At 63.0% G+C, this 42,131-nt stretch carries 46 protein-coding genes; 29 read left to right on the forward strand and 17 right to left on the reverse strand.

Annotated elements, in window-relative coordinates:
* From ASE88_RS05570 to ASE88_RS05580, 3 genes are all read left to right on the forward strand, one after another.
* Positions 1-1,131 (forward strand): voltage-gated chloride channel family protein (locus ASE88_RS05570; protein ID WP_056476512.1); only part of this gene is annotated, 1,131 nt, incomplete at its 5' end.
* 124 nt (positions 1,132-1,255) lie between these two features.
* Complete coding sequence (locus tag ASE88_RS05575) at positions 1,256-1,528, forward strand: DUF190 domain-containing protein (RefSeq protein WP_235513449.1); 273 nt, start codon at positions 1,256-1,258, stop codon at positions 1,526-1,528.
* 216 nt (positions 1,529-1,744) lie between these two features.
* Positions 1,745-2,254 carry a sulfite exporter TauE/SafE family protein gene (locus ASE88_RS05580; protein WP_197977994.1) on the forward strand — a complete coding sequence of 170 codons (510 nt, stop codon included), beginning with the start codon at positions 1,745-1,747 and terminating at the stop codon, positions 2,252-2,254.
* Positions 2,255-2,638: 384 nt separating this feature from the next.
* On the opposite strand, the gene ASE88_RS05585 is transcribed toward ASE88_RS05580, so the two are convergent.
* On the reverse strand, positions 2,639-3,025 hold the full coding sequence (locus ASE88_RS05585; protein ID WP_055817303.1) for a type II toxin-antitoxin system VapC family toxin: 387 nt from the start codon (positions 3,023-3,025) through the stop codon (positions 2,639-2,641).
* Positions 3,022-3,267 carry an AbrB/MazE/SpoVT family DNA-binding domain-containing protein gene (locus ASE88_RS05590; RefSeq protein ID WP_055818096.1) on the reverse strand — a complete coding sequence of 82 codons (246 nt, stop codon included), beginning with the start codon at positions 3,265-3,267 and terminating at the stop codon, positions 3,022-3,024. The genes ASE88_RS05585 and ASE88_RS05590 overlap by 4 nt, the downstream gene beginning before the upstream one ends.
* Positions 3,268-3,536: 269 nt before the next feature.
* Between ASE88_RS05590 and ASE88_RS05595 the strand changes: the two genes are divergently transcribed.
* The 3 genes from ASE88_RS05595 to ASE88_RS05605 all read left to right on the forward strand — a co-directional run bounded on the left by ASE88_RS05595 (position 3,537) and on the right by ASE88_RS05605 (position 5,950).
* Positions 3,537-4,187 carry a recombinase family protein gene (locus ASE88_RS05595; protein WP_056476515.1) on the forward strand — a complete coding sequence of 217 codons (651 nt, stop codon included), beginning with the start codon at positions 3,537-3,539 and terminating at the stop codon, positions 4,185-4,187.
* A 370-nt stretch (positions 4,188-4,557) separates the two neighbouring features.
* Positions 4,558-4,896, forward strand: a complete 339-nt coding sequence (locus ASE88_RS05600; protein ID WP_156356950.1) for a hypothetical protein — start codon at positions 4,558-4,560, stop codon at positions 4,894-4,896.
* 592 nt (positions 4,897-5,488) lie between these two features.
* The gene (locus tag ASE88_RS05605; protein WP_056476522.1) at positions 5,489-5,950 is read left to right on the forward strand and encodes a VOC family protein; all 462 of its coding nucleotides are present in this window, start codon (positions 5,489-5,491) and stop codon (positions 5,948-5,950) included.
* A 332-nt stretch (positions 5,951-6,282) separates the two neighbouring features.
* On the opposite strand, the gene ASE88_RS19400 is transcribed toward ASE88_RS05605, so the two are convergent.
* From ASE88_RS19400 to ASE88_RS18250, 5 genes are all read right to left on the reverse strand, one after another.
* Positions 6,283-6,618, reverse strand: a complete 336-nt coding sequence (locus tag ASE88_RS19400; RefSeq protein WP_056476524.1) for a hypothetical protein — start codon at positions 6,616-6,618, stop codon at positions 6,283-6,285.
* An 83-nt stretch (positions 6,619-6,701) separates the two neighbouring features.
* Positions 6,702-8,177: a diguanylate cyclase domain-containing protein gene (locus ASE88_RS05615; protein WP_162233396.1), complete on the reverse strand. Its 1,476-nt coding sequence runs from the start codon at positions 8,175-8,177 to the stop codon at positions 6,702-6,704.
* Between the two features lie 723 nt (positions 8,178-8,900).
* Positions 8,901-9,617 carry a TorF family putative porin gene (locus tag ASE88_RS05620; protein WP_235527866.1) on the reverse strand — a complete coding sequence of 239 codons (717 nt, stop codon included), beginning with the start codon at positions 9,615-9,617 and terminating at the stop codon, positions 8,901-8,903.
* 23 nt (positions 9,618-9,640) lie between these two features.
* Positions 9,641-10,090, reverse strand: coding sequence for a hypothetical protein (locus tag ASE88_RS05625; protein ID WP_156356951.1), 450 nt, complete (start codon positions 10,088-10,090; stop codon positions 9,641-9,643).
* Positions 10,091-10,182: 92 nt separating this feature from the next.
* Positions 10,183-10,335 carry a DUF465 domain-containing protein gene (locus tag ASE88_RS18250; RefSeq protein WP_321163344.1) on the reverse strand — a complete coding sequence of 51 codons (153 nt, stop codon included), beginning with the start codon at positions 10,333-10,335 and terminating at the stop codon, positions 10,183-10,185.
* Positions 10,336-10,761: 426 nt separating this feature from the next.
* On the opposite strand from ASE88_RS18250, the gene ASE88_RS18805 reads away from it, so the two are divergent.
* Together ASE88_RS18805 and ASE88_RS18255 are read left to right on the forward strand one after the other, a co-directional pair.
* Positions 10,762-11,046 carry a hypothetical protein gene (locus ASE88_RS18805; protein WP_156356952.1) on the forward strand — a complete coding sequence of 95 codons (285 nt, stop codon included), beginning with the start codon at positions 10,762-10,764 and terminating at the stop codon, positions 11,044-11,046.
* A gap of 190 nt (positions 11,047-11,236) precedes the next feature.
* Entirely contained in the window at positions 11,237-12,094 is an 858-nt protein-coding gene (locus ASE88_RS18255; RefSeq protein WP_200910170.1) for a hypothetical protein, read from the forward strand.
* On the opposite strand, the gene ASE88_RS05630 is transcribed toward ASE88_RS18255, so the two are convergent.
* Both ASE88_RS05630 and ASE88_RS05635 read right to left on the reverse strand, forming a co-directional pair.
* Entirely contained in the window at positions 12,017-12,676 is a 660-nt protein-coding gene (locus tag ASE88_RS05630; protein ID WP_235527848.1) for a MipA/OmpV family protein, read from the reverse strand. The genes ASE88_RS18255 and ASE88_RS05630 overlap by 78 nt on opposite strands.
* 333 nt (positions 12,677-13,009) lie before the next feature.
* The gene (locus ASE88_RS05635; protein WP_056476533.1) at positions 13,010-13,987 is read right to left on the reverse strand and encodes a TerC family protein; all 978 of its coding nucleotides are present in this window, start codon (positions 13,985-13,987) and stop codon (positions 13,010-13,012) included.
* A gap of 755 nt (positions 13,988-14,742) precedes the next feature.
* On the opposite strand from ASE88_RS05635, the gene ASE88_RS05640 reads away from it, so the two are divergent.
* Both ASE88_RS05640 and ASE88_RS05645 read left to right on the forward strand, forming a co-directional pair.
* Positions 14,743-16,182, forward strand: coding sequence for an MFS transporter (locus tag ASE88_RS05640; RefSeq protein ID WP_235527849.1), 1,440 nt, complete (start codon positions 14,743-14,745; stop codon positions 16,180-16,182).
* Positions 16,183-16,585: 403 nt separating this feature from the next.
* Positions 16,586-17,092 carry a MucR family transcriptional regulator gene (locus ASE88_RS05645; protein WP_056418733.1) on the forward strand — a complete coding sequence of 169 codons (507 nt, stop codon included), beginning with the start codon at positions 16,586-16,588 and terminating at the stop codon, positions 17,090-17,092.
* A 69-nt stretch (positions 17,093-17,161) separates the two neighbouring features.
* Here the strand turns inward: ASE88_RS05645 and ASE88_RS05650 are convergent, their stop codons facing one another.
* Positions 17,162-17,746, reverse strand: coding sequence for a recombinase family protein (locus ASE88_RS05650; RefSeq protein ID WP_056476537.1), 585 nt, complete (start codon positions 17,744-17,746; stop codon positions 17,162-17,164).
* Positions 17,747-18,544: 798 nt separating this feature from the next.
* On the opposite strand from ASE88_RS05650, the gene ASE88_RS19845 reads away from it, so the two are divergent.
* On the forward strand, positions 18,545-18,781 hold the full coding sequence (locus ASE88_RS19845; protein ID WP_414893507.1) for a helix-turn-helix domain-containing protein: 237 nt from the start codon (positions 18,545-18,547) through the stop codon (positions 18,779-18,781).
* Positions 18,782-18,795: 14 nt separating this feature from the next.
* Here the strand turns inward: ASE88_RS19845 and ASE88_RS05655 are convergent, their stop codons facing one another.
* Complete coding sequence (locus ASE88_RS05655; RefSeq protein WP_082466309.1) at positions 18,796-19,737, reverse strand: YifB family Mg chelatase-like AAA ATPase; 942 nt, start codon at positions 19,735-19,737, stop codon at positions 18,796-18,798.
* A 118-nt stretch (positions 19,738-19,855) separates the two neighbouring features.
* Between ASE88_RS05655 and ASE88_RS05660 the strand changes: the two genes are divergently transcribed.
* From ASE88_RS05660 to dapE, 9 genes are all read left to right on the forward strand, one after another.
* Positions 19,856-20,158, forward strand: coding sequence for a hypothetical protein (locus ASE88_RS05660; protein WP_235527850.1), 303 nt, complete (start codon positions 19,856-19,858; stop codon positions 20,156-20,158).
* A gap of 87 nt (positions 20,159-20,245) precedes the next feature.
* Positions 20,246-20,380, forward strand: a complete 135-nt coding sequence (gene rpmH, locus ASE88_RS05665) for a 50S ribosomal protein L34 (RefSeq protein WP_031393806.1) — start codon at positions 20,246-20,248, stop codon at positions 20,378-20,380.
* Positions 20,381-20,436: 56 nt separating this feature from the next.
* Positions 20,437-20,760: a ribonuclease P protein component gene (rnpA, locus tag ASE88_RS05670; protein ID WP_055879817.1), complete on the forward strand. Its 324-nt coding sequence runs from the start codon at positions 20,437-20,439 to the stop codon at positions 20,758-20,760.
* Positions 20,761-20,953: 193 nt separating this feature from the next.
* Positions 20,954-21,202 carry a membrane protein insertion efficiency factor YidD gene (yidD, locus tag ASE88_RS18265; RefSeq protein ID WP_055880543.1) on the forward strand — a complete coding sequence of 83 codons (249 nt, stop codon included), beginning with the start codon at positions 20,954-20,956 and terminating at the stop codon, positions 21,200-21,202.
* Entirely contained in the window at positions 21,199-22,905 is a 1,707-nt protein-coding gene (gene yidC / locus ASE88_RS05675; RefSeq protein WP_055879814.1) for a membrane protein insertase YidC, read from the forward strand. Before yidD ends, yidC begins: the two co-directional genes overlap by 4 nt.
* A gap of 26 nt (positions 22,906-22,931) precedes the next feature.
* Complete coding sequence (gene yihA / locus ASE88_RS05680; protein WP_055880540.1) at positions 22,932-23,582, forward strand: ribosome biogenesis GTP-binding protein YihA/YsxC; 651 nt, start codon at positions 22,932-22,934, stop codon at positions 23,580-23,582.
* A 115-nt stretch (positions 23,583-23,697) separates the two neighbouring features.
* Complete coding sequence (locus tag ASE88_RS05685) at positions 23,698-25,125, forward strand: S41 family peptidase (RefSeq protein ID WP_082466313.1); 1,428 nt, start codon at positions 23,698-23,700, stop codon at positions 25,123-25,125.
* A 74-nt stretch (positions 25,126-25,199) separates the two neighbouring features.
* A complete protein-coding gene (locus ASE88_RS05690; protein ID WP_055879810.1) occupies positions 25,200-25,871 on the forward strand; it encodes a glutathione S-transferase in 672 nt (223 codons plus the stop codon).
* Positions 25,843-27,006: a succinyl-diaminopimelate desuccinylase gene (gene dapE, locus ASE88_RS05695; protein WP_082466315.1), complete on the forward strand. Its 1,164-nt coding sequence runs from the start codon at positions 25,843-25,845 to the stop codon at positions 27,004-27,006. Before ASE88_RS05690 ends, dapE begins: the two co-directional genes overlap by 29 nt.
* Positions 27,007-27,023: 17 nt before the next feature.
* On the opposite strand, the gene ASE88_RS05700 is transcribed toward dapE, so the two are convergent.
* Genes ASE88_RS05700 through ASE88_RS05710 form a run of 3 tightly spaced genes read right to left on the reverse strand, consistent with a single transcriptional unit; the run spans position 27,024 to position 29,603 of the window.
* Complete coding sequence (locus ASE88_RS05700; protein ID WP_056477118.1) at positions 27,024-27,653, reverse strand: Smr/MutS family protein; 630 nt, start codon at positions 27,651-27,653, stop codon at positions 27,024-27,026.
* Positions 27,628-29,007: a murein transglycosylase A gene (locus ASE88_RS05705; protein WP_082466317.1), complete on the reverse strand. Its 1,380-nt coding sequence runs from the start codon at positions 29,005-29,007 to the stop codon at positions 27,628-27,630. Before ASE88_RS05705 ends, ASE88_RS05700 begins: the two co-directional genes overlap by 26 nt.
* A complete protein-coding gene (locus ASE88_RS05710; RefSeq protein WP_414893435.1) occupies positions 29,004-29,603 on the reverse strand; it encodes a Tim44/TimA family putative adaptor protein in 600 nt (199 codons plus the stop codon). Before ASE88_RS05710 ends, ASE88_RS05705 begins: the two co-directional genes overlap by 4 nt.
* Before the next feature lie 212 nt (positions 29,604-29,815).
* Here ASE88_RS05710 and secB point away from each other — a divergent pair, with 212 nt between their 5' ends.
* From secB to trpS, 3 genes are read left to right on the forward strand one after another with little or no spacing between them, the layout of a single operon-like run.
* Entirely contained in the window at positions 29,816-30,340 is a 525-nt protein-coding gene (gene secB / locus ASE88_RS05715) for a protein-export chaperone SecB (RefSeq protein ID WP_056476545.1), read from the forward strand.
* Between the two features lie 26 nt (positions 30,341-30,366).
* Positions 30,367-31,932: a murein biosynthesis integral membrane protein MurJ gene (gene murJ / locus ASE88_RS05720; protein ID WP_056476548.1), complete on the forward strand. Its 1,566-nt coding sequence runs from the start codon at positions 30,367-30,369 to the stop codon at positions 31,930-31,932.
* A 9-nt stretch (positions 31,933-31,941) separates the two neighbouring features.
* Positions 31,942-32,949, forward strand: a complete 1,008-nt coding sequence (trpS, locus tag ASE88_RS05725; RefSeq protein WP_056476550.1) for a tryptophan--tRNA ligase — start codon at positions 31,942-31,944, stop codon at positions 32,947-32,949.
* Between the two features lie 163 nt (positions 32,950-33,112).
* On the opposite strand, the gene dnaA is transcribed toward trpS, so the two are convergent.
* The 3 genes from dnaA to mutM form a co-directional block, all read right to left on the reverse strand.
* The gene (dnaA, locus tag ASE88_RS05730; RefSeq protein ID WP_056477123.1) at positions 33,113-34,639 is read right to left on the reverse strand and encodes a chromosomal replication initiator protein DnaA; all 1,527 of its coding nucleotides are present in this window, start codon (positions 34,637-34,639) and stop codon (positions 33,113-33,115) included.
* A gap of 437 nt (positions 34,640-35,076) precedes the next feature.
* Positions 35,077-35,340: a 30S ribosomal protein S20 gene (gene rpsT / locus ASE88_RS05735; protein WP_031394736.1), complete on the reverse strand. Its 264-nt coding sequence runs from the start codon at positions 35,338-35,340 to the stop codon at positions 35,077-35,079.
* A 108-nt stretch (positions 35,341-35,448) separates the two neighbouring features.
* Complete coding sequence (gene mutM / locus ASE88_RS05740) at positions 35,449-36,264, reverse strand: bifunctional DNA-formamidopyrimidine glycosylase/DNA-(apurinic or apyrimidinic site) lyase (protein WP_056476552.1); 816 nt, start codon at positions 36,262-36,264, stop codon at positions 35,449-35,451.
* A 56-nt stretch (positions 36,265-36,320) separates the two neighbouring features.
* Here mutM and ASE88_RS05745 point away from each other — a divergent pair, with 56 nt between their 5' ends.
* From ASE88_RS05745 to ASE88_RS05770, 6 genes are all read left to right on the forward strand, one after another.
* Positions 36,321-37,073, forward strand: coding sequence for a class I SAM-dependent methyltransferase (locus ASE88_RS05745; protein WP_056476555.1), 753 nt, complete (start codon positions 36,321-36,323; stop codon positions 37,071-37,073).
* Between the two features lie 265 nt (positions 37,074-37,338).
* Complete coding sequence (ubiB, locus tag ASE88_RS05750; protein WP_055879785.1) at positions 37,339-38,874, forward strand: 2-polyprenylphenol 6-hydroxylase; 1,536 nt, start codon at positions 37,339-37,341, stop codon at positions 38,872-38,874.
* Between the two features lie 25 nt (positions 38,875-38,899).
* The gene (locus ASE88_RS05755) at positions 38,900-40,003 is read left to right on the forward strand and encodes a hypothetical protein (protein ID WP_056476558.1); all 1,104 of its coding nucleotides are present in this window, start codon (positions 38,900-38,902) and stop codon (positions 40,001-40,003) included.
* 10 nt (positions 40,004-40,013) lie between these two features.
* Positions 40,014-41,201: a bifunctional phosphopantothenoylcysteine decarboxylase/phosphopantothenate--cysteine ligase CoaBC gene (gene coaBC / locus ASE88_RS05760; RefSeq protein ID WP_055879779.1), complete on the forward strand. Its 1,188-nt coding sequence runs from the start codon at positions 40,014-40,016 to the stop codon at positions 41,199-41,201.
* Positions 41,198-41,635, forward strand: a complete 438-nt coding sequence (dut, locus tag ASE88_RS05765; protein ID WP_055879776.1) for a dUTP diphosphatase — start codon at positions 41,198-41,200, stop codon at positions 41,633-41,635. Before coaBC ends, dut begins: the two co-directional genes overlap by 4 nt.
* The gene (locus ASE88_RS05770) at positions 41,632-42,102 is read left to right on the forward strand and encodes a hypothetical protein (RefSeq protein WP_055879772.1); all 471 of its coding nucleotides are present in this window, start codon (positions 41,632-41,634) and stop codon (positions 42,100-42,102) included. The genes dut and ASE88_RS05770 overlap by 4 nt, the downstream gene beginning before the upstream one ends.
* Positions 42,103-42,131: the final 29 nt, after the last annotated feature.

The following is a 42,131-nucleotide window of genomic DNA, read 5'->3' on the forward strand; positions in this document are numbered from 1 at the left end:
GTGGTCGGACTGCTTTACCATCTGACCGGCCGCTCGGTGGAGGGCGGCAACAACCTTATTGTCGAGCAGATCCACGAACCGGGCGGGGGGGTGCCACTGCGGATGGCACCGCTGATCTTCTTCGGCACGGTGGTGACCCATCTGTTTGGCGGTTCGGCCGGGCGCGAAGGCACCGCCGTCCAGTTGGGCGGCAGTCTCGCCAGCGGTTTCGGTCGCGCGCTCAAGCTCGATGCTGACGGCACCCGCATCCTGCTGATGGGGGGCATTGCGGCCGGGTTCGGCGCGGTGTTCGGCACGCCCATCGCAGGGGCGGTGTTCGCACTGGAGGTGTTGGCGATCGGGCGTGTCGAATATCGCGCGCTGGTGCCGTGCCTGGTCGCGGCACTGGTCGGCGACTGGACGTGCCTTGCCTGGGGCATCCATCACGGCGTCTACCGGATCGATGCGCTGGTGCCGGTCGATGCGCTGCTCGTCACCAAGGCGGGCGTCGCCGGGGTTGCGTTCGGGCTGGTCGGTCTCGCCTTCGCCGAAGCCAATCACACGCTCGGCGGGTGGCTCAAGCGCATCGTCTCCTATGGCCCGTTACGCCCCGCCATTGGCGGCATCGCGGTCATCGCGCTCGTCTACCTGTTCGGAACGCGCGACTATCTCGGACTCGGCACGTTGGCAGCGACGCCCGACAGCCTCACCATCGCCAGCTTCTTCGGACCGGACACGCATCCGTGGAGCTGGGCGATCAAGCTGCTGTTCACCGTCGTCACGCTCAGCGCCGGCTTCAAGGGTGGCGAGGTGACACCGCTGTTCTTCATCGGCGCGGCGCTCGGCAACGCACTCGCCCCCATGTTCGGCGTGCCCACCAGCGTATTCGCCGCGCTCGGCTTCGTCGCGCTGTTCGCGGGCGCGGCCAACACCCCGCTCGCCTGCACCTTCATGGGCATCGAACTGTTCGGCGCTGCCTATGCGGTGCCGATCGCGGTGGCCTGCTTCGTCGCCTACCTCTGCTCCGGTCATAACGGCATCTACCTGTCGCAGCGCGTCGCGGTGCCGAAGGTGCCGGCGACCGGCCTCACCCCGAACGCGACGCTTCGCGAGGCGCGGGCACACCGCGCCTCGCGAAGCCCACGCTCCTGATCCCCCCACCAATCGAGGGTTTGTCCATGCCCAATCGTTTCACCGTCCAGCATCGCGAAATCGGCATGCTGCGTATCTACATGAAACCGTCCGACCGAATTGGTGAGCGCAGCCTGCGTACGCTGTGGGCTGCCAAGCCGCTCTATCGCGAGCTAATCCAGACGGCATCATCAATGCCGTCGCGCAACACACGCACTATGGGTTCAGCAACCACGGCCAGATCCGCGAGAACGGATCGGAGGCGGCCGATCCCCATCTGACGATCTGCGTCGAACTCGTTGGCGAACGCGACCAGCTCGACCGGTTCTGCCGGCGACATGGCGACCTGCTCGGCGACAAGGTGATCGTCTACAAGCAGCTGGAACACTGGTCGGTCATGCCGCGGTTCGACCGATGACACCAATGATCGAATATGGGCTGCTGATCGTCGGTGCATTTGCGGCTGCTGCAATCTCGGGTTCGGCCGGGTTTGGCGGGGCACTGCTGTTGCTGCCGCTGCTGATTTAAGTCGTCGGCGTGACCGAAGCGGTGACGCTGCTGACGATCGTCCAGATCATCGGCAACGGTGCGCCGGCCGGGATGGGCTGGGCTGGCGCCAATCCGTTGGCGGCCCGTGTTGCTGTTCCTCTCCGCTGCCATACCGTTCTCGATGCTGGGCGCATTGTCGTTCGCGTCGCTACCGACGGCGCTCGTTGCGCGGATCGTGGGCGTGGCGATCCTGCTGTTCGTCATCCTGAAGGCCACGGGCATGATCGCGTTTAAACCCTCGCGCCGCGTGCTGGTGATCGGGGGCGGTGTGACCGGCCTGTTGTCCGGGCTAGTCGGGAGCGCCGGGCCGCTCGGCGCAGCGGTGTTCCTGAGCCTCGGTTTGCCACCGCTTGCCTATGTCGCGAGTGACGCGGTCGCCTCGATCGTGATGCACAGTGCCAAGACAATTGTTTACGGCGCGACGATCGACCTTGGACCAACCTTCTGGCCGCTGGCGATCGCGATGGGGCTGGCGATGATCGTTGGCACCTGGGCGGGGTGCTTGCTCATCAAGCGTCTGCCCGTTGAGCGCTTCCGCCAGCTCGTCATGGTCCTGCTCGCGCTGATCGCGACCGAGATGATCGTCATGGGTTAGTGGGAGGATTGTCGCGAATATCCTGAGTTTCGCTACACCAGCTCAAGCGTGGTCGGCTGACGGCGTAGCTGTCGCGAATGTCAGTCGCGGAATTACGCGACTTTCAACGCACATCTGCGACACGCTAACCTGTGCGTTAACGGTGTCGCTACGCAGGAGCCGGTGCCCGGCTCGTTCAGCTGAGCCGCAGCCAACCGCGCGGCCGGACGGCGGCTTTCAGGGAGCAGAAAAGTTGTCCTGAATGACTTACTATGGGTCGGAAGTCGCCCGGCAGCTTTCGCCGAAACGCCGCCCAACAGCGGACAGGCGGTTTTCCACCAGGATGCAGACCTTCCGCTTCCAGAGGATCGACAGGTGGTTGCCCCCTGCCCTTCCCGCCAAGTTCTAGCGGATCGTCACGACCTTGACCTCGACTGCATCCGCGATCTTCTTCCAGTTCTGGTCGCTGGTCCAAGCGGGCAATCCATCCCGTCGGGCTAGAGCCAGACAAAAGCGATCTCCAAGGCTAAGGCCCGCCTCGGCCGTCGCGGCGCGCAGCCGCCCGGCGATTTTCGCCAAGGCCTTGTCGGCCGGCACTACCGTCAGTGGCAGCGGATCAAGCATGGCATCAACTTCTCGCTCGGGCATTCCGGTATGAATGAAGTGGGTCACCACCTCAGCGTAGTTCACGCTGCTCACTCGCGCACCGGCGATACCGGCTGCAACCTTGGTAGATCCCTTTTCACCCTTGATCATTGCGATGAGAGCCGAGGCGTCGAGAACCACGCTCATTCGCCGCTATCTTCGCGACGCCGATTGAGGAATGCGTCAACAGAGGCGTCGGGATTACCGCCGGTATATTGCTCGGCCAGCGCCTGCGCCCTTGCCACCGCTTGGCTGGCGGTTCGCAGAACAACGCCATCTTCGGTTTCGTCGAGATACACCGCACCGCCACCCGTCAGGCCCAACCGCTTGCGAACGTCAGCGGGCAGGCTCATGCGCCCGTTTGGCGTTATGTTGATCTGTAGCGTCATGACGGCCTCTGTACCTCTGATCAGCATCGTCATCATCTTCTAGGGATATCCCGGCTTAGCAGCAACCGTCCCCACGGTATGCCAGCGAGCCTCGTTTGTACCACACCGTTTGGATTATGGCTCATCGACGTGAAGCTGCCCCACGTGCATAATCTCCGGTGCTTTTAACGTATGCCTTTCGCAGACCTCTCAATAGCTGGTACTTTAATCCCGTCCTGACGGCGTAAAAAGGACTAGACTAATAAGTACCACATATAGCAGACTATGGGATGTTTATCCGAGCCTATCTTCGCGCTTCTACCTCCGAACAGGATGCGTCGCGCGCCAAGAGCGCCCTCGACGTGTTTGCGACCGAGCACGGGCTTCGGATTGCGGCCCGCTATGTCGAAAACGAAAGTGGAGCCAAGCTTCACCGGCCAGAACTGTTCCGCCTGCTTTCGGATTGCGAGCCGGGAGACGTGCTCTTGGTCGAGCAGGTTGATCGGCTTTCCCGCCTCACCTCCCCAGACTGGATCAAACTGCGGAATCTAATCGACGCCAAGCAGGTCCGGGTTGTTGCACTCGACCTGCCAACGTCGTGGATCCTGACGGCACCGACGGATGAGTTCACCGGCCGAATGTTCGCAGCGGTCAACGCCATGATGTTGGACGTACTCGCCGCGGTTGCCCGTAAGGACTATGAGGATCGCCGTCGTCGACAAGCCGAAGGCACCGCAAAAGCCAAGGCAGCGGGCCTTTATAAGGGGCGTCCCGAGAACAAGACCCGCAACGCTGCGATCTCGAGCCTTCTTCGCGATGGCCGAAGCTGGCGCGATATAATGGATGCGACTGGGTGCAGTCGAACGCTGCTCGCCAAGATTGCTCGTGATCGCCGTCGACAGGCAGAGGCTGACGCAGCAATGTCAGACGCGCACCCCTAATGTGTTCAGGCAGACTCTAGACCCTCATAATGAGGTGTCCGATTTCTCTGCTACCGACCCTGTTTGAACGGGTTTTGTGTACCAAAGCCCATGCCCACTCAGGGTATACCCTTTCTGACAAATACGGGGCGCCCATAACTGTGTCTGCCGATCATCGAATTTTCGGGAACGGCCGGGTTGGGTGGACGCTTACCGGCAGCATCAATGACGCGGCTTGCGTCCTATCTCACATTTGAAGGTCATGGAGATGTCTGACATGACCATTCCAAGCGCTGGCGGATCAATCGTTATGAAGCAATGGGCTCAGCTAATTCCGGTTGCTTGTGAGGATGCTGATGGACCTGCAGAGCTCTAGAGAATGAGTAGACCTATGAACGATCCGATAGACAGACGCATGGTTCCCCGGCGTGAGAAGCCGCTAGACAAACGTCGATGGTGGATGCGATCACGCCGTACCTTCGGCTTTTCGGTTATGGTATTGGTTGACGTCATTATCCTGTTGGTCGTCCGGTACGGAACAACCAATGATAGCGACGCTGCAGGCAACGGTATGTCTCATGCCATTGACATAGCATTGTTTGAGATTGGGGGAGCTACGGTCTGCTTTGTTACGTTTCTGTACGTCATCATTCCAAGCCGAAATATAAGGATTGTTTTCACAATTATTATGGCGCTGATTATGGTAGCTTTGATGGTGATAACCGCCTGACGAGCTTTGTATCAGAGTAACGGCCCGGTTGAGAAAACCTGATCGGCTGAAATCGCGCAATTCGGGGGCGGTACATCGAACGCATCCAAATATACGCTAACGATAGGGAGTGACGGAAAACCTCCAAAATCTGGTTTCCGCCTACTAAGACAATACGACAGGGTTTGTCGCGTACCCCGACCGTCGATTATTAGCTGCGGCCAGCCCTTTAGTGATACCCTCGGAAATCATGTGTTTTGCGACGGGGTGTGGCGGGCAGTCGGCGCCCAGTAGCAGCTTGGTTGTTGCCGCCCATTAGCGGACGTTGGGGATGGCGATCCGGGCTCCCGAAACCGGCACGATCTTTCCCGTTTCTACGTCTCCAACAGGCCATTTCGGGAAAGAGCAATCGGGAACGGATTTTGGAAAACGGAGTGCCTTGGACGGCTTTCGCCGTGATCGCCCCGGCGACTGTCCCGCTATGAGTTCCTTTTTGGGAAGAAGCTCAAGCGTTAAAGCGTCACCATTAAGATCATGTCCGCCATGCTGTTGGTGTCGGTTGAAGCCGGCGCAGGTCCTGACATCGCAAGCGCGGCCAAGTAAAAGTGAAGTAATGACAGACGCCGTAAACGTTATTGCCGTGGACCATACAGGCTTCGCCGTATCGTCTTTAGACGAAGCCGTTCGCTTCTGGACGGAAGCGCTCGGTTTCACACTTGAGCGGCAATCGGAAATGGGGGGCGATTTCCTGCATCAGGTGACCGGTGTCGATAATCCTAATGTCAAAACGGCGATCGTCAGGGCACCGGACGGCTATGTCGTCGAACTGTTGCAATATTCAAAAGGGCGCCAGAACGGTGCGGTGCCCAACAGCGCGGGGGCGATCGGTGCGGCCCACCTGGCTCTGGCCGTAAACGATATCCATGTCGCTATTGCCCGCGTCGAGGCAGCAGGATGGAAGGCGAAGGGTAGTCCGTTGCCGATCGCGGGTGGGCCAAGGAAGGGAACGTTGGTTGCCTACGTTTCAGGCCCCGATCATATCACGATAGAGCTTATGCAGCCGCCAGCCCGTTAATGGGCCGGCGGACGTTTTCCCGCTTCACCCTCCTTTTCGGGAAAGGCTGCAGCTGCCCAATGTCGGCTATCGCCACCCGCCTTCCCGAAAGCGGACGGGTCGGTTTCCTTCCGAACCCGGACATTCCTAATTACTGCGCGTCGAGACACGGACGACAACGAGCGCGTCAGAACACCGACAGAAAGCGTGAGCGTTTACACATCGGTCGGGGCGGGCGGCCTTCTCATTCAACGGTTCGTTTGTGGGAAGGCGGGTAAGGGCACCGTCCAGCCCGGGCGAACGGGTCCTACCATGATCTTTACTGATGCACAGGCGGATCCATTCGCGACTTGTCACAACGGTCGTGAGCGAGCGGCAAACCAGCCGGTAAAAGCTGAGATTGCGACAGCCGGCACAGCGAGGACGCAGGACATTGCCAGGCCGATTACCCAGAGCGAGATAGTCCCGGCGGTGAGCCATATCACAGGAAGCTGGGCAAACGTCAGGATGAATCCTGCCATCCACCCCCTCGTCTTGAACGCTGCCCCTGTTAGCGCAGCTAGGCCCAACGAGGCGGGGTACCAGAGACGCCAGTAGGCGTCGGCATCCCAGGGTTCCGCCGCGCCTGTCACCCAGCAGACGAAAAGCCAGTACAGGACACCGGAGACCAGCAAGACGGGGATCTTCATCAGTCCGGTGCTTATCGACCTATTGTCACATGCAAAATCCCTGAATCCTATTCTCGCCAACCAGGTGCCGGGGTCAAAGCAGATTAACGCGGCTCACCAACCAAACTTTGGATATGGGCGCTGTTGCCTGCAATAGCGCCCGTGCCTCGCTGCATCCGCTTCGCACGGTACAGAGCCTCGTCTGCCTCTTTGAGCAACGAAGCCCGATCGACATAGCTGGCACCATAGGCACAGGCTCCGATCGTCGCGGACACCATTATAACGTTACGGTCGTCAGGTACGTCGTAGCGTAAATCCGCCAGCAATCGCGCGATGTCTTGGACGAGCTCTTCCTGCGTACGCCGTCCGCGCAGGATCAGCACGAACTCGTCCCCGCCAAGTCGGGCGATGAAGTGATCGCCCAGATACTGTACTGCTTGCAGCTTGGCGGCCATCACCTGCAAAACCTTGTCCCCGGTCGCATGGCCAAGCCGGTCGTTGACCTCCTTGAACCGATCCAGATCGATGATTGCGATAGCAAGCGGTGCACCTTCCCGGGCGCGATCGAGCGCAACTTCCAATTCTTCGTTAAAGGCGCGTCGGCTTGGTATGCCGGTCAGTTCGTCGGTTCGAGCTACCGCAACCAGGCGGCGCTCGAATTGGTACCGATCCGTGATGTCCTGGATCACTCCCATGACGGCGACACGCTTACCGGCGCGCTCATCGATCTCACCCAATGTGCGCACGCGACGGGGCCGCCCCTGAGCATCGGTGAAGTTCAGCTCCAGATCCCATGCAGTCCCTTGCCGCACACAGCGGTCTAGCGCTGCTTCCAGCTTGGCACGGTCGTCATCAGGGTAGAACTGCATTGCTAGGGCAAGCTGCGCTTGCGAGCCCGGTTCCAAGCCGTGGATCGCGTAAGTCTGATCCGACCAGTGTACTCGTTCGCCTTCAAGCTCGAGGCGCCACGACCCGATCCTTGCCATACGTTCGGCGTGCTGGAGCAGTCTGTGCGTGCGAGCCATGTCACCGAGGACCTCCTGGCGATCAAGCGCTAGCTGTAGGTTCTCTTTGCTGGTCCGGCGCGCCTCAAGCAGCGCTTCGACGACTCGCGCCATACCGGCGAGTATCTCCAGCTTTTCGCGGGTCGGATCCTGCGGTTTGTCGTCAGCCACGCACAAGGTACCGATCGGAAGCGCGGCACCTCCTCCTGGTGGTGTCACTCGCAACGGCACGCCTGCATAGAAACGCACAAAGGGTGTTACCACCACCATAGGATTGGTTGCAAAGCGCGGGTCTTCGCGCGTGTCCGCGATGACGAGCAGATCGTCGGCTGCGATAGTATGGGTGCAAAAAGACACATCTCGTGGTGTCTCGCTAGCCTCAAGGCCGCACGCTGCCTTGAACCACTGCCGGTCCGCGTCAACTAACGAAACGAATGCGAACTTGCAGCCAAAGAGATGCCGCGCCCCTGCAGCGATGGCATCGAACTCGGCTTCAGGGGGAGTGTCGAGCATATCGAGAGCACGAAGCGCGTCCAGCCGCGCTACCTCGTCGACTATGCCGGTTATGTTTACCATGGGGGACGGTAGCATAAGTGAGGTTGGCATCGGGTTAACGGCATGTGCAAAGTCGGTACATCGCCGCGACTCGCTAATGGCATGGCGGCGACTTAGAGACGCTGGAGCGCTCCCGCTTGATAGGAGCATAAACGTGTCCAACGCGAGCGATCTTAGCACTCTTGTTCGTAACAAAGCGCGCGCGCGAGAACAGGCCGAAGCCAGTAGCGACGTTTCAGCTCGCATCGCTCATTTGGAACGTGCTGCCGGGTACGCCAAAATGATCAAGGCTTTGAAGCAATGATGGATGGCGAAACAACCGCTCAGCACCTCGAGCGTCTAATAACGATTATCTGTGAAGCTTTGGCGGTCGCGGATGCTGGTGATCAACCGTTGGTAGGCGCGCATCTTCATAGCTGCCTTCGAACGGCAATCGCGTTGCGTGCTATTCCCGATAGTTTGTCACGGCCCTTTAATAGCAATGAGCCCTATATCTTGAAGGCAGCAGCAAACAAGATCGCTTGCCAGCAAAACTTACTATCCACGACTTCTAATCCCGCAACCGAACGATGATCGAGACGGATAGGGCGTTCTCGGAATCAATCCCGGTCGAGACGATCAGGAGCGCGACGTCAGGCTATTTTTCAACCGCACCGGCCGTTTGTTAAACATATACAGACGGTTCTGCCGAGGCAGATCGTATACACATCAGCGTTAATGGGCACTCACTGACCGCTGTAATCGTCAGAACGAAACCTGTACGCGCCCTACGATTCTGTCTCCGGCGTTGCGTTGATCGGCAAACCTGCTGGCAGTGGCGGTGCGGGAGACGTCAGTCCCAATATAATCGACGCCGATCGTCAGACGGTCACGACGATGCTCGAGACCCAGCCGCCAGTTGGTGTAACTGCCGCCCGGACGAAGACGCTGCACCCGACTGGGGTCGCGGACGCTGCCGGACGAGTGGCCGACCTCGGCCAGCATCGTCAGCGGCGTACCAGGAATACCGGCATTGGCGTTCGCATAGACATACACGTTGCTGCCACCGATCGCGCGCTGCGACGGCGCGCCGATCACGCCGACCGTGGCGTAAAGCGGACCATAGGCATAGCTTGCCGACACGCCGGCCTCGACATAGTCCATGCGGCCCCGCGCGCCCGCGAATGCGTGGCCGGTGGCGTCGGTACGGATACGTACCGCACCCAGATCCCAGTCGGTTCCCACCGAAAGGTCGACGACCGCATCGGCGCCACCGTGTCGCACGCTGTTCCGAAGCGTTACTGCGCGCGCCGATGCATCGAGCCGGCCGCGCGAGACGCGAATATCGCCTGCCAGCGCGGCACGTCCCTCACTCCAGCTCAGCCCGCGCCGTTCCTCCTCGCTCATTACCTCCAAGGTTACCGACCTGGCATCCTGTGCAAGCGCGGGCGTGATCAGGCCGCAGCTCACGGCGCCGAGCACGCCCGCCAATTGAACGCGGCGGATCATCCAGCACGCTGCGGACTGTGGATCCGGTCGAGTTCGACGCGCAGCATCTGCTCGTCTTCCTGCGCCAGCTTTACCAGATGCTTCTGCATGTCCGCGGACTTCGTCGCGACCTCCTTCTTGATCGCGCCATGGCTCGCAACGCACCAGCCGGGCCGGGTGCCCGAAATCACCGGTTCGCTATTCATGCTGCGCACCAGCCTGGTACCCGATGCCGCGACCGCGTGTCGCGCCACCGACATGCTCGCCGCCCAGTCGCAGCGTAGCGATGACGCTCTTCCGCCAGGTGCAACCGCGCCCACCTGCTTATGGGTGATGACCACGTCGCCGCGATACTCGACGGCGACCGGACCGCTGCGGTGATCCACCTGGTTCTGATGATCGACAGTCATGCTAAGGGCCGCCCCGGTAGCAGCAAGCACCAAGCCGGCAGTTAGAAAATAGGCCATTTTCGCTCTCCTTTTGCCATCCCGATCCATTCTGATCGGTGAAGCCAATTCTTACGGACGATGATTCTATAACGATGGTTCAGCGTGTCGGTTCAGCTGAACTGCGGCCGCAAGGCGCGTGCGTGCAGGCGGTCCTTCACGTCCAGACGCAACCGCTTCAGCCGAAATAGCCGCAAGGTATCGGGCATGCGTCGCTTCATTTCGACCCGGATCTGCTCATCCAGCCGGGCATGCAACTGGGTCAACTTGTGAGAAAATATAGGCAAAGCCGCTCTCCAACCAACGATTGAACGATCGGATCAGTCGCGATGAAAGCAGGCATTCAGGCTAGGCCTAGACATCGAGATAACCCGATGCGGTCCGACATCACGTTCGTCCTGAGACGATCGCCAGAGGGGCCCGGCCCGCTCCCTCAAGCTAGGGTTTCGCCGGTCAAGGTCAATAGGAGAGCGAATGGAATTGCACGAGTTGACATTAGGACACGGGTCCCCGATGTTACTGACATGTACGCTCCTGCGACACATAAGCGTTTCCGCGACCACGCCGGCCAACTCGCCGCACGCGCTTAGCCCGAGCTCGCGGCCATTGCCGTTCGAGTTCGGGCTTTATTCGATCTGACCTTTGGGATGCGTTCTGCGCACCCATGATCTCGAATACGTGGAAACCGTGTAGTGGAAAACCAAGTCTCGAAATCCGATGATTTGTGTCAGGATGACCGTCAGCATCATACTGCCAATCCAGCACCTCAGCCTTTCCTGCGGATGCGACCACAAAGCTTTTTCTCGAACAAATTCGATCTGGAAATCGTAGAAGGCTATTCTAAGGCTGATGCCGAAGCCCGGCAGAATGAAGGTAAGGACTGGCTGAGCCGACTTATGGAGCTCAACCTGTTACTTTTGATCGTTTTGGTTGGCGTGCCGGTGCTGGTATATTGCGTCTTATCTTCCGCACTTTAGAACACGATAAGATACCGCCTTCGCGTCGCAACCGGGATTGTGGATAAAGGGCTCTGGGTCGTCCCACTGAAGCCTCGGGTAAATGACAATATGTCAGGCGCCCGAGGACCGTTTAGATACGATAGCGCTGAATGCGAGCGAGTTCCTTTGTGACATTGCAACGCGTAAGCCGATCGACCGTTGTGGAAAAATGGCAACGAATACCTTACACCAACGGACCGCGTTAGATCTGCCGCATCTCGCGGTGCTGCTGACAGCAGCGCTTCAAATTCTGACGCCTCTTTTACCGCAGATTGGGATCGGTGAGCCTATCGGATCCCGGTCTCTGGCCGTCCGAACCTTGATAACCCCGGCAGGCTGGGCATTCTCGATCTGGGGCGCGCTCTACCTCGGAGCCACGGTGTTTGCCGTTTATCAGGCCCTGCCTGCACAGCGCCAAAATACGTTGCTTCATCACCTGCGCTGGCCGGCAGCTGGCGCATTTTTAGGAAATGCTCTCTGGGCTGCTTATACGCAGCTTTACGGGTTAAGCTTCGTATCGGTTCTGATCATTACCTTCACGCTGACGTGCCTGATCGTTGCCTATCATGCCCTGTCGAATGCGACGGTGTCGAAAACTGCGTGGTGGTGTGCGTACCTTCCGTTGAGCGCACTCGCCGCATGGTTGACCGTCGCTACCACCGTCAACATCGCGGCTAGCCTGAGGTATCACGGCGTGGAGGGCGGTGCAGCCGCTCCTGGGATCGGTGCAGCGGTGATCGTGATTGCTGGACTCATCGCGGCCACCGTGCTGATCCGAGGACGTGGCAATCTACCGTATGCAGCTGTTTTCCTTTGGGCTCTTGCTGCTATCTTCGCGGCGGGTGGTCAGGCTTCCGGACCTATTGCCGTAGCGACCAGCGCTGCCGCGATCCTCATTATTTCAGGCTTGATCGCTGGATATCGACGGCGGGGTATGCGCCTGGTTCAATTACAGGTTGAACCTAAATCCGTAGCCGACACCCAGGGTGAATTGGGTCCGCCGTCCCCGTTCGCGGATGAGAGGTGAATCGCCTGCGTTCTGACCTAGTCGATCCAGACCAGTAAAAAGCGTGACGGCGCTTCGCCGGTTCAGGGGACGAATTACGGTACCGCCTACACCGTAGGACAATAGTCCGCCTGACGCAGAATACGGTCTGAGCCCGGACCGTTGCGACTGGAGCGCATCGATGCCGAAATACGTCTCAATATACTCGCGGCTTGCCAGCGTTGCGCGAGGCCCGATGTTGATGATGGTCCGTCCCCGGCGCGCCTGGTAAGCAACTGACCCGTCGGCGACAACGCCGTCATGCCCGCCGAAGCCGCGACGAACCTCGATCCGTCCACGCCATGGCCCAGCCCGTTTCTCGACGAAGCCTCCCACCTCAACAGCTGCATCTACGTCGCCGAGGCCGCGTAGCGCGTCACTCCCGCCTGTAATGAGGAACGGCGATCCCCCGCGCTCTTCATCCCGCCCAAAGCGGAGCTTGGCGAGCGGTCCTGCCTTCCACCCGTCCCGGTTCACCCCGTTCCAACCCAAACCGTCGGGGATCGAAGCGAAGATGGTGTCCTTGTAGTTGATCCGCAGGTCGGGAAAGATCGACAAGGCCATGTCTCGCGAGCCTTGCCATGCAGGGCTTAAGACTGGTGCGACGCCGACGGTGATGCTCCATCCGGCAGTGCCTGCCTCCAAAGGCCGACCTGCGGGGGGGGCCGGCCGCAGGTCCGTCTGCGCGAAGCAGGGTTGAGCAGAGACTAGCGCAAGGATGGTTAGAGCGGAGCGCATCCTTATCCCTTTTTTCGGCCCCGTTGATGACGGTCGGTCGGTCATGTCAGCAGCCACCTTATCCCCGCGCGTCGTAAACGCCAGTCCCGGTAGATGGAGTACGGCTATACCCACAGCGTATGACCGGTCCGCTTTCAATGCCGGCGGACGCGTTCAAACTTAGGCCGAAGCAACCGCTCGCGTTTTCCACAGGGACCAGCCGACGCCGCAACCCAGTATCGCAAAGGTTACCGCCAACGACGCTGCGGGCGGGAATTTGGCGAGCCCGAACATGTCGGCAACGAAGATTTTCGAGCCGATAAATACCAGCAACGCGGCCAAGGCGTATTTAAGGTAATGGAACCGGTCGACCATTGCGGCGAGCGCAAAATAGAGCGCGCGTAACCCAAGGATAGCAAAGATGTTCGACGTGTAGACGATGAATGGATCCGTTGTGATCGCGAAGATGGCCGGCACGGAATCGACCGCAAAGATGACGTCAGCGCATTCGATCATGACCAGAGCCAGTAGTAACGGCGTAGCGATCCGGCGCATGCGCCCCGTCGCTGGCTCCTGCTCTTTCACCCAGAAACGTTCCCCGTGAAGTTGGTCGGTAACCGGCATGCGCTGGCGAACCCAGCGTAAAACGGGCGAACTGGCTACGTCATATTCCGTGTCTGCAGTCAGCCACATCTTGATACCGGTGAAAACCAGGAAGGCCGCAAAGACGTATAATACCCATTCGAACCGATCGACCAATGCCGCACCAAAACCGATCATCACTGCACGCAGGACAATGACACCCAGGATGCCCCAGAACAATACACGGTGCTGGTGGATGCGGGGGATGGCGAAGTAGCCGAAGATCATGGCGATGATGAACACGTTATCCATCGCAAGGCTCTTCTCGATGACGAAGCCCGTCACGTAGTTAAGGCCGGCAGTCGGCCCGATATACCACCAAATCCATCCGCCGAACGCCAGTCCCAGCGTGATGTAACCTGCTGACAATGCAAGGCTCTCGCGTACTCCGATTTCCCGTTGTCCGCGGTGCAAGACACCCAGATCGAGGATCAGCAACGTTGCGACGATGCCGAGAAATGCCAGCCACATCCAGACAGGCGTACCGAGGAATAACAAGGAGAGCAGCTCAGGCATGGGGACCTCTAACAAACGTGATGACGTGGGGCGGGATTAGCGGTCAGGAGGGCAGGTATCTCGCGGGTGGCTCGCACAAGCGACCTTTCAAGCCCAACTCGAAGCGCTACAACTGCAGCACAATTGGAGAAGTCGGGGTTCGGCGCACCATCGCGATACGCGCGTGCTTCTCCAACTGCTGATGGAGCTGTGCCGGTCTGTTGGTTTCCATGCTCAGAGCCTCTTTTCAATCGGTGATCGAAAGATCGGATCATCAACGACGACAGGAGGCAAAGCGGCCAGGCCTATATCGAGATAACCCGATGCGGTCCGACATCACAATCACCCGAGGGAAATTGTCAGAGGGGCCCGGCCCGCTCTTTCTAGATAGGACACGGTTCGCGGTGGTCAAGCAGTTTCACTATTTGATAACGACCGTAGTCTGCGCTAAATCTGCCGCACTTTTCTTTCAAAAACATAACGCCGATCGGAAAAAGGGATCGGTCGAAAACGCCCACTTATGGACGCTCAGCTTGGTGAGCCGCAGGCTTGAAAGCCATTCGGCAACCATAAGCCGCAACATGCCCCGCCGGCAGGTGCTCTGCTTGCGGCTGGCAAGCCGTGCGGCGTATGTCGCAACTGCTGGTGGGGGAAAATGAATGGCGAATGGCAGTAGCAGCCGCGGAAACTCGGTTGTCGGCGAGCGCTGGCCGCTCTTCTGGGCAGGCTGTGCGGCGATCAGCGTTGGGGTTGCACTTCACCTACCGATGCTCGCGATGGCCCATACGATGGGCAATCACCTGTCGGGTATGCCGATGGACGGATGGATGTACCTGGGCATGGCGCTGATCGGCGTCGGCGTGCCGGCAGCTATCTTTGGCGCTTTACCCAAGAAACGGCCTGATCACAGTGCAGGCGTTGGCGTCGCATATGAAGCGCCCGATGATACCCCTCTGACGCGCTCGCATGCTGCCGTTCTGCTGGTGCTTACCCTCGGGCTCATCATCGACACTATGAAGCCAGCAACGCTCGGCTTCGTGCTCCCCGGCATGCGTGGCGAGTATGGGCTCGCCAAATCGACCGTTGCCCTGCTTCCGTTCGTTGCCCTTACGGGGACCACAGTTGGCTCGTTTCTGTGGGGGTGGCTTGCGGACATCTATGGTCGGCGTGTGTCGATCCTGTTGTCGACGATCCTGTTCGTTTCGACATCCATCTGCGGAGCTATGCCTTCCTACAGCTGGAACCTGGTCATGTGTTTTCTGATGGGGTGCTCGGCTGGCGGAATGCTGCCCGTTGTCTACACGCTGTTGGCGGAGATCATGCCTCCACGGCACAGAAGCTGGGTTCTTGTGCTGGTTGGTGGCACGGGACTGGTCGGTGGCTACCTCGCAGCTAGCGGTGCAGCGCATCTGTTCGAGCCCCTGTTCGGCTGGCGTAGCTTGTGGCTGCAGGGGTTTCCCACCGGTTTGCTGCTGCTTGCGATGGCAAGGTGGATACCTGAGTCTCCACGATTTCTGTTGGAACGGGGCATGGACGCCGAGCTAGCTGACATGGCTCGAAAGTTCGGCATCGTCAGGCGTGCGCCACAAGCCGCGCCAGCGGACGCTGGCAGCGCCGCGGCTCACCACCGCGAGTTGACCATCGCCCTGGTGATCACGGCTCTTTCCTGGAGCTTCGTCAACTTTGGCTTGCTGCTATGGTTGCCTTCCGATCTCCAGGATCGAGGCTTCAGTGCCGAGATTGCGAGCGGCATCATCGCCAGCTCAGCACTTGTTGCCCTGCCCACGATCATGATCGCGGCCTTCCTTTACAGCCGGTGGAGCAGCAAGCGCACCCTGATCGGCACTGTGCTTCTCACACTCGCCGGGCTTGCCGGAGCCCTACTGCCGGCACCTACGCTGGCTTGGCCACCCCTGCTGATCGCTGTGATCGCGTTGCTGGTGGTTGGCACAAACGGATTGATCGCCGTGCTACTTCCCTATGCAGCCGAAAACTACGCATTACGCTTCCGTGGACGCGCTACTGGGCTTATCGCGGGGAGTAGCAAATTTGGTGGCGTTGCTGTCCAGCTGGGCGCCTTCGCTGGGCTGATCCCGACGATGGGGGGCGCGGCAATCGCGCTGATTGTACCAATGACGCTGTCAGCGGTACTGATCGGGCGCGCAGGAAGAGAGACGCGGGGCCGCAGCTTACGCGAGCTGGAAGCAACGGCTTAGCTTTCGGCTCGATATAGGCCTGCAGAGTGCCCTCAGCGGTCAGATGTGTGAAAAACCAGTCGCAATCACGACTGTACAACAAACAGGTGTTTTGCGTCTCCGGCGCGACCTTGCCAGTGCTTAGGCCCCGCGACGGATACGGTTAGAGCGGTGACCGCTCCGCGCATGAGAGCTTGATTAGTTATCGTCGATCAGGAGTTTGGAGCAAGCCCGGCAAGATGCAAACGGTCGCTGGCGTCGGCGTCAGCGAAGGAGCAAATTTGCCAAGGTCTCGGATGGTAATTAGGAATGCGTATTCCCGGGTTCATTTTATGTATCAGTCTCAAATAGATGGTTTAGCGCGACCTGATATTGCCAGCGACCAATCAAGTACCTAGATGCGCCTCCAGAAATGGAGACTTCTATGCCCGACACTACCCTCGACCTGAACCCCGTTGAACTCGCTACGGAATTGACAATCGCCTGGTTGGCCAATCCCAACACGCGTACCAATGCTGACGACGTTCCAGCCTTCCTGAACAAGATGTATGAAACTGTTTCGGTGCTGGTCGGTGGAAACGTGACCGCTGCTGAACCCGAAGCATCTGCTCAAGAATATACCCCGGCAGTGACGGCTCGTAAGTCGCTTGCCAGCCCTGATCATATCATCAGCATGATCGATGGTAAGCCGTATAAGACGCTGCGCCGTCACCTCGCGACTAACGGCATGACGCCCGTGGAGTATCGCGAGCGTTATGGCCTGAAGGCTGATTACCCCATGGTCGCTCCTACCTATTCGGAAGCACGTCGTACGATGGCCAAGAGCATTGGACTGGGTCGCAAGCCTGGCCAGACGAATGTAGCCAAGGCAGACGCAAAGCCCGCTTCGGCTCCGCGCAAGCGCAAGACCGAAGAAGCAGCGGCGGAATGATTTAGGGACTGACTTCTCAGGGAACGGGGAGCCAGCCATTTATGGTGCGTGTAGATCAGCCGCATGCGGCTAAGCGACATTCTCTTCCGCGCTAATTGCCTCTTGTTCTGGTGCTGGCAAATGCCGGTATAACGTCGCGATCAAGACGCCGATGGTTGGGGCTATTTCGCGGGCAGTCATCCCCGAGGATAAAAGTTTCCGCGCGGCCTCGAGGCGTTTGGGTGTCATTACGGTCTTCCGGCCACCTACCCTGCCCTCACGCCGGGCGACGATCAACGCAGCCGTCGTGCGCTCACGTACCAAGTCACGCTCCATCTCGGCCATCGCCGCCATGATATGGAAAACGAGTTTCCCAGCTGTGCCTGCGGTATCGATCCCGTCAGTAATCGATTTTAGCCCGATCCCCCTCGCCGCCAGATCGGACGCGAGGTCGATCAGTCCCTTCATGGTACGGCCGAGCCGGTCGAGCTTCCATACTACAAGGATGTCGCCGGTTCGCGCATGGGAAAGCGCGTCGGCTAAGCCGGCGCGGTCGGCTTTTGCTCCGCTGGCCTTATCCGAGAAGGTTCGCTCGCAACCCGCACTGCGCAGCGCTTCGAGCTGCGGGGTCATATCCTGTTCCGGGGTCGACACTCGGGCATAGCCGATCAGCATGAAGCATTCTCAGAACTCATGTCCGACGCCTATCATGTCGAGCTCCAATCGCGAAAGTGTTTTGAGACGCTGGCATCGACTGCTAAAGGTTCTCACATGATGGCGCATCAAAAACGATCGTTTGAGAGAATGCAAAGTACCATCCAATTACGGTAGCAGCGGGTCGGCAGGCTAGGTGGAGTGCTTTAAATGAGATGGCTACTTGCCCCTGATCCACATGCCTGGGAATCTCTAGGCCAATGGGTTAAACGGATTGGCCAGCAATACGGACATTCGTCCGTCCAGAGTTTTATGAAACAGTACGGTTTTCATAACCTCACTAGTGCCGGTCTTTTTTACAGCCCCTCAGAAGACGCATTGAACGTTATATCTCGAAATACTGGGTACAGCACTCTTCTGCTATCTCGTCGAACTTGTAATTTTCTCGGTAATATTGGGAATTTGGATAAATTACATAGTTGTGAATTAGAGTACGCGCATCGTTACGTCGTAAGTGAAATAGACGCCCCTTCTTTGTTCAAGCGACGCGACATGCTAGCGGTCCTTACCAAGCCGCATTTGCACAAAAAGACCTGTATTCAATTTGAAAAAGGCGCGGCTCTCGAGTTGACTAAGCTCTGTGCCAGTCAGCCCGTCACGAGCATTGTCTTTGGCAATTTACCACAACTCGTCTTTTCGAAACGAGAGGCTATAGATATTTGCGCGATAATAGTTGATAGCGGTTGCGAGTTGTTTGACATGCGGAGCCGGCTTAGAGTTTCCACCAGATTAGAACTAGACTTTATTTGCTTTTTTGAGATGTTGAGATGGCACATTCATCAAAGGGCAAGCCGTACAACGAAACCATCAACATTGCGGGGGCGCCAGCCAAGCCTATCATGTTCCGAAGCAGCCGATGCCTGTCGACGATACGAAGACGGCGAGAAGGTCATCGATATAGCTGACAGGTACGGCGTAGCTCGATCGACCGTCTATCAATACCTAAAAGCTCGCTCGATTGTGAACCTTCACGCCAAACTGCATCCTGTCGTCTGAACCCAAAACGATCGCTAGCCCTCCCATATCGAATGGTTTATCGCCCCAGTGCAATTGCTTGATCCCCACTGCAAACGGCAGTGCATCAGTGCAAATCCCAGCGCCGGGTGTACACCGCCGCCGGTGAGCGCGGCCATCGATGCGGAGTGGTGCGGGGCGCGAAACGGCCGCGTTCGCGTCAGGCGCCCGCCGGTCAGCGTACCCGCGACCGACTGGACCATCGACACTTCAAGCGCCTCGGCGGGATCCAGCGGGGGCAGGATGCCGGGAAGGCACGACGCCATCAGCGACTTGCCCGATCCTGGGGGGCCTACCATCAAGAGGTTGTGCGCGCCCGCCGCAGCGATCTCGAGCGCGCGCTTGGCCGTCTCTTGCCCTTTGACCTGGCGAAGATCGGGCCCGTGATCGGCGTACTCCGCGATTCCCGGCGTCGGTGGGCTGAGCAGCCCGTGGCCCTTGAAGTGATTCAGTAGCGACAGCAGGTCAGGTGCGGCGATGACCTCGATCTCGCCCGCCCATGCTGCCTCCGACCCTTGCGCAGCAGGGCATACAAGCCCCTTCCCTACTTCGGACGCATGCAGCGCTGCCAGCAGCACGCCGGGCGAGGCGGTGATCCGCGCGTCGAGCCCGAGTTCGCCGACGACCACATAATCGGCCAGCGCCTCGGCATCGACCACGCCCATCGCGGCCAAGAGCGCGAGTGCAATCGGTAGATCGAAATGCGATCCTTCTTTCGGCAGATCGGCGGGCGACAGGTTCACTGCGATGCGTTTGGGCGGCAGCGACAACCCCATCCCGGCGATCGCGCCGCGCACGCGTTCGCGGCTTTCGCCGACCGCCTTGTCCGCCAATCCGACCACGTTAAACGCAGGAAGTCCTGGAATCAGTTGGACTTGCACCTCGACCGCGCGGGCCTCCAGCCCGAGATACGCCACCGTCGCCACGATCGCCGCCATGCCCGCTCCCCTGCGACTATGACGTCACGCCTTATTCATACCCGATTTGCCTTGTCTGCAAGGACAGGCGGCCAAACACCGTCTTGCCAACCTAATACACCGGACATACATGCCTGTCGTGAACGCCGTCCGCTCTCCCATCCTACGCATCGGCCAATTGGTGCTGGGCGTGCTTCTGATCCTCAGCGCACCGATTCTCGCGCCGCTGCCCGGGCCTGCCGGGATATTTCTGTTCGCGGGCGGGATGATCCTCGTGCTGCGCAATTCGAAGGGCGCGCGGCTGAAATGGGCGCGGTTAAAGCGACGTTGGCCGCGCGCCGGGCATTTCGTCGATCGGATTATGCGGCGACAAAGCGCGATGCGCCGCCATGAGCGGTCGAAGTCATCGAAAAGCGCTACGGCCAAGGCCAGTGCGAATTGACTTACCCGCCCCGTTTCCGTAAGCGCCCACCCATCAAGGCCGTCCCCGTGGCGGCCGTTTTCTATTTGATGACCTAGGGAATGACCAATGAAGCGGACCTTTCAGCCGAGCAACCTGGTACGCGCACGCCGTCACGGCTTCCGCGCACGGATGGCGACGGTCGGCGGCCGGGCAGTGATCCATGCACGCCGCGCGCGCGGTCGCAAGAAGCTGTCGGCCTAACCATACTCGACAAACGCCGCGATTTTCTCGCGGCGAATGCGGGGAAGCGCGCACCGATGCCCGGGTTCGTCCTGCTCATGCGCCCCCGCGACGACGGTGACAAGACGATGCGAATCGGCTTCACCGTCACCAAGAAGATCGGCAACGCCGTCGTCCGGAACCGCATGAAACGGCGGTTGCGGGCGTTGGCGCGTGAGCTGTTGGCGGAGCGCGGCGTTGTGGGGGCCGATCATGTCTTGATCGGGCGCAGCGGCGGAATCGAGCGCGATTACACGCTGTTGCGAACCGAGCTGGGCAAGGCGTTCCGTAAGGTGACGCCGCAGCCAACCTCCGGCACGACCCCGGCGAAGACCGGCGCCCAGGTGGAAAGGCGGTCGTGATAACGCGCTGCCATCCTTTAGCACCGTGCCCCAACTGGACCCCGACCTCCGCCGGGGTGGTGCCTGGGTATGGATGGCGTGGTGCACAACACGCGACCTCGCCCCGCATCTCGTTTTTCCGCGAAGGCGGGAGTCCAAGCTGGGCCCCACCCTCCGCGGGGACACAATGGGGGGCACGAACGCCCGCGCCGAAATGCTAGCCCGCCTCCTCATTCTGATCGCGCGCGGCTGGCGGCTTGGGCCCTCGCTCGTGCTGCCGTCGAGCTGTCGCTACGATCCTTCGTGTTCCGCCTATGCAATCGAGGCCGTTGGGCGCTATGGCGCGCTCAAGGGGGGCTGGTTGGCGGCGAAGCGTATCGCACGCTGCCATCCGTGGGGCGGGTATGGACCCGACCCAGTCCCAGAGCTGAAGCCTGAGAAATTGAAAGACTCCGCCCTGTGAAAGACGACAAGCAGAATTTCGTGCTGTTCGCTGTGATCGCGGCGCTGATCCTGTTCGGATGGCCGCTGATCCAGGGCAAGTTCTTCCCGACCGCGAATCCGCCGGTCACGAAGATCGAGGGCGGCAAGACCAAGGCGGTCGCGAACCCTGCCGCCGATCCCGCCGCCGACGGTGCCGCCGCCGTGCGCAATCGCGCCGCGGTCATCGCCGAGACGCCGCGCATCCGCATCGAGACGCCGCGCGTGTCGGGATCGATCAACCTCAAGGGCGCGCGGATCGATGATCTCGTGCTCAAGGGCTATGACGAGACGGTCGCGAAGAACTCGCCGCCGATCCGGCTGCTGTCGCCCGCGGGCGCACCCGACGCCTATTTCGCGAGCTTCGGCTGGCGTGCGCAGGGCCTGACCCCGCCCGCTGCCGACGCCGTGTGGACGCCCTCGGGCGCCACCACGCTGACGCCGACGACGCCGGTCACGCTCGACGCGACCAACGCGACGGGTCAGCGCTTCCGCATCCAGATCGCGGTCGATCAGGATTACATGTTCACGGTCCGTCAGACCGTCCTGAACGCCGGCACCGCCCCCGTACCCGTCGCGACCTATGGTCTCGTCAACCGGGTCGGCATCTCGAAGGATCCGTCGTCGATGACGATCCATGTCGGGCCGATGTCGGTCGACAATGGCGGCGCGCACTACCGTCCGAACTACAAGGACATCGACGAGGCCGCGCAGAAGTTCACGACGACCGGCGGCTGGCTCGGCTTCACCGACAAATACTGGCTGACGGCGATCATCCCCGACCAGGGCCAGACGTTCGACGGCCAGTTCCGCGCCGGCGCGAACAAAGCGTACCAGGCAGACTACGCGCTGCAGCCCAAGCAGATCGCACCGGGGCAGGCGATCACGCAGGTCTCGCGCTTCTTCGCGGGCGCCAAGGAAGTCCGCCTGCTTGATCGCTATACCGATCAGCAGGGCGTGGCGAAGCTGGACTATGCGATCGACTGGGGCTGGTTCCGGATCGTCGAGAAGCCGATCTTCTATTATCTCGATTGGCTGTTCCGGATGATCGGCAACTTCGGCGTCGCGATCATCCTTCTAACGGTGACGATCCGAGGGCTGCTGTTCCCGATCGCGCAGCGCCAGTTCAAGTCGATGGCAGCGATGCGCGCGGTCCAGCCGAAGGCGAAGGCCCTTCAGGCCAAGCACAAGGACGACAAGGTCCGCCTGCAGCAGGAGACGATGGCGCTGTACAAGGCCGAGGGCGTCAATCCGCTCGCCGGTTGCGCCCCGACGCTGCTTCAGATTCCGATCATGTATGCGCTGTACAAGGTGTTAATGCTGACGATCGAAATGCGTCACCAGCATTTCGTGCTGTGGATCAAGGATCTGTCCGCGCCCGATCCGCTGACGCCGCTCAACCTGTTCGGCCTCCTCGCCTTCACGCCGCCGCACTTCATCGCGATCGGGGTCGTGCCGATCATCCTGGGCATCAGCATGTACTTCCAGTTCAAGCTGAACCCGACACCGATGGACGACACGCAGAAGCAGGTCTTCGCGCTGCTGCCATGGGTGCTGATGTTCGTGATGGCGCCGTTCGCGGTCGGTCTCCAGGTGTACTGGATCACGTCGAACTGCCTGACGATTCTCCAGCAGAAATTGCTCTACGCCCGGCATCCTGGCCTGAAAGATCCGGTGACCAAGTGAACGACGTTCCCAATCTTGGCCCGGATCTGGAGCAGGTCGATGCACCGTTCACAGCAGAACAGCTCGAACATGCGCGCAAGCTGTTTGCCGGGCATGTCGGCTTCCTGAAGTCCGCGCCAACGCTCGAATTCCTGCCCGACGCGACCGTGCCGGAAGTGGCGTTTGCAGGGCGGTCGAACGTCGGCAAGTCGTCACTGCTCAACGCGCTGACGGGGCGCAACTCGATGGCGCGTACGTCGAACACGCCGGGGCGCACGCAGGAGCTGAACTTCTTCGACGTCGGCGCGCCGCTTGCCTTCCGTCTCGTTGACATGCCCGGCTATGGCTTTGCCAAGGCGCCAAAGGATGTCGTCAAGAAATGGCGTTTCCTAATCAACGACTTCCTACGCGGGCGTGACGTGTTGAAGCGCGCGCTGGTGCTGATCGATTCGCGCCACGGGATCAAGGACGTCGACCGTGAGATCCTCGAGATGCTCGACAAGGCCGCGGTCAGCTATCGCATGGTCCTGACCAAGGCGGACAAGATCAAGGCGTCCGAACTGGTCGAAGTGACCGAACGCACCGCGATCGAGGCACGCAAGCGTCCCGCCGCGCATCCCGACATCCTGGTCACGTCGAGCGAATACGGGATGGGCATCCCCGAACTGCGCGCGGCCGTCGTCGAAGCGGTTAGCTAGGACGACATCGGTTGCGGGTTCGCACGCTAAACGCAACCTGATCGGTTCAACCTGCGTTTTGCACCTGACACGGTGCGTCAAACTTCGTAGCTTCTCGCAAAAGGGGAGTGCGTAAATGCGTAAGCGTGCAGGGGCGATTCTGGCTATGGTTGCCATGCTGTCGGGCTGCGGGGGAAGCGACAGCAGCAAGGTATCGACGGGCGGCAGTACCCCGTCGCCGACGCCAACTGCTTCGACGGGCTGTTCTCTGCGTGAGCGTCAGGACTGGGCCGCGTCGCAGTTGCGCGAATGGTACCTATTCCCGGATACGCTGCCCGCCACGCTGAGCCCCGCATCCTACACGACGGTCGACGACTATATCGACGCACTCACCGCCACCGCGCGGGCGCAGCGCAAGGACCGCTTCTTCACCTATCTTACCTCGATCAAGGAAGAGGACGCCTATTACGCGTCCGGCTCGAGCGCAGGCTTCGGACTGCGGTTCGCATTGGACCAGACCGGCCGCCGGCTGTTCGCGGCGGAAGCGTTCGAAGGCGCGCCCGGGCTCGCGGCGGGAATCGATCGCGGTACCGAGATTGTGGCCATCGGTACGACGTCGGCGAATCTACGCACCGTCAGCGCGATCATCGCCGCCGAGGGGACGGCCGGGCTCACCACCGCGCTTGGCCCCGATACGGTCGGCACCGCGCGCGTGATGCAGATCAACGACGCGGCGGGCACGCGTACCGTTACCGTGACCAAGAGCGATTTCTCGCTGCTGCCGATATCGACCCGCTACGGAGCGAAGATCATTCAGGATGGCGGCCAGAGCGTCGGCTACATCAATCTGCGGACGTTCATCAAGACCGCCGAACCAGCGCTGAAGACCGCCTTCGCCGATTTCCGCGCGAAAGGCGTCACCCGCGTGATTATCGATCTGCGCTACAATGGCGGGGGGCTGATCGAGACTGCGGAATATCTCGGCGACCTGCTCGGCGGGGCGCGATCGACGTCAGAGGTCTTCGACTATGTGACGTTCCGTACCGAGAAGGCATCGAACAACACCACCCGGTTCTTCGCGCCCCAGGCCGAATCGATCGCGCCGACACGGATCGCGTTCATCGGCACTGGCGGCACGGCATCGGCGAGCGAACTGGTGATCAACGCGTTCACACCGTATTTGCACACCAATGCCGGGCTGATCGGCACCAACACGTATGGCAAGCCGGTCGGCCAGATCGCGCTCGACAAGGATGCATGCGACGATCGCCTGCGCGTGGTGGCGCTGGCGACGCAAAATGCGGCACGCAACGGCAATTATTATGACGGGCTGGTGAGCACCGTCGAGGCGTCGTGCCAGGCGTCGGACGAGATCGCCTACCAGCTGGGCGATCCGCTCGAATCCTCCACGCGGCAGGCGCTCAACTTCCTCGCGGGGCGCAGCTGCACGCCGATCACGGGCGATGCGAGCGCCCGCTCGCTGCGCACGTCCACCACGCGGCAAGACCTGCTGATCCCGGATCGTCCGGGCACCGCGCAGCGCGACGTGCCGGGGCTGTTCTGACCCGTGCACGCCGTGCAGCGGAGATATGAGCGGGGCGATTGCCTCTTGTCGCCCCCTGGCCTAGCACCGCGCACATGAAACTGATCATCGGCAACAAAGCTTATTCCTCTTGGTCGCTGCGCGGCTGGCTCGCGTGCAAGCAGGCGGGGCTGCCGTTCGAGGAGGTGGTCGTGCCGATGTACGACGCCGATTGGGAAAAGCGCCGCGCGGGCGACGAGTTCGCACCGTCGTCGGGCAAGGTGCCGATCCTGTGGGACGGCGACGCGGTAGTGTGGGACAGCTTAGCGATCGTCGACTACCTCTCCGACAAGGTCGGGCGCGAGCGGTTCTGGCCCGAGGACAATGCCGCGCGCGCGATGGCGCGATCGATGGCGGCGGAGATGCATTCGAGCTTTGCCGCGCTGCGCCGCAAGCACAGCATGAACGTGCGGCAGGTGTTCCCCGCGCGCACGCCCGATGACGACGTGCTCGCCGAATTGCAGCGGATCATGGAGATCTGGGCACAGGCGCGCGCACGCTTCGGCGGCGGCGGCGATTTCCTGTTCGGGCAGTTCGGTGCCGCAGACATCATGTTCGCGCCGGTCGTCACGCGGATCGTCACCTACCAGCTGCCGATCGCGCGCTTTGCCGCCGGCTATATGCAGGCCATGTTCGAACATCCCTTCATGCAGGACTGGATCGCGTCCGCGCAGGAAGAGGAATGGGTGCTCGAGCAATATGAGCAGCCGGTCGCGACACCCGCCTGATCGCGACCGCGGCGTGATCGACCCCGTTCACCTGACCCAGGCGCTGTTGCGCGCGGACAGTGTCACCCCCGCGCGTGGAACGGTCTTCGACGTGCTGGAAGCGGCGCTCGTGCCGATCGGCTTCGCGGTCGACCGGTTCGTGGTCGGAGAGGCACCGGACGGCCCGGTCGAGAATCTGCTCGCCACGCGCGGTGACGGCCCGCGGCATCTGGCGTTTGCCGGGCATGTCGACGTCGTGCCGCCCGGTGAGGGCTGGACCGGATCGCCCTGGTCCGGTGAGGTCAGCGGCGGGCTGCTGTACGGACGTGGTGCGGTCGACATGAAGGGCGCGGTCGCGGCGTTCGTCGCCGCCGCTAGCCGGAGCGATGCCGACACGGGCACGCTGTCGCTGATCATCACCGGCGACGAGGAGGGGCCGGCTACGTTCGGCACCGTCGCGCTGATGGAGCGGATGGCCGCGCGCGGGATCGTACCCGAGCTGTGTCTGGTCGGCGAACCGACCTCGACCGAACGGCTCGGCGACATGGTGAAGATCGGGCGACGCGGCTCGGTCAACATCTGGATCGACGTGCCGGGGCGGCAGGGGCATGTCGCCTACCCGCATCTCGCCGACAATCCGATCCCGCGACTGATCGCGATCCTCGCCGAGATCGAGACCGTCGTGCTCGACGAGGGGACCGACTGGTTCCAGCCGTCGAATATCGAGGTCACCGACATCACGGTCGGCAACCCTGCGCATAACGTCATTCCGGCGCAGGCCTCGGCGCGGCTCAGCATCAGGTTCAACGATCGCCATCGCGGGGCGGATCTGATTGCTCGGATCCGCGGTATCGCGGAGCGCCACGCGCCGGGTGCGGTGGTGAGGGGCAAAGTCTCGGGCGAGGCGTTCCTGACCGAGCCGGGGGCGTTTTCGACTCTGCTGTCGGAGGCGATTGTCGCGGCGACCGGGGTCACGCCGACGCTTTCGACCACCGGTGGCACCTCAGACGCGCGGTTCCTGTCGAAGCTGTGCCCGGTGGTCGAGTTCGGACTGATCAACGCGACGATGCACAAGGTCGACGAAGCGGTCGCGGTCACGGATCTGCTGACGCTGACGGATATCTATGCGAACGTGATCGCAAGGGCGCTGCGTTAGCCTCGCTTGGCCGCGTGCTACTCCCGCCCGCGGCGCAGGACGATGTACAAGGCCCCCTGCCCGCCGTGGCGCGGATGCGCGCCACGGACGGCGGCGATCGAGTCCGCGTGACGCGAGCCCGCCAGCCAGTCCGTCACCGCCGAGCGGATGGCACCGCGGGCATGCGGGCGCTCGCTCTCTGGCCGTGGCGGCTTGCCCGTCACCAGCAACAGCACGCGATCACCGCGCGCGATCGCCCGGCCCAGCCCGACATCGAGCATCGCATGCGCCGATGCCAGCGTATGCCCGTGCAGATCGATCGAACTGTCGGGGCTAACCACACCGCGGGTAAGCCGCTTGTCCCAACCGCCGTCGAGCGTGTTCGCGGTAATGGGCTTGGCGACCGGTCGCGACGCGACAGCCGGCTTTGCGCCGGGTCGGCTGGCGAACGGCGTGACGACCGTCCGGACGAGCGGCTTGACCCGGCCCATCGGCGCGGGCGGTGGCGGGATGATTTTCCCGTTGGGCCCGATCAGCGGCTTTGGCGGTGGCGGCAACGGCGGCGCGCGGTCCGGAATACGGATCGCGACGACGCGCATCGGCCGGACGCTCGCCATCACGCGCGCCCAGAGCTGCGCTTCGTCAGGGTTGAGCGGTCGGCCCGCCATCTTGCGCCCCATTCGCTAGACCGTTGAACCGCTGGCCGTTGAGCCGCTGCACGGTACCGATCGGCAGCAGCAGGAACGCGGTACCGCGCCCGGCCATGCCGCCCGCGGTCGACTCCGCGGCGGGGCCCGCGCCCCAGAACGTATCGAAGCGGTTGCTGCCCTTGATCGCGCCGCCGGTATCCTGCGCGACCCACATCCCGCTTGCGTCCTGCCGGTCGAGCGAGAGGAACACGGGCGCGCCGAGCGGCACGAACTTGCCGTCGGCCGCAGCGCTGACCTGACCGGTCACGGGCAGCCCGAGCGCGCCCAGCGGTGCCCCCTCCAGTTCGCGGAAGAACACGAAGCTCTTGTTCTCGCGCATGATCGCCTGGCCCTCGGTGGGGTGCGCGTGCAACCACGCGACGATCCCCTGCATCGAGGTCTGCCCGGGTTGCAGCAACCCGCGCGACTTCATCAGCGCGCCGATGCCGGTATAATCGCGGCCGTTCTGCGTCGCATAGCCGATCCGCAGGATCTCGCCATCGGGCAGGCGCAACCGGCCCGAGCCCTGAATCTGGAGGAAGAACAGCTCGACCGGATCGCGCGCCCAGGCCAGGATCGGTGCACGGCCGTCGATCGCGCCCTGCTCGATCGCGGTACGATCATAATAGGGCACCAGGTTGCTGCGATCGACACGACCGCGGACCTTCTTGCCCCTCAAGCTGGTCGAGAACGCGCCGAGATCGACATCGATCAGGTCGTTCGGCCGGCCGTAGATCGGTGTATAGCCCTCACGCCGCTCGAGCGAGCCTGCAATCTCCGGCTCGTAATAGCCCGTCGCGAACGCCTTGCCGTCGCCGACCTGCGCCGCCTCGAACCACTGGTTGAAAAAGACGCGCGCACCGCCGCGAGGGACCGAGGCCGCCGCGGTGCATGCGGGCTGCCAATCGGCGCCACGCGTGAGACCGGACGTATCGATACGCCGGACCAGCGACGGGCAGCTGGTCACGAACGCGGACAACGCCGACTGCGCCTGCGTCTCGTCGATCGGGAGGCTCGCGATCGCCGGGCCAGCGATCACGCCCGCGGCGGCCGCGTTGACCGGCGCAGTCGGGGCGATCACAGGAACCGGGAGCATCGGCACCGCGCCGACAATCCGCGCGGGCATCTGGATCCCGCGGATATTGGGCGAAGCGCCCGTATCGCGCGAGGGATGGACGCGCACCGGCTCTCGCGGCGTATCGCTCGCTGTAGTGCCGCCGCGATCGACGGGCGCAGGGCCCGAGCGTGGCGGCTCGACACCGCCGACGCACGCGCTCACCAGTAGCGAGAGACCGAGGCCCCCGAGCGCGCGGCCCCTGAACTGCACGATCACGCCTCGTCGGTGTCGGCGAGCTTCCAGTTCGGATCGCTGCTCTTGAGCGTCCGTGCGAAGGTCCAGACGTCGTGCGTCTCGACCGCGTCGGTCAGCGATCCGGCCAGGACGTTGCCCTCGCCGTCGCGCGTCACCGCCGCGATGTCCGCATCGAAGCGTACGGTGATCCGCGCATCGCGGCCCGACACGCTCGCATCGGCAATCACCGCGCGCTCGATCGAGACGAGGCGATTGTCGAGCACTTCGCCCGCGGCGACACGCGCCGCGATCGCCTCGGCAAAGGCGGCGCGGACGTCGTCCTCGGCGAGATAGCCGAGTTCGTCCTCGTCACCCTTCCAGAACGCCTCGAGCACCATCCGATAGGCGCCTTGCGCGCCTTCGAGGAACTGGTTGACGTCGAACCCGGATTCGGCGGCGACGATCGCGCGCAGGCCGGCTTCGGCGCGCGGCTCGATATTGCGGCTGACGACTTCGCGTGGCTCGGGCGTCGCGTCGACCGTTCGCGGAACGGCGGCGAGCGCGGGGCGGTCCTCGGCCGTACGCGGCAAGGGCTGTTCATGCCCTGTCCGCTTGCCGAGCACGCTATACAGTCGCATCGCCAAGAAGCCTGCAACCATCGCGAGAAGAACTACGTAAAACAACCGTGCCTCCGATCTTCGGGCTAACATAGGCCAAAGCTGCGCTTATTCAAACCCGGGCCCGTTGAAACGCCCGGTCGGCACTGCTACTCGCACCCACCTGACCGATATGAACGCGCAAGCGTGCCGCTTCGGTCCCTATTTCACGCTTCTTCGCAAGGACACGACGAATGGATGATCAGGACAATGGCGTGACCGCGCCCGACCAGATGGGCGACCAGGCGCTTGCCAACGGCGAGGACACGATCCCCGCGGCCGGCCTGATCTCGCAATACGTCAAGGATCTGTCGTTCGAGAACCCGAACGCGCCTGCGGTCTACCAGAACCAGACCCCGCCGGCGATCGACGTGCAGTTCAACATCGGTGCGGCGCAGGTCGGCGACGAGGTGCACGAGGTCGTGCTCAAGATCGACGTTCGCGCCGAGACCGAGGGCCAGGTCGCGTTTATCGTCGACCTGTCGTACGCAGGCCTCTTCGGGCTGCGCAACATTCCCGCCGAGCATGTCCAGCCGTTCCTGCTGGGCGAGGCCCCGCGCCTGCTGTTCCCGTTCGCACGCCGCGTGCTGTCGGATGCGGTGCGTGACGGCGGCTTCCCGCCGCTGCTGCTCGAGCCAATCGATTTCGGCCAGCTGTACCTGACTCAGTCGGAGCAGCAGGGCATCCAGCCGAACGTCGGCGATTTCGGCCAGGCCTGAACGACCGGGGGCGGAGCGCAATTTAAATGAACCTGACCAAGGCGCTGGGATCGGTCGGCGGGCTGACGCTCGCCAGCCGAGTCCTGGGGTTGGTGCGCGATTCGCTGTTCGCGCGGTTCGTCGGTGCCGGGTTCGCGTCCGACGCGTTCCTGATCGCGTTCCGCCTCCCCAACATGTTCCGCGCCCTCTTCGCCGAGGGCGCGTTTGCCGCCGCGTTCATTCCGATGTTCAATCGGAAGGTCGGCGACAAGAACGGTCGTGGCCTGCCCGACGGCATCGCCTTCGCCGAGGACGCGCTGTCCGCGCTCCTGCCGACTCTGATCGTGATGACGGTGCTGCTGGAAATCGCGGCATGGCCCGTCACCTGGCTTCTGACCTTCGGGTTCAACGGGGCGAGCGCGGAGCGGTTCGACTATGTCGTCCATCTCTCGCGGATCACCCTGCCCTATCTGCTGCTGATCAGCCTTGTCTCGCTGCTTGGCGGCATCCTGAATTCGCTGCACAAATTCTGGATCAACGCCGCGGCGCCGATCCTGCTGAACGCGACGCTGATCGCTGCGCTGCTGCTGTTCCATGATCACCAGCCGCTGTTGACCGCGCGCAACCAAGCTATCGCGGTCACCGTATCAGGTGCGCTGCAGCTCGGCTGGTTGATCTGGGCCTGCCGTAAGTCGGGCGTCTCGCTCCGCCTCAAGCGCCCGCAGCTCAACCCCGACGTGAAGAAGCTGATGTCGCTGATCTGGCCGGCTGCGGCCGGCGCGGGCGCGGTGCAGATCAACCTCGTCGTCTCAACCGCGCTCGCCGCCGCACTCCTGCCTGCGGGCTCGGTGTCGTACATTTATTTCGCCGACCGGCTGAACCAGTTGCCGCTCGGGCTGATCGGGATCGGTCTCGGCACCGTCCTGCTCCCCACCATCTCGCGCCAGCTCGGCCGTGGCGAGGAGGCGGAGGCGATGGCGACGCAGAACCGCGGCATGGAGCTCGCGCTGTTCCTGACGCTTCCCGCTACGGTCGCGCTGATCGTGTGCGGCGTGCCGATCGTCGGCGCGCTGTTCCAGCACGGCAAGTTCGCGCTCGACGACAGCGTGCTGACCGCGCAGGCGCTCGCCGCCTTCTCGATCGGGCTGCCGTCCTATATTCTCGTGAAGGTGCTGACGCCGGGCTATTATGCGCGCTCCGACACGAAGACGCCGGTGCGCTATGCGACGATGTCGATGGTCGTGAATCTCGTCCTCAACCTCGCCTTCATCAAGCCGCTCGGCCATATGGGCCCGCCGCTGGCCACCGCGATCGCGAGCACGGTCAACGTCGCGATGCTCTATCGCACGCTCGTTCGCCGTGGCCATTTCACGCCCGATGCGCGTCTGGTGCGGCGGACGTGGCGGCTGGTGGTCGCCGCGCTGATCATGGGCGGCGTGATGTATTTCCTCAACGACCTGTTCCAGCCGTTCGTGACGGGCAGCAGCGTCGAGCGCTGGGGGGCGATGCTGGTGCTGGTCGCGACCGGCGGCGTCGTCTATGCGATCGCGACATTGCTCACCGGCGCGTTCCGGTTGGGCGACATTTCCACGCTTCTGCGTCGTTCCAAGTAAGGTTTCCCCATGCGCGTCGTCTCCGGCATCAAGCCCACCGGTAATCTCCATCTCGGCAATTACCTGGGGGCGGTGAAGCAGTGGGTGACGCTGCAGGACGACGTCGTGGCGCAGGGCGGAGAATCGATGTTCTTCATCGCCGATCTTCATGCCCCGACCGAATGGATCGCGCCGGCCGAGCTGTCGGCGCACACGATCGAGGTCGCTGCGACGATGATCGCGGCGGGCATCGATCCCGCGAAGTCGATCCTGTTCAACCAGGCGCGCGTGCCAGCGCACAGCGAAATGGCGTGGCTGCTCAACACCGTCGCGCGCGTCGGCTGGCTGAACCGCATGACGCAGTTCAAGGACAAGGCCGGCAAGAACCGCGAGGGCGCAAGCGTCGGGCTCTATGATTACCCGGTGCTCATGGCCGCCGACGTGCTGCTCTACAACGCGACTCACGTGCCCGTCGGCGAGGACCAGAAGCAGCATCTCGAGCTCGCGCGCGACATCGCGACCAAGTTTAACGGCGATTATGGCGTCGAGCTGTTCACACTGCCTGCGCCGCTGATCAGCAAGGCCGCGCCGCGCGTCATGAGCTTGCGCGATGCGTCGGCCAAGATGTCGAAGTCCAACCCGTCCGAACAGTCGGTGGTCAAGCTGATCGACAGCGACGACACGATCGCCGACAAGTTCCGCAAGGCCAAGACCGATCCCGACCTGCTGCCCGCCACCGTCGACGAACTCGGCGACCGGGCCGAGGCGCGCAACCTGCTGACGATCTACGCGGCGCTCGCGGATACCGACGTGGCGAGCGTGCTGAACGAATTTGGCGGCAAGGGCTTCGGCGCGTTCAAGCCCGCGCTGGCGGATCTCGCAGTGGCCAAGCTCGGGCCGATCCGCGACGAGATGGTCCGCCTGCTCGACGATCGCGCGGCGGTGACGGCGGTGTTGCAGGCGGGTGCGGAAAAGGCGCGCGCGCTGGCGGCATCGGTGCTGAAGCAGACGCAGGAGGCGATGGGGTTGCAGGTTTGAGCGACACGCGCCGCGCCGTCGTCCTGAACTCCCTGCCGTCATCCTGACGAAAGTCAGGACCCTGGGTTACGGACGTCAAACTCTGTGGCTCTGGGTCCTGACGTTCGTCAGGATGACGGACGCTGCTTGGCGCGCGCCGATATGACGGCCGTCGCTAAGGACCTTAGCCCTCGAGCTCGCGCATCAGCACGCGCACCGCGGCATCGATATCGCGGTCCGAATCGCGCAGTTCCTCGATCTTGCGCACCGCATGGATCACCGTCGAGTGATCGCGCCCGCCGAACTTGCGCCCGATCTCGGGCAGCGAGCGAGTCGTCAGCCGCTTGGCCAGATACATCGCGATCTGCCGCGGCCGCGCCACCGCGCGCGCGCGCCGCGCCGAGATCAGGTCGAGCGGCTTCAGCTCGAAATGCGCCGACACCAATTTCTGGATCTCGTCGATCGTCACCCGCTTCTGCGCACCGCGCAGGACCTCGCCGAGCGTGGCGACCGCGAAGTCGAGATCGATCGTATCCCCGGTCAGCTGCGCATACGCCACGACGCGGTTGAGCGCGCCTTCCAGCTCGCGGATGTTCGCATGGATCCGGCTGGCGAGCAGGTCGAGCACGTCGGTCGGCACGCGCATGTCGGGGAGGTCGACCAGCTTGCGGTCGAGGATCGTCCGGCGCAGCACGAGGTCGGGCGCCTTGATGTCCGCGACCAGCCCCACCGCCATCCGGCTGACGATCCGCGCCTCGACGCCCTCCAGCGCCTGTGGGCAGCGATCGGCGGAGATCACCAGCCGCTTGCCCGCAGCCATGATCTCGTTGACCGTGTGGAAGAATTCTTCCTGCGTCGCGTCCTTGCCGGCGATGAACTGGAGATCGTCGATCAGCAGCAGGTCGGCGCCGCGCAGCCGCTGCTTGAACGCATGCGTATCGCGCGCGCGCATCGACGCGACGAAATCATACATGAAGCGCTCAGCGGACATGCACAGCACGATTGCGTGCGGATTATGCTCGAGGAACGCATGGCCGATCGCGTGCATGAGGTGGGTCTTGCCCTGCCCCGTGCCGCTATGAAGGAATAGCGGGCTAAACCGCACCGGGCCGGGCTCGGCGAGCACCTTGGCCGCGTTGAACGCCACCTTGTTCGATGGATCGACGACGAATCGCGCGAACGTATACCGCGGGTCGAGCGGCGGACGCTCGGCAGGTACGCCAACCGGCACGGGTGCCGCGACGACCGCAGGCGCGGGCTTTAGCGATGGGTCAACACCGAACTTCATCGATGTCTGGACGGGCGGCGGTGCAGGCTCCACCGCCGGCGCCGCGACGGCGCCTGCAGGTATCGGGGCAGGTACGGGGGTCGATACGGTCAGGTCCGGTACGGGCATGGTTTCGATCGCCAGCACGACAGGCGCGCGGCCTGGTGCGCGGGTCTCGATCTGCACCGTACGGACGTTCGGCAGGATCTGCTTGAATTCGAGCGCGAGTCGATCCGCATAGTGATTGCGGACCCAGTTCGTCATGAACGCCGAGGGTAGCGCGAGGCGGATCGTGTCGCGATCCTCACCCCGGATGAGTTCGATCGGCTTGAGCCACTGCTCGAACAGCCGTGTGCCAGCAGACTCGCGTAAGGACGTCCGAACGCGGGCCCAGGCCTTCTCGGCCTCGGTCGCGTGCGTCACAGATCCTTGCCACTTCGTCACGCGCACACTTCCTCGACCCCGCGCGACGCATCGCGCTGGTGATATAGTTTCGACAGAAAATGGTCCCCCCGACGACCCCAAGGGTCATCCGGCATCTTCGCCCTGTTTGTATGATGCAGCGGTGGAAACCACCGTCGCTGTGACCCCGTTATGAAGCGATCGGCGATCCGAGCAAGGCCTGGATACGTCACATTTTCGAAATAAAGCGGGTTGACTTGATCAAGCCGCGGAAATGCGTCGATATTTTTATAAGTCGCTGTGTTTACGTATTTTTTGCGAATCTGATCTTGTCATGACGGAATTGCGCACCACTCGAATCGTGGGGAATCCTCGGATTCCGCCAACTTATCCTGGGTTATGTTCGCAGACGCAAAAAACCCGCCGGGGATGCCCGGCGGGTGATCCGCTTCGACGATGCCGATACCTTGGACGCTCGCTTATGCGAGCCCGGTGACGGCCTTGGTCAGACGCGCGAACTTGCGGCTCGCGGTGTTCTTGTGCAGCACGCCCTTGGCGACGCCACGCTGCAGCTCAGGCTGTGCCGCGGCCAGTGCGGTGGTCGCTGCGCCCTTGTCGCCCGAAGCAAGTGCTGCTTCGACCTTCTTGATGAAGGTACGGATACGGCCGACGCGGTTGCCGTTCACTTCCGCGCGACGGTCGTTGCGACGGATACGCTTTTTCGCCTGCGGCGTGTTCGCCATGAAGCCCTCTGGATGTTCGAATGAATAAAAAGGGGCGCCGGATTGCTCCTACGCCCTCTCGAAGCCGCGGCCCTAGCCACTCCGAGCCGAATCGTCAACCGACTTCGCTCAGCCTTTCTGGCAACGCGGGCACCAGAAGGTCGAGCGCCCACCCTCCGTGCGCCGCTTGACCGTAGCGCCGCAGTCGCACGCTTCGCCTTCGCGACCATAGACGCGCCATTGCTTCGAGAAATAGCCGAGTTCGCCGTCGGGGCGCACGTAATCGCGCAGCGACGAGCCGCCAGCCAGGATCGCGGCGGTCAGCACCGTGCGAATCGCCTCGACGAGTCGCTCGAGTCGAAACAGCGAGATCCGCCCTGCCGCCCTGCTCGGTGCAATCTTTGCCATGTGCAGCGCCTCGCACACATAAATGTTGCCGAGCCCGGCGACGATTCGCTGGTCGAGCAGCATCGCCTTGATCGACGCGCCGCGCCCTTCGAGCGCTTCGAGCAGATACGCTCCGGTCAGCCCGGGCCCGAGCGGCTCCGGTCCCATGATGAGGAACGGGGGATACCGGGCGATGTCATCGGTCGCCCTGAGATCGAGGAAGCCGAATCGCCGCGGATCGTTGAGCGCGACGACCCGACCCGCCTCCGTGCCGATCAGCAGATGATCGTGCGGCAGCAGCTCGCTCGGATCAACTCGCCAGCGCCCCGACATGCCGAGGTGGAAGATGAGCGTATCACCGCGATCGGTGTCGATCAGCCCGTATTTCGCGCGCCGCCCGAGCGCGGTGACGGTCGCCCCGGTCATCCGCTGGCGCAGGTCGACCGGGATCGCCTTGCGCAGGTCGGCGCGGCGCGGTTCGACTGAGGTCAGGCGCTGGCCTATCAGTACGGGCTCCAGCCCGCGCACGGTGGTTTCGACTTCTGGTAATTCTGGCACGGTTTGCAGCTAGGTTGCATTTGCTCGCGCCACAAGGCGCGGCTAGAGCGCTGGGCATGAACGTCCCCATCGCTCCGGCACCAGACACCGTCTCCTTCGGCTACGAAGACATCCCCGCCACCGAGAAGACCGCGCGCGTCGGCGGTGTCTTCTCCAACGTCGCGGGCAAATACGACCTTATGAACGATGCGATGTCGGGTGGCATGCACCGGCTGTGGAAGGATCGCTTCGTGCGCCGCGTGAAACCGCGTGAGGGCGAGCAGATTCTCGACATGGCGGGCGGCACGGGCGACATCGCGTTCCGCATGGAGCCGTCGGGCGCGTCGATCACGGTCGCCGACATCAACCCGCAGATGCTCGAAGTCGGCATGGAGCGCGCGCAGAAGCGCGGTCTCGACGGCTTGGTGTGGACCGAAGCGAACGCCGAGACACTGTCCTTCCCCGACCGGTTCTTCGATGCGTACACGATCGCGTTCGGGATCCGGAACGTGACCGACATCCCCAAGGCGCTGCGTGAGGCGCACCGCGTCCTGCGGCGTGGTGGGCGATTCTACTGTCTCGAATTCTCGACGACGGTGTGGCCGGGTTTTGCCGAGGTCTATGACGCCTATTCGCACAAGATGGTCCCGAAGCTCGGCCAGCTGCTCGCGCAGGACACCGACAGCTATCGCTATCTGATCGAGTCGATCCGCCGCTTCCCGGACATGCCCAACTTCAAGGGCATGATCGCGGATGCGGGCTTCGTGCAGACCAAGGTCGAGCCGCTATTGGGCGGTCTGGTCGCGATTCACTCGGGCTGGAAGATTTAGTGATCACGCGAAGGCGCGAAGACGCGAAGAGGGGTTCACGCGGAGACGCGGAGACGCGGAGAGCAAGGTTGGCGTCCGCGCGACAGCGCATTACTCACCCTTCGTCGGCGATGAAGAGCAGCAGCCGCGGCGAGGCGCACCCCCTCCGCGCCTCCGCGCCTCCGCGCGAACCCATTCTAACCTCTCTTCGCGCCCCTTCGGCGCAGCTCAGGACAGGCTTCACGCCCTCGCGTGAACCAATCTATCGTTCGGGTGCGCCCAGCCTGTGACCGCCTCGACCACCCACGTCTGGCGGCTCCTAAAATGGGGCCGCATCCTCGCTCGCCACGGCGCGCTGCGCGGGATCGAGCGCGATCCTAACACGCCGGCGCCCGTCCGTCGGCTTGCGCGGATCGCCCGGTTCGGCGCGCGCGTGCCTGCCGTGCCGCGCTATGCCGATGCGTTCCAGGCGATCGGCCCCGCTGCGATCAAGCTCGGTCAGACGCTCGCCACGCGCCCCGATCTCGTCGGCGAGGACGCGGCGCACGACCTGCTGCGGCTGCAGGACCAGCTCTCCCCCGTCCCCTACGCGACGATCGAGGCGGCGATGCTCGCAAGCTTCGGCAAGCCGCTGGAGACCTTGTTCTCGCGCATCGAACCGATCCCGGTCGGCGCCGCGTCGATCGCGCAGGTCCACCGCGCGGTTACCACCGACGGACGCCAGGTCGCGGTCAAGGTCCTCCGCCCCGGCGTCGAGGATGATTTCGCGCGCGCGATCGACACCTATAGCTGGGCCGCCGCCCAGCTCGAGGCGCTCAGCCCCGAGGCGATGCGGCTGCGCCCCCGGCTGACGATCGAGACGTTCAAGCGCTGGACGCTGCGCGAACTCAACTTCCGCCGCGAAGCCGCCTCCGCGTCCGAGCTCGCCGAGGGCATGACCGCCGAGCCCGATTTCGTCATCCCCGCGATCGACTGGGCGCGCTCGACCGCCAAGGTCATGACGATCGAGTGGATCGACGGCATCAAGCTGTCGAACCGCCCGGCGCTCGTCGAGGCCGGCTACGACCTGCCCGGCCTCGCGCAGACGCTGGTCCGCGCGTTCCTGCGCCAGGCGATCGCCGACGGCTTCTTCCACGCCGACATGCATCAGGGAAACCTGTTTGCGCTGCCCGGCAACCGCATCGCCGCGATCGATTTCGGCATCATGGGTCGGATCGACCGGCGCGCACGCGTCTGGCTCGCGGAGATCCTCTACGGCCTGATCACGGGCAATTATAAGCGTGTCGCCGAAATCCATTTCGAGGCGGGCTATGTGCCCGCGCATCACGACGTCGCCGAATTCGCTACCGCGCTGCGCGCGGTCGGTGAGCCGATGCGCGGGTTGCCAGTCAAGGACATGTCGATCGGCATGATGCTCGACAGCCTGTTCTCGATCACGCGCGATTTCGACATGGTGACGCAGCCGCATCTGCTGCTGCTGCAGAAGACGATGGTGATGGTCGAGGGCGTCGCGACCAGCCTCAACCCCGACATTAACCTCTGGGAAGCCGCGGAACCGTTCGTGCGTGACTGGATTCGCGGCGAACTCGGCCCCGAGGCGATCATCGCCGACCGGCTGATCGCCGATCTCCAAACGCTGACCCGGCTGCCCGAACTGGTCCGCCGGATCGAGGCGCATTATCCTGCCCCGGGCGGTGCCCCGCCCACTCCACCGTTGCGCGAGATCGAAGTAATTCGGATCGGCGGCGGCTGGCGCTATGCGGTAGTGGCGGTGGTCGCCGCGCTCGTCGGCATCGCGGGAACTTGGTTCGGTCTGACGTGACGCTGCGCCGCGCCTGCCTATTGCGTTGGCCGAACCGATGCGGCGCGCGCTGATCCCGATCTGGTTGGCAACGCCGTCGCGGTTCGCCAACATGACCCAACCGGCCGCTCGTGGCGTCCTAGCGGCGTTGGCGCTGCTTCTCGCGGTGATGGTAGCAATCACGATCGCTGGGCTATCCGCGTCGCCCGATCAGGCCGATACCGCCTTCTACGCCGCGATCGTCGAAGGCGTTCGTCACGGCGGCAATTACTACGCGGTAACGGCGGAGGCGCTGCGTGCAGGAGGCTATCCGCTTGCGCCATTCGCCGCGTTCGCGTTGCCGACGCCCGTGGTGATCCAGGCGGCGCTGCCCGATATCGTGGCGATGGCGATACTCTGTCTGCTGACCGCTGCGGTGGCGTTTACGTGGTATGCGCGGGTCCAGCCCGCGCTGAAGGCACGCGGCGCGCGGGCGATGGTTGCGCTGCTGCTGTTCGTCAGCCTGGCACCGCTGCTGAGGCCCTCGTTCGCACCATTGCCCGAGCTGGGGGCGGGGCTCGCGATTGCGCTGTCACTCGGGGTGAGGCGGTACGATCGCCCGCTCGATACCGTCGCCCTGGGGCTGGCGGCCGCGGTGATCTGCGCAGTCGCTATGCTCTATCCGATCGTCATGCTGGCGTTCGCGTTGGTCGAACAACGGCGCCGCGAAGCACTCGGCTGGGCGGCCGTATTGTTCGTCATCGTGATCGTGCTTGCGGTCCACGCGCAGGCGGTGGCGCAGGTCGTCAGACCGCTCGACGCGAGGCTGTTCGATTGGACCGGATGGCTAGGCCTTGGCGCGTTCGTGTCGGCGGCGACATCTGTACCTGCGCTTGCCTGGATGCCGGGGTGGCTTGCCGCGCCGATCATCGGGATGGCGCTGTTCGGCTGGGCGACGTGGCGCGATCCGCTCGCTCCTCGGGCGCTTGCGACGATTGTCCTGACTGCGTTGCTGATCGCTGTGTTCTCACGCGAGGATACCCAGCATTGGGCGCTGCTGGCGACACCGTTGTTGCTGACCGGGCTAGTCTTCGTTCCCGACGGCCTGCGCGATCTGGTCCACGCCGCGCAAGACAGCCGGCGCATTACCGTGACGCGGATTATCCGCTAGGGACGCTATCATGACGCGCATTCTCCTGATCGTCGGTGGCGGGATCGCTGCCTATAAGGCCGCCGAGCTGATCCGCCTGCTGAAGACTCGCGGTCATGCGGTGCGATGCGTGATGACCGACTCCGCGCAGCATTTCGTCACGCCGATGACGCTCGCCGCGCTCAGCGAAGACAAGGTCTATACGACGCTGTGGGATCTTAAGGACGAGGCCGAGATGGGGCATATCCAGCTCAGCCGCGAGGCGGATCTGATCGTCGTCGCACCCGCGACCGCGGACCTGATGGCGCGTATGACGGCCGGGCTCGCCAACGACCTTGCGACGACGCTGCTGCTCGCGACGGACAAGCCCGTCCTCGTCGCGCCGGCGATGAACGTGCGGATGTGGAGTCATGCCGCGACGGTCCGCAACGTCGCCCAGTTGCGCGCCGACGGCGTGACGGTGATGCTGCCCGACGAGGGGATGATGGCCTGCGGCGAATACGGCCCCGGTCGCCTGCCCGAGCCGCCCGCGATCGTCGCCGCGATCGAGGCGATGCTCGCCCCTGCCGCGCCGAAACGGCTGGCGGGCCGCCATATCCTCGTCACGGCAGGACCGACGCACGAGCCGATCGACCCGGTTCGCTACATCGCCAACCGTTCGTCGGGCAAACAGGGCTTCGCGATCGCCGCAGCGCTGGCACGGCTCGGCGCACGCGTGACTCTGGTTGCGGGCCCCGTGACGCTGCCCACCCCGCCCGCGGTCGACCGGATCGACGTGGAGACCGCACGCGAGATGGCGGACGCGGTGGACCATGCGCTGCCCGCCGATGCCGCGGTCATGGTCGCCGCGGTCGCGGACTGGCACGTCGATTCGGTGCCGCAGAAGATCAAGAAGGGCGAGGCCACGCCCATCCTGACGCTGGCGGAAAACCCCGATATTCTCGCGACATTGGCGCGCAGCCCGCACCGTCCCCGCCTGCTGATCGGCTTCGCCGCCGAGACCCAGCGCGTCATCGAACACGCGGTTGCCAAGCGCGTGCGCAAGACCGCCGACTGGATCGTCGCCAACGACGTGTCGGGCGACGTGATGGGCGGCGCGGACAACAGTGTCAACCTCGTGACCGAAACCGGCGTCGAAAGCTGGGAGCGGCTGCCCAAGAACGCGGTCGCCACCCGACTGGCGGAGCGCATCGCCGATGCGCTAGAAGCCGCGCCATGATTCATATCGAACTCAAACGCCTGCCGCATGGCGAAGGCCTGCCTTTGCCTGCCTATGCCACCGATGGCGCCGCGGGCATGGACGTCGTTTCCGCCGAAGCGCTGACGCTAGCCCCCGGCACGCGCGCCGCGATCGCGACCGGCTTTGCGATCGCGATTCCCGCGGGTCACGAAGTCCAGGTCCGTCCCCGCTCCGGCCTCGCGCTCAAGCACGGCGTCACCTGCCTCAACACCCCCGGCACGATCGACAGCGACTATCGCGGCGAAGTGAAGGTGATCCTCGCCAATCTCGGCGACGCGCCGTTCGCGATCGCGCGCGGCGACCGTATCGCGCAGCTCGTCCCCGCGATCGTGCTGCGCGCGTCGGTCGGTGAAGTCGACGCGCTCGAGGACACGGCCCGCGGCGCAGGCGGCTTCGGATCGACCGGCCGATGATCGCCACGCTGCTCGCCCTGCTCCAGGTTGTCGCGACGACCGCCCAGACGACACCGCCCATCCCCGCGCCGACGACGGTCCCGAGCCTTCCGTCCTCTGGCGGCCCGTCGACCGGCGTCCCGCTGGCCCCGCAGGACTGGAGCGGGCTGCCCGTCCTGCGCATGCGCCGGTCCGCGACGACGCAGGCGAATACGTCAACCTATGTCCACGGCGAGGTGCTTGCCGGACGATGCGACAAGGCGGTCCGGACTGAAAGCGGCTGGACGCTGACGCTGGATCTCGCGGTGCTCGCGACGCCGCAGGGCCGGTTGCGCCGGGTCACGCCGCGCGCGATCGATTGCCCGACCGTGGAGCAATATGCCGCCGGCGTGCTTGTCGGGACGCCACGCGATTCGCTCGACCTCGGCGATCCGCAGGGCGATACCTGGTACCGCACCAGCATGACCTTTGCATGGACGGGCAATTGACCGGCATGACGCTGTCCGATGACGAACTG

Origin of the sequence: Sphingomonas sp. Leaf38, from assembly GCF_001421825.1 — a bacterium.
GTDB lineage: Bacteria > Pseudomonadota > Alphaproteobacteria > Sphingomonadales > Sphingomonadaceae > Sphingomonas.

Excerpts from the sequence above, each read along its gene's own strand:
- ASE88_RS05585 (WP_055817303.1), bottom strand. The coding sequence starts at position 3,025 with ATGAGCGTGGTTCTCGACGCCTCGGCTCTCATCGCAATGATCAAGGGT.
- ASE88_RS05590 (WP_055818096.1), bottom strand. The coding sequence starts at position 3,267 with ATGACGCTACAGATCAACATAACGCCAAACGGGCGCATGAGCCTGCCC.
- ASE88_RS05595 (WP_056476515.1), top strand. The coding sequence starts at position 3,537 with ATGTTTATCCGAGCCTATCTTCGCGCTTCTACCTCCGAACAGGATGCG.
- ASE88_RS05600 (WP_156356950.1), top strand. The coding sequence starts at position 4,558 with ATGAACGATCCGATAGACAGACGCATGGTTCCCCGGCGTGAGAAGCCG.
- ASE88_RS05605 (WP_056476522.1), top strand. The coding sequence starts at position 5,489 with ATGACAGACGCCGTAAACGTTATTGCCGTGGACCATACAGGCTTCGCC.
- ASE88_RS19400 (WP_056476524.1), bottom strand. The coding sequence starts at position 6,618 with ATGAAGATCCCCGTCTTGCTGGTCTCCGGTGTCCTGTACTGGCTTTTC.
- ASE88_RS05615 (WP_162233396.1), bottom strand. The coding sequence starts at position 8,177 with ATGGTAAACATAACCGGCATAGTCGACGAGGTAGCGCGGCTGGACGCG.
- ASE88_RS05625 (WP_156356951.1), bottom strand. The coding sequence starts at position 10,090 with ATGGCCTATTTTCTAACTGCCGGCTTGGTGCTTGCTGCTACCGGGGCG.
- ASE88_RS18255 (WP_200910170.1), top strand. The coding sequence starts at position 11,237 with ATGGCAACGAATACCTTACACCAACGGACCGCGTTAGATCTGCCGCAT.
- ASE88_RS05630 (WP_235527848.1), bottom strand. The coding sequence starts at position 12,676 with ATGGCCTTGTCGATCTTTCCCGACCTGCGGATCAACTACAAGGACACC.
- ASE88_RS05635 (WP_056476533.1), bottom strand. The coding sequence starts at position 13,987 with ATGCCTGAGCTGCTCTCCTTGTTATTCCTCGGTACGCCTGTCTGGATG.
- ASE88_RS05640 (WP_235527849.1), top strand. The coding sequence starts at position 14,743 with ATGGCCCATACGATGGGCAATCACCTGTCGGGTATGCCGATGGACGGA.
- ASE88_RS05645 (WP_056418733.1), top strand. The coding sequence starts at position 16,586 with ATGCCCGACACTACCCTCGACCTGAACCCCGTTGAACTCGCTACGGAA.
- ASE88_RS05650 (WP_056476537.1), bottom strand. The coding sequence starts at position 17,746 with ATGCTGATCGGCTATGCCCGAGTGTCGACCCCGGAACAGGATATGACC.
- ASE88_RS19845 (WP_414893507.1), top strand. The coding sequence starts at position 18,545 with ATGTTGAGATGGCACATTCATCAAAGGGCAAGCCGTACAACGAAACCA.
- ASE88_RS05655 (WP_082466309.1), bottom strand. The coding sequence starts at position 19,737 with ATGGCGGCGATCGTGGCGACGGTGGCGTATCTCGGGCTGGAGGCCCGC.
- rpmH (WP_031393806.1), top strand. The coding sequence starts at position 20,246 with ATGAAGCGGACCTTTCAGCCGAGCAACCTGGTACGCGCACGCCGTCAC.
- rnpA (WP_055879817.1), top strand. The coding sequence starts at position 20,437 with ATGCCCGGGTTCGTCCTGCTCATGCGCCCCCGCGACGACGGTGACAAG.
- yidD (WP_055880543.1), top strand. The coding sequence starts at position 20,954 with ATGCTAGCCCGCCTCCTCATTCTGATCGCGCGCGGCTGGCGGCTTGGG.
- ASE88_RS05685 (WP_082466313.1), top strand. The coding sequence starts at position 23,698 with ATGCGTAAGCGTGCAGGGGCGATTCTGGCTATGGTTGCCATGCTGTCG.
- ASE88_RS05690 (WP_055879810.1), top strand. The coding sequence starts at position 25,200 with ATGAAACTGATCATCGGCAACAAAGCTTATTCCTCTTGGTCGCTGCGC.
- dapE (WP_082466315.1), top strand. The coding sequence starts at position 25,843 with ATGAGCAGCCGGTCGCGACACCCGCCTGATCGCGACCGCGGCGTGATC.
- ASE88_RS05700 (WP_056477118.1), bottom strand. The coding sequence starts at position 27,653 with ATGGCGGGCCGACCGCTCAACCCTGACGAAGCGCAGCTCTGGGCGCGC.
- ASE88_RS05710 (WP_414893435.1), bottom strand. The coding sequence starts at position 29,603 with ATGCGACTGTATAGCGTGCTCGGCAAGCGGACAGGGCATGAACAGCCC.
- secB (WP_056476545.1), top strand. The coding sequence starts at position 29,816 with ATGGATGATCAGGACAATGGCGTGACCGCGCCCGACCAGATGGGCGAC.
- murJ (WP_056476548.1), top strand. The coding sequence starts at position 30,367 with ATGAACCTGACCAAGGCGCTGGGATCGGTCGGCGGGCTGACGCTCGCC.
- trpS (WP_056476550.1), top strand. The coding sequence starts at position 31,942 with ATGCGCGTCGTCTCCGGCATCAAGCCCACCGGTAATCTCCATCTCGGC.
- rpsT (WP_031394736.1), bottom strand. The coding sequence starts at position 35,340 with ATGGCGAACACGCCGCAGGCGAAAAAGCGTATCCGTCGCAACGACCGT.
- ASE88_RS05745 (WP_056476555.1), top strand. The coding sequence starts at position 36,321 with ATGAACGTCCCCATCGCTCCGGCACCAGACACCGTCTCCTTCGGCTAC.
- coaBC (WP_055879779.1), top strand. The coding sequence starts at position 40,014 with ATGACGCGCATTCTCCTGATCGTCGGTGGCGGGATCGCTGCCTATAAG.
- dut (WP_055879776.1), top strand. The coding sequence starts at position 41,198 with ATGATTCATATCGAACTCAAACGCCTGCCGCATGGCGAAGGCCTGCCT.
- ASE88_RS05770 (WP_055879772.1), top strand. The coding sequence starts at position 41,632 with ATGATCGCCACGCTGCTCGCCCTGCTCCAGGTTGTCGCGACGACCGCC.